Origin of the sequence: Erythrobacter sp. (assembly GCF_040217515.1) — a bacterium.
Lineage (GTDB): Bacteria > Pseudomonadota > Alphaproteobacteria > Sphingomonadales > Sphingomonadaceae > Erythrobacter.
In genome coordinates, this window is sequence record NZ_JAVJPT010000005.1 from 1 (window position 1) to 53,881 (window position 53,881).

General features: G+C 65.0%; 62 protein-coding genes and 1 tRNA gene (1 of these 63 cut by a window edge). 35 read left to right on the top strand and 28 right to left on the bottom strand.

What is annotated here, in order from left to right:
- Positions 1–274 precede the first annotated feature (274 nt).
- Both RIB52_RS05880 and RIB52_RS05885 read right to left on the bottom strand, forming a co-directional pair.
- Positions 275–3,040 carry a TonB-dependent receptor domain-containing protein gene (locus RIB52_RS05880; protein ID WP_350173902.1) on the bottom strand — a complete coding sequence of 922 codons (2,766 nt, stop codon included), beginning with the start codon at positions 3,038–3,040 and terminating at the stop codon, positions 275–277.
- 116 nt (positions 3,041–3,156) lie between these two features.
- Positions 3,157–4,713: a beta-helix domain-containing protein gene (locus RIB52_RS05885; protein ID WP_350173904.1), complete on the bottom strand. Its 1,557-nt coding sequence runs from the start codon at positions 4,711–4,713 to the stop codon at positions 3,157–3,159.
- Between the two features lie 321 nt (positions 4,714–5,034).
- On the opposite strand from RIB52_RS05885, the gene RIB52_RS05890 reads away from it, so the two are divergent.
- The 11 genes from RIB52_RS05890 (at position 5,035) to RIB52_RS05940 (ending at position 17,744) form a co-directional block, all read left to right on the top strand.
- The gene (locus tag RIB52_RS05890; protein ID WP_350173906.1) at positions 5,035–5,430 is read left to right on the top strand and encodes a tetratricopeptide repeat protein; all 396 of its coding nucleotides are present in this window, start codon (positions 5,035–5,037) and stop codon (positions 5,428–5,430) included.
- 208 nt (positions 5,431–5,638) lie between these two features.
- Positions 5,639–6,337, top strand: coding sequence for a lytic transglycosylase domain-containing protein (locus RIB52_RS05895; RefSeq protein ID WP_350173908.1), 699 nt, complete (start codon positions 5,639–5,641; stop codon positions 6,335–6,337).
- Between the two features lie 46 nt (positions 6,338–6,383).
- The gene (locus RIB52_RS05900) at positions 6,384–6,689 is read left to right on the top strand and encodes a TrbC/VirB2 family type IV secretion system protein (protein ID WP_350173910.1); all 306 of its coding nucleotides are present in this window, start codon (positions 6,384–6,386) and stop codon (positions 6,687–6,689) included.
- A 6-nt stretch (positions 6,690–6,695) separates the two neighbouring features.
- Positions 6,696–6,980, top strand: a complete 285-nt coding sequence (locus RIB52_RS05905; RefSeq protein ID WP_350173912.1) for a VirB3 family type IV secretion system protein — start codon at positions 6,696–6,698, stop codon at positions 6,978–6,980.
- Positions 6,981–7,017: 37 nt separating this feature from the next.
- Entirely contained in the window at positions 7,018–9,474 is a 2,457-nt protein-coding gene (locus RIB52_RS05910; RefSeq protein WP_350173914.1) for a VirB4 family type IV secretion/conjugal transfer ATPase, read from the top strand.
- Positions 9,471–10,679: a TrbL/VirB6 family protein gene (locus RIB52_RS05915; RefSeq protein ID WP_350173916.1), complete on the top strand. Its 1,209-nt coding sequence runs from the start codon at positions 9,471–9,473 to the stop codon at positions 10,677–10,679. The genes RIB52_RS05910 and RIB52_RS05915 overlap by 4 nt, the downstream gene beginning before the upstream one ends.
- Entirely contained in the window at positions 10,676–11,512 is an 837-nt protein-coding gene (locus tag RIB52_RS05920; protein ID WP_350173918.1) for a TrbG/VirB9 family P-type conjugative transfer protein, read from the top strand. Before RIB52_RS05915 ends, RIB52_RS05920 begins: the two co-directional genes overlap by 4 nt.
- A 49-nt stretch (positions 11,513–11,561) precedes the next feature.
- A complete protein-coding gene (locus tag RIB52_RS05925; protein WP_350173920.1) occupies positions 11,562–12,695 on the top strand; it encodes a TrbI/VirB10 family protein in 1,134 nt (377 codons plus the stop codon).
- A 20-nt stretch (positions 12,696–12,715) separates the two neighbouring features.
- The gene (virB11, locus tag RIB52_RS05930) at positions 12,716–13,774 is read left to right on the top strand and encodes a P-type DNA transfer ATPase VirB11 (RefSeq protein WP_350173922.1); all 1,059 of its coding nucleotides are present in this window, start codon (positions 12,716–12,718) and stop codon (positions 13,772–13,774) included.
- A 154-nt stretch (positions 13,775–13,928) separates the two neighbouring features.
- Entirely contained in the window at positions 13,929–16,139 is a 2,211-nt protein-coding gene (locus RIB52_RS05935; protein WP_350173924.1) for an RNA degradosome polyphosphate kinase, read from the top strand.
- Between the two features lie 3 nt (positions 16,140–16,142).
- The gene (locus RIB52_RS05940; RefSeq protein ID WP_350173926.1) at positions 16,143–17,744 is read left to right on the top strand and encodes a Ppx/GppA phosphatase family protein; all 1,602 of its coding nucleotides are present in this window, start codon (positions 16,143–16,145) and stop codon (positions 17,742–17,744) included.
- A gap of 25 nt (positions 17,745–17,769) precedes the next feature.
- Here RIB52_RS05940 and RIB52_RS05945 read toward each other — a convergent pair whose 3' ends face one another.
- Positions 17,770–18,648 (bottom strand): queuosine precursor transporter, encoded by an 879-nt coding sequence (locus RIB52_RS05945; protein WP_350173928.1) that lies wholly within the window; start codon positions 18,646–18,648, stop codon positions 17,770–17,772.
- A gap of 73 nt (positions 18,649–18,721) precedes the next feature.
- Between RIB52_RS05945 and RIB52_RS05950 the strand changes: the two genes are divergently transcribed.
- Both RIB52_RS05950 and RIB52_RS05955 read left to right on the top strand, forming a co-directional pair.
- Positions 18,722–18,798 (top strand) — tRNA-Arg (locus tag RIB52_RS05950).
- A 195-nt stretch (positions 18,799–18,993) separates the two neighbouring features.
- Complete coding sequence (locus RIB52_RS05955; RefSeq protein WP_350173930.1) at positions 18,994–19,413, top strand: hypothetical protein; 420 nt, start codon at positions 18,994–18,996, stop codon at positions 19,411–19,413.
- Between the two features lie 18 nt (positions 19,414–19,431).
- On the opposite strand, the gene RIB52_RS05960 is transcribed toward RIB52_RS05955, so the two are convergent.
- The 8 genes from RIB52_RS05960 to leuC all read right to left on the bottom strand — a co-directional run bounded on the left by RIB52_RS05960 (position 19,432) and on the right by leuC (position 25,052).
- Entirely contained in the window at positions 19,432–20,232 is an 801-nt protein-coding gene (locus RIB52_RS05960) for an NUDIX hydrolase (protein ID WP_350173932.1), read from the bottom strand.
- A gap of 411 nt (positions 20,233–20,643) precedes the next feature.
- Positions 20,644–20,973, bottom strand: a complete 330-nt coding sequence (gene grxD, locus RIB52_RS05965; protein WP_350173934.1) for a Grx4 family monothiol glutaredoxin — start codon at positions 20,971–20,973, stop codon at positions 20,644–20,646.
- A gap of 52 nt (positions 20,974–21,025) precedes the next feature.
- Positions 21,026–21,259, bottom strand: a complete 234-nt coding sequence (locus RIB52_RS05970; RefSeq protein ID WP_350173936.1) for a BolA/IbaG family iron-sulfur metabolism protein — start codon at positions 21,257–21,259, stop codon at positions 21,026–21,028.
- 12 nt (positions 21,260–21,271) lie between these two features.
- Positions 21,272–21,592: a DUF1476 domain-containing protein gene (locus RIB52_RS05975; RefSeq protein ID WP_350173938.1), complete on the bottom strand. Its 321-nt coding sequence runs from the start codon at positions 21,590–21,592 to the stop codon at positions 21,272–21,274.
- An 89-nt stretch (positions 21,593–21,681) separates the two neighbouring features.
- On the bottom strand, positions 21,682–22,677 hold the full coding sequence (locus RIB52_RS05980; RefSeq protein ID WP_350173940.1) for an NADPH:quinone oxidoreductase family protein: 996 nt from the start codon (positions 22,675–22,677) through the stop codon (positions 21,682–21,684).
- 23 nt (positions 22,678–22,700) lie between these two features.
- Positions 22,701–23,300 carry a 3-isopropylmalate dehydratase small subunit gene (gene leuD, locus RIB52_RS05985; protein ID WP_350173942.1) on the bottom strand — a complete coding sequence of 200 codons (600 nt, stop codon included), beginning with the start codon at positions 23,298–23,300 and terminating at the stop codon, positions 22,701–22,703.
- A 46-nt stretch (positions 23,301–23,346) separates the two neighbouring features.
- On the bottom strand, positions 23,347–23,553 hold the full coding sequence (locus RIB52_RS05990) for an isopropylmalate isomerase (RefSeq protein WP_350173944.1): 207 nt from the start codon (positions 23,551–23,553) through the stop codon (positions 23,347–23,349).
- Between the two features lie 68 nt (positions 23,554–23,621).
- A complete protein-coding gene (leuC, locus tag RIB52_RS05995; RefSeq protein WP_350173946.1) occupies positions 23,622–25,052 on the bottom strand; it encodes a 3-isopropylmalate dehydratase large subunit in 1,431 nt (476 codons plus the stop codon).
- Between the two features lie 122 nt (positions 25,053–25,174).
- Between leuC and RIB52_RS06000 the strand changes: the two genes are divergently transcribed.
- The 5 genes from RIB52_RS06000 to RIB52_RS06020 all read left to right on the top strand — a co-directional run bounded on the left by RIB52_RS06000 (position 25,175) and on the right by RIB52_RS06020 (position 28,109).
- The gene (locus RIB52_RS06000; RefSeq protein WP_350173948.1) at positions 25,175–25,588 is read left to right on the top strand and encodes an acyl-CoA thioesterase; all 414 of its coding nucleotides are present in this window, start codon (positions 25,175–25,177) and stop codon (positions 25,586–25,588) included.
- Positions 25,589–25,702: 114 nt separating this feature from the next.
- Positions 25,703–26,479: a fatty acid desaturase gene (locus RIB52_RS06005; RefSeq protein WP_350173950.1), complete on the top strand. Its 777-nt coding sequence runs from the start codon at positions 25,703–25,705 to the stop codon at positions 26,477–26,479.
- Positions 26,476–26,991: a sterol desaturase family protein gene (locus RIB52_RS06010; protein ID WP_350173952.1), complete on the top strand. Its 516-nt coding sequence runs from the start codon at positions 26,476–26,478 to the stop codon at positions 26,989–26,991. The genes RIB52_RS06005 and RIB52_RS06010 overlap by 4 nt, the downstream gene beginning before the upstream one ends.
- A gap of 87 nt (positions 26,992–27,078) precedes the next feature.
- A complete protein-coding gene (locus tag RIB52_RS06015; protein WP_350173954.1) occupies positions 27,079–27,747 on the top strand; it encodes a hypothetical protein in 669 nt (222 codons plus the stop codon).
- Positions 27,748–27,764: 17 nt separating this feature from the next.
- Entirely contained in the window at positions 27,765–28,109 is a 345-nt protein-coding gene (locus RIB52_RS06020; protein WP_350173956.1) for a hypothetical protein, read from the top strand.
- Between the two features lie 59 nt (positions 28,110–28,168).
- Here RIB52_RS06020 and RIB52_RS06025 read toward each other — a convergent pair whose 3' ends face one another.
- Genes RIB52_RS06025 through RIB52_RS06080 form a run of 12 tightly spaced genes read right to left on the bottom strand, consistent with a single transcriptional unit; the run spans position 28,169 to position 32,869 of the window.
- Positions 28,169–28,516 carry a YbaN family protein gene (locus RIB52_RS06025; protein ID WP_350173958.1) on the bottom strand — a complete coding sequence of 116 codons (348 nt, stop codon included), beginning with the start codon at positions 28,514–28,516 and terminating at the stop codon, positions 28,169–28,171.
- Between the two features lie 4 nt (positions 28,517–28,520).
- Positions 28,521–28,934 (bottom strand): SufE family protein, encoded by a 414-nt coding sequence (locus tag RIB52_RS06030; RefSeq protein WP_350173960.1) that lies wholly within the window; start codon positions 28,932–28,934, stop codon positions 28,521–28,523.
- 45 nt (positions 28,935–28,979) lie between these two features.
- On the bottom strand, positions 28,980–29,237 hold the full coding sequence (locus RIB52_RS06035; RefSeq protein WP_350173962.1) for a hypothetical protein: 258 nt from the start codon (positions 29,235–29,237) through the stop codon (positions 28,980–28,982).
- Positions 29,237–29,587 (bottom strand): hypothetical protein, encoded by a 351-nt coding sequence (locus tag RIB52_RS06040; RefSeq protein ID WP_350173964.1) that lies wholly within the window; start codon positions 29,585–29,587, stop codon positions 29,237–29,239. Before RIB52_RS06040 ends, RIB52_RS06035 begins: the two co-directional genes overlap by 1 nt.
- Entirely contained in the window at positions 29,584–29,934 is a 351-nt protein-coding gene (locus RIB52_RS06045; RefSeq protein ID WP_350173966.1) for a hypothetical protein, read from the bottom strand. Before RIB52_RS06045 ends, RIB52_RS06040 begins: the two co-directional genes overlap by 4 nt.
- On the bottom strand, positions 29,934–30,263 hold the full coding sequence (locus RIB52_RS06050) for a hypothetical protein (protein WP_350173967.1): 330 nt from the start codon (positions 30,261–30,263) through the stop codon (positions 29,934–29,936). The genes RIB52_RS06045 and RIB52_RS06050 overlap by 1 nt, the downstream gene beginning before the upstream one ends.
- Positions 30,263–30,616, bottom strand: a complete 354-nt coding sequence (locus RIB52_RS06055) for a hypothetical protein (protein WP_350173969.1) — start codon at positions 30,614–30,616, stop codon at positions 30,263–30,265. Before RIB52_RS06055 ends, RIB52_RS06050 begins: the two co-directional genes overlap by 1 nt.
- Positions 30,616–30,942 (bottom strand): hypothetical protein, encoded by a 327-nt coding sequence (locus RIB52_RS06060; protein WP_350173971.1) that lies wholly within the window; start codon positions 30,940–30,942, stop codon positions 30,616–30,618. Before RIB52_RS06060 ends, RIB52_RS06055 begins: the two co-directional genes overlap by 1 nt.
- A 33-nt stretch (positions 30,943–30,975) precedes the next feature.
- Complete coding sequence (pspC, locus tag RIB52_RS06065) at positions 30,976–31,350, bottom strand: envelope stress response membrane protein PspC (protein ID WP_350173973.1); 375 nt, start codon at positions 31,348–31,350, stop codon at positions 30,976–30,978.
- Positions 31,347–31,658, bottom strand: a complete 312-nt coding sequence (gene pspB, locus RIB52_RS06070; protein WP_350173975.1) for an envelope stress response membrane protein PspB — start codon at positions 31,656–31,658, stop codon at positions 31,347–31,349. Before pspB ends, pspC begins: the two co-directional genes overlap by 4 nt.
- A 3-nt stretch (positions 31,659–31,661) precedes the next feature.
- The gene (gene pspA, locus RIB52_RS06075; RefSeq protein ID WP_350173977.1) at positions 31,662–32,666 is read right to left on the bottom strand and encodes a phage shock protein PspA; all 1,005 of its coding nucleotides are present in this window, start codon (positions 32,664–32,666) and stop codon (positions 31,662–31,664) included.
- An 11-nt stretch (positions 32,667–32,677) separates the two neighbouring features.
- Entirely contained in the window at positions 32,678–32,869 is a 192-nt protein-coding gene (locus RIB52_RS06080) for a hypothetical protein (protein ID WP_350173979.1), read from the bottom strand.
- A 188-nt stretch (positions 32,870–33,057) separates the two neighbouring features.
- On the opposite strand from RIB52_RS06080, the gene pspF reads away from it, so the two are divergent.
- The 9 genes from pspF to rbfA all read left to right on the top strand — a co-directional run bounded on the left by pspF (position 33,058) and on the right by rbfA (position 41,991).
- On the top strand, positions 33,058–34,113 hold the full coding sequence (gene pspF, locus RIB52_RS06085) for a phage shock protein operon transcriptional activator (RefSeq protein ID WP_350173981.1): 1,056 nt from the start codon (positions 33,058–33,060) through the stop codon (positions 34,111–34,113).
- A 70-nt stretch (positions 34,114–34,183) separates the two neighbouring features.
- On the top strand, positions 34,184–34,519 hold the full coding sequence (locus RIB52_RS06090; RefSeq protein ID WP_350173983.1) for a hypothetical protein: 336 nt from the start codon (positions 34,184–34,186) through the stop codon (positions 34,517–34,519).
- 225 nt (positions 34,520–34,744) lie between these two features.
- Positions 34,745–35,353, top strand: coding sequence for a PilZ domain-containing protein (locus tag RIB52_RS06095; RefSeq protein WP_350173985.1), 609 nt, complete (start codon positions 34,745–34,747; stop codon positions 35,351–35,353).
- A gap of 166 nt (positions 35,354–35,519) precedes the next feature.
- Positions 35,520–36,089 carry a ribosome maturation protein RimP gene (gene rimP, locus RIB52_RS06100; protein ID WP_350173987.1) on the top strand — a complete coding sequence of 190 codons (570 nt, stop codon included), beginning with the start codon at positions 35,520–35,522 and terminating at the stop codon, positions 36,087–36,089.
- Positions 36,089–37,747, top strand: coding sequence for a transcription termination factor NusA (gene nusA / locus RIB52_RS06105; RefSeq protein WP_350173989.1), 1,659 nt, complete (start codon positions 36,089–36,091; stop codon positions 37,745–37,747). Before rimP ends, nusA begins: the two co-directional genes overlap by 1 nt.
- A complete protein-coding gene (locus RIB52_RS06110; protein WP_350173991.1) occupies positions 37,728–38,519 on the top strand; it encodes a DUF448 domain-containing protein in 792 nt (263 codons plus the stop codon). The genes nusA and RIB52_RS06110 overlap by 20 nt, the downstream gene beginning before the upstream one ends.
- 9 nt (positions 38,520–38,528) lie before the next feature.
- Positions 38,529–41,129, top strand: a complete 2,601-nt coding sequence (gene infB, locus RIB52_RS06115; protein WP_350173993.1) for a translation initiation factor IF-2 — start codon at positions 38,529–38,531, stop codon at positions 41,127–41,129.
- A 17-nt stretch (positions 41,130–41,146) separates the two neighbouring features.
- The gene (locus RIB52_RS06120; protein ID WP_350173995.1) at positions 41,147–41,584 is read left to right on the top strand and encodes a PaaI family thioesterase; all 438 of its coding nucleotides are present in this window, start codon (positions 41,147–41,149) and stop codon (positions 41,582–41,584) included.
- Positions 41,584–41,991 (top strand): 30S ribosome-binding factor RbfA, encoded by a 408-nt coding sequence (rbfA, locus tag RIB52_RS06125; RefSeq protein WP_350173997.1) that lies wholly within the window; start codon positions 41,584–41,586, stop codon positions 41,989–41,991. The genes RIB52_RS06120 and rbfA overlap by 1 nt, the downstream gene beginning before the upstream one ends.
- Positions 41,992–42,092: 101 nt before the next feature.
- On the opposite strand, the gene RIB52_RS06130 is transcribed toward rbfA, so the two are convergent.
- Entirely contained in the window at positions 42,093–42,680 is a 588-nt protein-coding gene (locus tag RIB52_RS06130) for a YceI family protein (protein ID WP_350173999.1), read from the bottom strand.
- 143 nt (positions 42,681–42,823) lie between these two features.
- On the opposite strand from RIB52_RS06130, the gene RIB52_RS06135 reads away from it, so the two are divergent.
- Genes RIB52_RS06135 through RIB52_RS06145 form a run of 3 tightly spaced genes read left to right on the top strand, consistent with a single transcriptional unit; the run spans position 42,824 to position 44,715 of the window.
- Positions 42,824–43,441, top strand: coding sequence for a thymidine kinase (locus tag RIB52_RS06135; protein WP_350174001.1), 618 nt, complete (start codon positions 42,824–42,826; stop codon positions 43,439–43,441).
- A complete protein-coding gene (locus RIB52_RS06140; RefSeq protein ID WP_350174003.1) occupies positions 43,441–43,992 on the top strand; it encodes a GrpB family protein in 552 nt (183 codons plus the stop codon). Before RIB52_RS06135 ends, RIB52_RS06140 begins: the two co-directional genes overlap by 1 nt.
- A gap of 33 nt (positions 43,993–44,025) precedes the next feature.
- Positions 44,026–44,715 carry a site-2 protease family protein gene (locus RIB52_RS06145; protein WP_350174005.1) on the top strand — a complete coding sequence of 230 codons (690 nt, stop codon included), beginning with the start codon at positions 44,026–44,028 and terminating at the stop codon, positions 44,713–44,715.
- Here the strand turns inward: RIB52_RS06145 and glpD are convergent.
- Positions 44,712–46,208 (bottom strand): glycerol-3-phosphate dehydrogenase, encoded by a 1,497-nt coding sequence (gene glpD, locus RIB52_RS06150; protein WP_350174007.1) that lies wholly within the window; start codon positions 46,206–46,208, stop codon positions 44,712–44,714. The genes RIB52_RS06145 and glpD overlap by 4 nt on opposite strands.
- Positions 46,209–46,255: 47 nt before the next feature.
- Here glpD and truB point away from each other — a divergent pair, with 47 nt between their 5' ends.
- The 4 genes from truB to RIB52_RS06170 all read left to right on the top strand — a co-directional run bounded on the left by truB (position 46,256) and on the right by RIB52_RS06170 (position 50,874).
- Entirely contained in the window at positions 46,256–47,269 is a 1,014-nt protein-coding gene (gene truB, locus RIB52_RS06155) for a tRNA pseudouridine(55) synthase TruB (protein ID WP_350174009.1), read from the top strand.
- 12 nt (positions 47,270–47,281) lie between these two features.
- Positions 47,282–47,551 carry a 30S ribosomal protein S15 gene (rpsO, locus tag RIB52_RS06160; RefSeq protein ID WP_350174011.1) on the top strand — a complete coding sequence of 90 codons (270 nt, stop codon included), beginning with the start codon at positions 47,282–47,284 and terminating at the stop codon, positions 47,549–47,551.
- 271 nt (positions 47,552–47,822) lie between these two features.
- Complete coding sequence (gene pnp, locus RIB52_RS06165) at positions 47,823–50,117, top strand: polyribonucleotide nucleotidyltransferase (protein ID WP_350174013.1); 2,295 nt, start codon at positions 47,823–47,825, stop codon at positions 50,115–50,117.
- Positions 50,118–50,190: 73 nt separating this feature from the next.
- On the top strand, positions 50,191–50,874 hold the full coding sequence (locus RIB52_RS06170; protein WP_350174015.1) for a spermidine synthase family protein: 684 nt from the start codon (positions 50,191–50,193) through the stop codon (positions 50,872–50,874).
- 13 nt (positions 50,875–50,887) lie between these two features.
- On the opposite strand, the gene RIB52_RS06175 is transcribed toward RIB52_RS06170, so the two are convergent.
- From RIB52_RS06175 to RIB52_RS06185, 3 genes are all read right to left on the bottom strand, one after another.
- Positions 50,888–51,805: a DUF481 domain-containing protein gene (locus tag RIB52_RS06175; RefSeq protein ID WP_350174017.1), complete on the bottom strand. Its 918-nt coding sequence runs from the start codon at positions 51,803–51,805 to the stop codon at positions 50,888–50,890.
- A gap of 4 nt (positions 51,806–51,809) precedes the next feature.
- Entirely contained in the window at positions 51,810–52,352 is a 543-nt protein-coding gene (locus RIB52_RS06180) for a DUF1993 family protein (RefSeq protein WP_350174019.1), read from the bottom strand.
- Positions 52,353–52,451: 99 nt separating this feature from the next.
- Entirely contained in the window at positions 52,452–53,174 is a 723-nt protein-coding gene (locus RIB52_RS06185) for a GcrA family cell cycle regulator (RefSeq protein WP_350174021.1), read from the bottom strand.
- A 194-nt stretch (positions 53,175–53,368) separates the two neighbouring features.
- On the opposite strand from RIB52_RS06185, the gene RIB52_RS06190 reads away from it, so the two are divergent.
- Positions 53,369–53,881, top strand: partial view of an ABC transporter permease gene (locus RIB52_RS06190; RefSeq protein WP_350174765.1) — the 5' portion only. It continues 306 nt past the right edge of the window; 513 of the gene's 819 nt are visible here — the first part of the coding sequence; it begins with the start codon at positions 53,369–53,371; its stop codon lies beyond the right edge, outside the window.

Consider the following 53,881-nt stretch of genomic DNA (forward strand, 5'->3'; position numbering starts at 1 on the left):
CAGCAGCCCAGAACCTCCGAAAACTGGCCAAGATGCAACCAATGCCGGGGCTCGCACCCGCCTGAGCGGGATGGCAGCTCGCTCGCGTAAATCCAAACCTCGCCTTCAGCTCACCCCTGCGGCGACTTCTTCAACAGAATACGCCCAATGTCAGACGTTCAGGCTTCGCCGGGCCGGTCTTAAAAGCAGACTTGGAGCGCCGCCTATCTGTCGCACCAACGAAAAAAGCCGCGGCACGCCCTGACGCGCCGCGGCTTCGTTCGTTTGCATGGGATCAGAACTGCGCCTGGATGCCGAACTGGACCCGTGTGCCGAGGTCGAAGGTGTTCACTTCGATCCGGCCGGTTTCGTTTTCGAGGAATTCGAAATTGTCGCGGCCGAAGATGTTGCGCACCTCGAAGCTCAGCTGGAGCGGCAGGCCGAACGCATCGAGATCCGAGCGTGCGACGAAATCGACCGTGAGACCCGGATCCTCGACCACGTCGGGGGTTGCGAAGCCGCGCGTGGTGACCCGCTCGCTGGCATAGTTGAACAGGATGAAGGCCTGCTGGGTCTTCTCGAAGTCCTCGAAGCCGAGCTGGACATTGGCGACATGGTCCGACTGGCCGACCAGCGGATTGCCTTCCTCGAACACGATCGACACCGGAACGTCGCCGACAACCGTCGGCACGATCGCGTCCGGATCGGGCAGGCCGAGCTCGGAGTCGGTGAAGGTGTAGTTCGCGATGACGAGGAATTCCTTCGTCTCGAAAAAGCCGCCCCAGCTGCCGAGATCGAAGCCGTAGATGAACTCGAACTCGGCCCCGAACAGGGTTGCCTCGGGCGCGTTGGCATAGGTCGTCGTCAAGTCGCCCGTGCCCGATCCGCCCAGGATGATCGGCTCGATCGGGTTCTCGATATCCTTGTAGAAACCCGCGAGGCTGACCCGGTTGCGCCCGCCGAGATAATATTCGGCGCGGCCTTCCAGGTTCAGGAACTCGCTGTCGATCAGCTGGGCGTTACCGCGGAAATCGCGGTTGGAGACCGGATCGAAGTAGATCTGGTCGACCAGCTCGCGGAATTGAGGCCGGGCGATGGTCTTCGATGCCGACAGGCGCAGCTGCAGGTCGGGGACGACTTCCCAAGTGACCGTGCCGCCCGGCAGAAAATAATCGTTTTGCAGGTTGGTCTCGACCGGCAGAGTTGTCGTCTGGCCTTCGGGCAGGGTGACGCGTTGGGTCGCATCCTCGTAGCGGACACCGACATCGACCGTCACCGTGTCGGTCGCCACCCAGCGGACCTGGCCGTAGGCGGCATGGACTTCAAGCAAAGCGTCGAACACCGGGAAATCGACGAAATCGAGCACGTCGACATTGAACCCGGCGAGAGTCGCGCCGTTGATGATGTCACCCGGTTTCTGCAGGCCGAGCAGGGCGGGCTGGAAATCGACATCGGTGCGGTTGTCCGGCCGGATCAGCGGGGAGAAGATGCGGCTTTCGGACCGGCGGTCGGTGTCCGAATAGGCGTAGCCCACGGTGATGTCGAAGCCATCGATCCCCGACCAGGTGAGGTCGGCTCCCGCCGATAAGTTTTCTTCCTGTAGGTCGTCGAAACTGACCGACTGGTTGAAGAACTCGTTGTCCCCGTCGAAATAGGCGATGAAGTTCGAGCCCAGCTGGTTGCGCAGCGAATCCGGCGGTTCGGCCGTGGTCGTATCGTTCGACCGGGCGTAGAGGATCTGCGTGTTGAACGGTGCTTCGCGGTCGGTCCGGGCATAGCCGGCGCGCGTGTCGAGCTCGAACGCTCCGTCGCCGAATTCGAACTCGCCGACCAGCTGCGTGTCGATCAGCTGGCGTTCGAACCAGGCGGTGCGCTGACGCTGGAGATCCGCCCCGTCGCCCGAACCGAGCGTCACGTCGAAGCCTTCGGCGAGGCGCGCGGTCTTGAGCGTGTCGCGGATGTAGAGATTGGTCCAGCGGATCGTGTTCTCGCCGAAATCGAGGCCGAAGCTCAAAAGGCCGTTCACGAGGACGTTTTCATCGGTGATGAAATTGGTCGAATCTTCGGTGATGAACGAGAAATCGTCGATGCTCGCGCGCTGATTGCGGACCGAGCGGTTCTGCCGCTCGTTCTTGTAGCCGGCGGTCGCGATGATGCCGAGATAGGTGCCGTCGCCCACTTCGAGGCTGAGACCCCCGGTAAGGTTGGCCGAGAAATTCGCCGGCAGGCTGTCCTGCCGCTGCAGCGTGACGAGATTGGTCGGCAACAGCTGGCCCGCGATCGCTTCGCGGGTAAGGGCGGTCGGATCGCCCACCGTCGCATCGAGCGGGATCTGGTCGAGCGGTGTCCCCTGGTCGATCGCCCGCTGGAGGAAGGAGGGAATGTCGCGGTTGCCGTTGTCGAAACCGAGCGAGTCGAGGTTGGAGCCGAAATAGGTCAGCCCGTTCTCGAACGTGGTTTCGCTGTCATATTCGCCGCTCATCGAGACGGTGAGGAAATTCTCGACCGGGATCGCGCGGGTGGTGAGGTTGATCACACCGCCGCCGAATTCGCCGGGATAGTTCGCCGAATAGGTCTTCTGCACGAGGCTGGAGGCGACGATGTTCGTCGGAAAGATGTCGAGCGGGACGACACGGCTCAGCGGTTCCGGGCTGGGAAGGGGCAGGCCGTTCAGCAGCGCGAGCGAATAGCGATCGCCCAGACCGCGCACGAAGACGCGCCCGTCGCCGACAAGGCTGAGACCGGTAACGCGCGAGAGCGCGCCGGCGATGTTGCCTTCGCCCGTTCGGGCGATATCCTCGGTGGTCAGAACGTTAAGGACCTGGGTCGAGCCGCGCACCGGGTCGCGCTGGCGACGGCCGGTAACGATGATGCCGCCGCCGGGTACGGAAACTTCGGGTTCGTCGTATTGTTCATCTTCGCTTCCCTGGACGCTCTCGAGAAGCGGATCGTCCGCCTCGCCCTGGTCCTGCGCGCCCTGGTCCTGCGCATAGGCGATCGACGGGAATGTGAGCGAACTGGTGAGAAGCAGCAGCCCTGCAAGGCGCTTGCCGGTCGACATAATCTGAGACCCCCTCATGTTAGGTCCTGAATTCTCACGGCCGGTTGGCCGCATTGTCCGATAGGGGAGGCGCCGCGCGCGAACGCGGCGCCTCCGTCCAATCGTGCCGACTGGGATCAGCCCTCGTTCTCGCGGAGCGGGAGCGAGGTGCACGCCGTGCCCGAACCGAAGTCGAGAATGCTCGAGTCGCAGGTCCAGCCCACGAAGCGGTCGTCCGAGTCGCTTTCCAGCGCACCGATGTAGTCGGCGGCGACGAAGAAGCTCGACAGGCCGGTCACATCGAAGGTCGGGGCCGTGCCCGCATCGTAGAAGAACGCGTTGGTGAAGGTCACGTCGGTGTCGACCGTGTTGTTCGCCGCAGCGTCGTTGTAGATCGCCTCGAGGTCGGCCAGAGCCGCACCATCGGTGGCACGCAGCGGCTGCGTGTCCGAGCAATCACCGATGACCGAGTTGAAAGTCGGATCAGCGTCGATCGTTTCGGGCTGGTCGATGCGTACGCAGGGCGTGCCGTTGGCCTGGATCACGCCGTTGGCGAGCCGGATGCGCGAACCACCGCGGGCGCGCACGACCTGGTCGTTCCCCGAACCCTGGATGAAGGTGAAGTTCACCACCGAAAGCACTGTCTGCGGACGCGCGTCGGTCGAGAAGTCGTCCGGCGGGCTGTCGAGTTCGATGATGCTGTCGCCCGCATCGGAACGCTGCGAGACCACCACGTTCTGCAGCGCCCCCTGGGTGCCGGTGTCCGCGTCGATCGAGTCGTCCGACGCGCCGACGACCGCGACATTGCGCATGTTCACCGTGCCGCCGAAGAATTCGATGCCGTCATCCGAGCTGTTGAACGACTGGATGTTCTCGAACGTCGTGCCGCCACCGATCGCGCCGGTGGTGAGCGCCTGCAATTCGTCGCCCGGAGCGATCGCGAAGCCGGAGAAGCGAATCTGGTTGAAGCTCATCGAACCCGAGCTGTCGTCATCGTCGGCACCGCCGAAGATGGTCGAGATCGTGGTGCCTTCGAGCAGCTGTTCGCACTGCGGGTTGGCGGTCGGGTTGGCATCGGTGTTGAACACGCCGGTCGAGCAGTCCGAGGTCGGCGCGCGACCGAGCAGGACGACGCCGCCCCACTGCTGGTCCGAATCGTCGTCGGCGAGCCCGAGCACGTTGTCGCGGCTGGTCCAGATGATCGGCGCGTCCGCAGTGCCGTCGGCCTCCATCGCATTGCCGCGATTGACGACGAGGAAAGAGCGACCGGTCGCGGCGTAAATGATGACACCAGGCTCGACACCCAGCGTAACTTCCGTGTCGGTGCTGGAGAAGCCCTGGTCGGTGCCGACATCGACCCGGCCGTTCATCGCGTAGAGCAGGCCGGGGACATAGCCCAGCGTGTCATCGGCATCGAACACCGCCGGCAGTTCGCAGACGCGATATTCGCCGGTCGGCCCCTGGATCGTACCAGCATCGGTCAGGCCGCCGGTCGAGTTGATGGTCGGGCAGCCGGCCGCCGGGGTGACGAGCGACTGGGTCGGCGTCGGGGTCGGCGTCGGCGTGGGCGTCGGAGCCGGATTGTTGATGATGATGTCGCCGCTAGTGCCGGGCGAGACGATTTCGTCCGCGCCGCAGCCAGCCAGAGCGACCAGGCTGCAACCCAGGACGAGAGTGCGTTGAATATTTTTCACAGCGAGCGGTCCCCTCAAAAACCGAGAATCGAACAAAGCGCGTCGTTCGGATGCGCAATCAGGGCGCTAGGGGCGGCGCATGACACTATTCTTTCATCATGACAGCGAGGATGAAATTTATGTAATATGATTGAAGAAAGACAAATATGACAAAACGATCCCGCCCGAGCGAGCGGCCGGATGGCAAGGCTGTAACATTTAACCTACTGAAAAACAATGGCGAAAACCCCAAAGATTGCGATTATGCGACAATGTTACAGTTCTATTGCACTTTCCGGTCTCATGCCGCATCATACTCCGCACGTAACAAGGAGACACGATATGGCCCTTTTGAAAACCATGGCCGCCGCCGGCGCGCTCGCCTTTGCGCTTGCTGCGCCCTCTCATGCACAGAATGCAACCAACGATCTTTCGGCTGCGACTCTCGCCGAAGGGCGGCAGGCCGACGCGATCCGCGCGCTCGAGCGCCAACGCGCCGCTGCACCTGACGATGCTGCGGTGCTGATCAATCTCGGCATCGCCTACGCCCAGGCGGGTGAAGAGGAACGAGCGAAGGACCTGTTTGAGGCCGCGCTGACCAGCGACGAGGTCGTGCTGCTGCAGACTGCGGCGGGCGACGAGACCGATTCGCGCCGCCTAGCGCGCAAGGCTCTGCGGATGCTGCGCGAGGGTGCCTTCCGCCCGGCCGACAGGGATGCCCTTTCGCTGCGCGATTGAGCGCGGCTTTCGGCTCCTGGCCGACGATGACCGGGGCGGGCGCGAGCCTTGCCCCGGTTTTTCGTGCGCGCAGTGCGTGGCCGGACGGGCGCTTTTGGCGGGAAATTCGCGCGGGCTTGCGCTATGACGAGACGAGAGAGTTCATGCGAATGTCACCCGCCTGTCATCAATGATCGACAAGGGGGCGGGATTGGAGGGTTGTAAGTCGATGATTCTCGCCCGTGCGAGCATTTGGGGCCTCGCCGCCGCTTTCGCCCTCGGCGCGGCCGCGGCCAAGGCCGATGTCATGGTGGTGGACGAAAACGGCGCCCGCTGGGTTGCCGGCGGGGTTTCCGCGCCCGGTGAAGGGCCCGATTCGGTCGCGGCCGATCCGGTGCTGGTCGGGGGGGAGCCACTTGCTGCGGACTATGCCGGAGGCGGGTCTGACGACGATTCCGGCCCGGCGGGCTCTTCCGAAGGGACCGTGCCCGAATCCGCCGTCGTCGATCCGTCCGCCCATTACGGCGCCATCCCTCCCGCCTATGCAGCGAAGATCCACGAACTCGCGCGCCGTTTCGACCTTTCACCCGCTTTGCTCGAGGCGGTGGTGTGGCAGGAGAGCCGCTGGCGCGCCGACGCGGTCTCCCCTGCGGGAGCGCGCGGGCTCGCGCAATTGATGCCGGGCACGGCGCGTTATCTCGGGGTCGACCCGGACGATCCGCAGGCCAATCTCGAGGGCGGGGCGCGCTATCTGCGCGAACAGCTCGACCGCTTCGACGGCGACCTTGAAAAGGCGCTCGCCGCCTATAATGCCGGACCCGGCCGGGTGATCCGCGCGGGCGGCATCCCGAACATTCGCGAGACGAAAGGCTATGTCGCCGCGATCATGGGCCGCCTTGCGAACCATTCCCGCCCGAATGCCCAATAGGGGCCTGCGCCGGGCCAGAACGATTTACAGGATGATGGAACACCGAATGAATTCGATTATGACTGTCCCGGCCAGGATGCTGGCCGTTCTCGCCCTGCTGGCCCTGCCGGTCACGGCGCACGCGCAGAGCGAGGCGACCCGCTCGGAAAGCCCTATCACCGATGCGCTGTTGTGGATGCAGGGCCTGCTGCTTGGGCCTATCGCGACCAGTCTCGCCGTGATGGCGGTGGCCGGTGTCGGCTTCATGATGCTGACCGGCCGGATGAACTGGCGCTATGGCGGCACGGTCATCATCGGCGTGTTCATCATCTTCGGCGCGCCGCGCCTCGTCAATTCCATCGGGGCGTTCTGAAGGCCCATGAGCGCGCTTGTCCGCCATCCCGTCCACCGGACCCTGACACGGCCGCAGATGTTTGCGGGCGTCACGCTCAATTTCTTCATCATCAACATGATGGTGACGACGATCGCGTTTCTCGTGCTGGACAGCTGGTGGATCTTGCCGGTGCCGTTCATCATGCACGCCATCGGCTATTTTGCCTCGCTGCGCGAACCGCGTATCTTCGACCTGTGGATCACGAAGGTCAGCAAATGCCCGCGCGTTGCGAATCACAAGCGCTGGGGCTGCAACAGCTACACCCCGTGATGCCCAACGACACCGGCCACCCGAAGGAGGCCCGCACATGGTGAAATGGATCGGACCCGCCGCCTGGAGCGCGAAGGAAGCGCGCGTGGGCGAGCGGCTGCCCTATGCCCGCCTGATCGACGAAAGCACCGTGCTTTTGCGCGACGGATCGGTGATGAGCGCGATCCAGGTTCCCGGACTTCTGTTCGAGACTGAGGATTCGGACGCGCTCAACGCCCATGCCGCGACGCGCGAAGTCATGCTGCGCTCGACGCTCGATGCGCGCTTCGTGCTGTATCACCATGTCATTCGCCGCCGGGTCGAGGTCGAGCTGGACGCGGACTTCGACGATCCGCTTTCGCGCCACATCGATGCGCGCTGGAAGGAGCGGCTTGCCGGGGGATCGCTGTTCATCAACGACCAGTTCGTAACCCTCATCCGTCGCCCCGCGCGCGGCAAGACGGGCCTGCCCGAACGCGTGGGCCGGTTCTTCTCGCGCCGCGGGGCCGAGGAACTTGAGGCCGATCCCAAGGATGTCCGGACGCTGAAAAGCGCGATCACCGGCCTCGTCGCCTCGCTCTCGTCCTACGGCGCAAGCGTGCTGGCCGATTACACGTCGCCTTCAGGCGGCATCAATTCTGAGATGCTCGAGCTGCTCAGTGCGCTCTATAACGGCGAAATGCGGCCCGTGCGCCGCCCGAACGACGATGTCGATATCGGCCACATGCTGCCCTATCGCCGCGCCAGCTTCGGCCTCGATGCGATGGAATTGCGCGGGTCGGGCGCGCCCGATTTCTCCGCCATCCTCGGGCTCAAGGACTATCCCGAGGCGACGTCGCCCGGCCTGCTCGACGGGCTGCTGCGCCTGCCTTACGAAATGGTCGTCACCGAAAGCTACGCGCCGAACGAGCGCACCACGGCGCGCGAGCGGATCGACTTGGCGCTCAGGCGCCTGCGCTCGGTGGACGAGGAAGCCGCGGCCGAGCGCACCGACATGATGAATGCGCGCGATGCGCTGGGCGCGGGCTCGGTCGGGTTCGGCGACCATCACCTGACCGTGCTCGTGCGCGAGCGCGACCTCCCCCGGCTCGACGATGCGGCGGCGGCCTGCGCGGCGGCGCTTGCCGACACGGGCGCGATCGCGGTGCGCGAGGACGTCAATCTCGAACCCGCTTTCTGGGCCCAGTTCCCGGGCAACGAGGATTTCATCGTGCGCCGCGCGCTGATCTCGAGCGCGAACATGGCGGGTTTCGGGAGCTTTCACGGCTTCGCGCTGGGGAGCGCGGCGAACAATCACTGGGGCGATGCGGTCACCCTGCTCGAGACGACCAGCGCGACCCCGTTCTTCTTCAATTTCCACCACGGCGACCTCGGCAATTTCTCGGTCATCGGGCCCAGCGGGTCGGGCAAGACCGTGGTGATGAATTTCCTTGCAGCCCAGGCGCAGAAATTCAAACCGCGCACGATCCTGTTCGACAAGGATCGCGGGGCGGAGCTGTTCATCCGCGGGATCGGCGGGCGCTATGATCGGATCAATCCGGGCGAGCCGACCGGATTTAACCCGCTCGCGCTGCCTGACACCGCCGCCAACCGCGCCTTCCTGCGCGACTGGCTGGGCGTGCTGCTGAAAGCCGACGGGCCGGAGGAATACGCGACGATCAGTGCCGCGGTGGACGCGGCCTATGCCAACGATTCGCGCCTGCGCCGCCTGCGCCACTTCAAGGAATTGCTCGCAGGGGCCCGCCGGCCCGAACCGGGCGACCTTGCCGACCGGTTGGGCGCGTGGATCGGCGATGCGAGCGGCGAGGGCGGCGAGCATGCCTGGATGTTCGACAATGAACGCGACGCGCTCGACCTCGACGAGCGCGTGCTCGGCTTCGACATGACCGCGCTGCTCGAAAATCCGCGCCTGCGCACGCCGGTGATGATGTATCTCTTCCACCGCATCGACGAACGGCTCGACGGACAGCCGACGATGATCCTGATCGACGAGGGCTGGAAGGCGCTGGACGACGAGGTCTTCGCCGCGCGCATCCGCGACTGGCTCAAGACCCTGCGCAAGCGCAACGCCCTGGTCGGATTCGCCACGCAGTCGGCGCGCGATGCGCTGGAAAGCCGCATTTCCACCGCATTGGTCGAGCAGACTGCGACCATGGTTTTCATGCCCAACAGCCGCGCGCGGGCCGAGGATTACTGCGACGGTTTCGGCCTGACGGACCACGAACTCGCGCTGATCCGCTCGCTGCCCGCGCACAGCCGCTGTTTCCTAGTGCGCCAGCCCGATGCAAGCGTCGTCGTGCGATTGGACCTGTCGGGCGCGCCCGAGGTTCTGACCATCCTGTCGGGCCGCGAGGCGGCGGTGCGGCGGCTCGACCTGCTGCGCGAAGCGGTCGGCGACGATCCGGCGCAATGGTATCCCGCGCTCACGAATCGCGCCTGGCCCGATGGGGGTGGGCCTGATGGATCGGGCGAAATGGACGCGAACGGGCATCCGGTCTGGCAGGCGGCGGAATGACGACGTCCTGCGATCTCGTCGCCCAGGACATGGGCGCAGGCGTCGCCGCGGCGCTGACTGCGGTCGACTGCATCGCCGCGCAGGTCAGCGAACAGGCTTTCGGGCGGCTGTTCGGCGATGACGGGCAGATGCGATTCGTGCTCGTGTCGCTCCTGGTGTTCTACGCCGCGTTCTTCGGTATCTCGCTGATGCTGGGTCGGTCGAACGTATCGGTGCGGCATCTTGTCCCGCGCATCATGACGGTGGGGCTGGTGCTGACCTTCGCGACCAGTTTCGTCGCCTTTTCCACCGTGTTCTACAACATTTTCGTGCTCGGGCCCGACTGGGTGGCGGGCGTCCTGACAGGCACGGAAGGATCGGCCACGGCAACCTTCGCGCAAAAGCTCGATGTCGTATTCCTCGCGGTGCAGGAGGCCTCGACCGGGCAGAGCGATATCAACGCCTTCTCGCCGCCCGGCATGATGTGGCTAGGCGCGATGCTGCTGCTGCTCGGCACGGTTGGCCTGCTGGTGACGGCGCGGATCGGGCTGGCGCTGCTGCTGGCAGTGGGGCCGATCTTCGTGGTTCTGGCGCTGTTCAGCGGCACGCGCGGGCTGTTCACCGGCTGGCTCAAGGGCATGACGATGCTCGCTCTCGCGCCGCTGTTCGCGGTGCTGGGCGGCACGATCATGCTCGAGATCGCCGTGCCCATCCTCGCCGCGCTGGTCGCGGTACCCGGCCAGATCGACCAGCAGGCGGCGATGGCCTTCTTCCTCGTGGGCGCGGTCCACATGGCCTTGATGTTCATGGCGCTCAAAGTGACGACGACCATGGTGTCGGGCTGGCAAGTCTTCGGCCTTGCGAGCTCGGACGAAAGCGGGCGCGGGGTCGATACGACGCGCCCGCCCTCCTACGCTGCGCCTTCGACGGGCAGCGCGGGAACGACCCTGCCTGCGAGCGCACCCGCCGCGAGCGCCGCACCGCGCCGCGTCGATGTCGCCGGACTGCGCACCGCCGCCCCGGCGAACGATTATGGCGGCGCCGGCCCGGGCGATAGCGGCACGGTGCGCGAAACACGCGTCTACGCCACCTCTTCAGCAAGCGGTCAGGCAGCGGGCGATAGCCCCGCTGCATCGCGCACGCGCGGGATCGGCAACCGGTTCCGCCCGGCATCTTCGCCGCGCGCCAAGGGCGCTGCGGCCCCGAAAACGGAGACCTCCCGATGACGCGCGCCCTTGCCTTCGCGCTCGCCCTTTCGAGTTTTGCCATCGCTTCGCACGCCACCGCGCAGGCCACGTCCGACGAGCGACGGGACGGCGCGTCGCAAAGCGACGCCCGGATCCGTACGCTCACCTTCGACGAGGCGCAGGTCTTCACGATTCGCGGGCGCGTGCGGGTGCAGACGACGATCAAGTTCCGCGAAGACGAGCGCATCGAGAATGTCGCGATCGGCGACAGCAAGGCGTGGCAGGTCCAGCCGAACAAGGCCCAATCGATCCTGTTCGTGAAACCGCTGGAGCCGAGCGCTGCGACAAATATGACCGTCGTGACCACCAGGCGGACCTATCTCTTCGACCTCGTTGCCTCGCCGCGCAACGAACCGCTCTACGTGCTGCAATTCTCCTATCCCGAGGCCGAGAAGGCCGAGCGCGAGGCCCGCCTCGCCGCGCAGGCCGAACGCGACGCGCAGGAAAAGGCGAGCGCGCTCGAAATGGCGGCGGCGCGCGATCCGTATGCGGTGACCGATCCGTCGGTGCTTAATTTCGAATGGGCGAGCGAGGGCGACAGCGAATTGCTGCCGGCGCGCGCCTATGACAACGGCGAGGCGGTCTTCCTCACTTGGCCCGCGGGAACACCGATCCCGGCGATCCTCGTCATGAACGAGCGCGGCGAACTGGGCGTTGCCAATTCGACCGTGCGCGGGGACACGATCGTGCTCGACGAAGTGCCGGGCCAGATCATCCTGCGCTCTGGCGACGATACCGCCACGCTCACCAATGCCGGCCCGCCTCGTCCGCGCAGCGCGGCTGCGGGGAAGGGCATACAGGGAGGCTCGTGAATATGGTCCGCAACCGATTTGAAGGGGAGATGAAGTAATGCGTCTTGCCATGCGACTGCCGCCCAAGAAGGGCGATTCGACCACGGGCGGTGCCGATGGCGATCCGCGCGAACAGGAAAGCGCCGAAGTCATCGACCTCGCCAGCCGGAGCGCCTTTCCCGGCGTTGCCGACCGCAAGGCGAAGACCGACGGGCTCGGCCTTGCTGCGGGCGGGCTGATCGTGCTTGCGCTCGGCGCAACGACCTTCTGGGCGATGAACGCGCCCGAGACCCCCGCGCCCGAGCCGATCGGCAACCCCGATGTCGCCCCGCCGCAGCAGGCCGCCGCACCCGCGCCCGCCGAGGCCCCGGCCGAAGCGCCCGCTCCGGCCGAACCGCGCCCCGATCCCGCCCCCGCGCCGGTTCTCGCGCGTGATCCGGGTGCGAATCCCGCCTCTGCGGCCAATCCCTATGCCAGCCCGACCATGGTCTATGACGCGAGCAGCGCTGCCAATCCGGCGCGTGTCGGCGATCCGGCAGGCTCCGCGCCATCGGGCGAAGTCATGGCCAATGCCGGGGGGGCGGCTGCCGGCGGCTCGGCTGCGGCCTTCGCCAGCCGCATCGGCGGTGTCGGCGGCGCGCCCGTTCAGGCGCAGCCGATGGCCAATCCCTCGACCACGGTGACGCAGGGGACGATGATCCCCGCCGTGCTCGAGACCGCGATCAACACCGACGTGCCCGGTTATGTCCGCGCGGTGGTAAGCCAGGACGTGAAAAGCTTCGATGGCAAGAAAGTGCTCATCCCGCGCTCCTCGCGCCTTGTCGGGCAGTACCAGTCGGGGGTCGAGCAGGGGCAGAAGCGCGCCTATGTCGTCTGGACGCGCCTGATCCGGCCCGATGGCGCCTCGATCAACATCGCGTCGCCGGCGGTCGCCTTCGACGGGACGACCGGCCTGGCGGGCGATGTCGACTCGCATTTCTGGAGCCGTTTCGGTTCGGGCCTGCTGTTCTCGACGATCGGCGGGCTCGGCGCGATCGCGACGGGCGGCGTCGGCGGGGTCATCGTCGCCGGCGGCGCGCAGAGCGCGGCGAACTCGGCGGTGCAGCAGAACGGCCAGCGTCCGCCCACGATCCGCGTGCGCGCGGGAGAACCGATCCGCGTTTTCACCGCGCGCGATCTCGATTTCAGCACGGTCGCGAACTGAACGCGAGACGGGGCAAGGGCATGAGCGCGGACATCCATTCTCTCGGCACGGGCGACGCTCCGGCCGATGGGTCCCTCTCCGGTCCTGTCGATGGCGAGATTCCGCGCGACAGCCTCGCCGACCTGTCCGAACGCAGCGTCTATCTCGACGCCTATCTGGCCCCGTTCCGCCGCTGGCTGCAGAAGGACACGGTGACCGAGATCATGGTCAACCGGCCGGGCGAAGTCTGGATCGAGGACGCGTCCGATCCCGGTATGCAGCGCATCGACACGCCCGAAATCGACGACCGGCTGGTCCAACGGCTCGCCGAACAGGTCGCGCGGGTTTCACACCAGGGCATCAACCGCGAGCATCCGCTCCTCGGCGCGACGCTGCCTGACGGGGCGCGCATCCAGTTCTGCGGGCCTCCGGCAAGCCGCCGACACTGGGTCATGGCGATCCGCCGCCACCGCCGACTGGACCTGCCGCTCGACGCTTATGACACCGGTCCGCTGACGGGTGCCGAAGCGCCTGCAATGCCCGATGCGCAGGGCGAACCCATCGCTTTTCTGCGCGAATCGATCCGGCAGCGTCGCACGATCCTCGTCTCGGGCGGGACCAGCACCGGCAAGACCACGTTCCTCAACGCCATGCTCGGCGAGATTCCGCGCCACGAACGCGTGGTGCTGGTAGAGGACACGCCCGAACTCAAATTCCCCGGCGAAAATTCGGTCGGCCTCGTCGCGGTCAAGGGCGAGCTGGGCGAGGCCAAGGTGACGGCGAACGAATTGCTGCAGGCCGCGCTGCGCCTACGGCCCGATCGCATCGTGCTGGGCGAATTGCGCGGCGCGGAGAGCGTCTCCTTCCTGCGCGCGATCAACACCGGCCATCCTGGCAGCTTTTCCACGATCCACGCCAATTCGCTCAAAGGCGCACTGGAACAGCTCTCGCTGATGGTGATGCAGACCGGCATCGGCCTGACGCGCACCGACACGATCGCCTATGCCGCAAGCGTGATCGACGTGCTGGTGCAGCTCGGCCGTGATGCGAACGGCAAGCGCGGCATCGTGGAGATCGCCGACAGCAGGAGTCTTGTTTGACTGCCATCGCGCCGCCGCGCGATGCGGACCGCGCGACCCGCCTCCCGCTTATCTGACATTCTTGTGACACCGGACCTTTCGTGATTTACACGGGCTTGCCATGCGAACATGGGATGCGCGGCGCCGTGCCGCGCCCCCGAGCACACCGGACACGATGAGCAGCACCGACATCGCCACCACCAGGAACCCCGCCTCCCCGCCTGCGCCGCAGCCCGGCGGAACGGGCGAGGAATCGCCCTATTTCAACCGTGAACTCTCGTGGCTCTCCTTCAACGAGCGCGTGCTGGCCGAAGCCTGCAACGAACAATATCCCCTGCTCGAACGGCTGCGTTTCCTGTCGATCTCGGGCAGCAATCTCGACGAATTCATGATGATCCGCGTCGCCGGGCTTGTCGGCCAGGCGCAGCGCGGAATCGACAAGGTCGCGATCGACGGGCGTACTCCGACCCAGCAGCTCGCCGCGATCCGCGAACAGCTCGCCACCCTGTCGGATCGCCAGCAGGATATCTGGCGCGACCTGCGCGTCGCTCTCGCCGACAGCGGCATCCATGTCGCCGACGAACACCGCGTCGACCCGTCGGCGCATGAGTGGCTCGAGCAGTATTTCCTCGAGGAAATACTGCCCATCATCACGCCGCAGGCGCTCGACCCGGCGCATCCGTTCCCCTTCGTGCATAACGAAGGGATCGGCCTCCTTTTCACGCTCACGCGCGATGCCGACGGTGAACAGATCATCGAGATGATCCTCATTCCCAGCGCGCTGCCGCGTTTCGTGCGCGTGCCGGGGCAGCGGGAAGGGGCGGGCGGGGTCCTGGGCGAGGCGATCTACATCTCTATCGCGAGCCTCATCCAGCGTTACGCCTCGAAACTCTTCCCCGGCTTCACGATTCAGGGCGACGGGCTGTTCCGCGTGCTGCGCGACAGCGACATCGAGATCGAGGAAGAGGCCGAGGACCTCGTGCGCACCTTCCGCAGTGCGATCCAGCGGCGCAGGCGCGGCCAGGTGATTCAGCTCGAACTGGAAGAGGATTTCGATCCCGAGGCCGAAGCCGTACTGCTCGATCAGCTGGGCGTCCACGAGGCTGCGGTGATCAAGACCGACGGCATGATCGGGATCGACGGGCTTTCGGAAATCGTCTCAGAAGATCGCCCCGATCTCAAGTTCGATGCCTATTCCCCGCGCTATCCCGAACGGATCCGCGAACATGACGGCGAGGCCTTTTCCGCGATCCGCGAGAAGGACATCGTCATCCACCACCCCTATGAAAGCTTCGAGGTGGTGGTCGATTTCATCCGCCAGGCCGCCGCCGACCCGGACGTGGTGGCGATCAAGCAGACGCTCTACCGCGCCGGCAGCCAGTCGGCGGTGATCAACGCGCTGATCGAGGCGGCGGAGAACGGCAAGTCGGTGACGGCAGTCGTGGAACTGAAAGCCCGTTTCGACGAGGAACAGAATCTCAAATGGGCGACCAAGCTGGAACGCGCGGGCGTCCAGGTGATCTATGGTTTCACCGACTGGAAAACCCACGCCAAGACCGCGATGGTCGTTCGCCGCGAAGAGGAGGGCTTTCGCACCTACTGCCATTTCGGCACCGGCAATTACCACCCGGTCACCGCCAAGATCTATACCGACCTGTCTTTCTTCACCGCCGATGCGAAACTGGGGCGCGATGCGGCGAAGATGTTCAATTTCGTCACCGGCTATGTCGAACCGCACAGCCTGGAACGCATCCATATCGCCCCCATCGACCTGCGTGAGGAAATCTATCGCCGCATCGATGCGGAAATCGCCAATGCGGCCAAGGGCAAGCCCGCAGCGATCTGGATGAAATGCAACCAGATCACCGACAAGGGCATGATCGACCGCCTCTATGCGGCAAGCGATGCCGGTGTGAGCGTCGAGCTTGTCATTCGCGGCATATGCTGCCTGCGCCCCGGCCAGCCCGGTCTTTCGGAGAATATTCGGGTCAAGTCGATCATCGGCCGCTTCCTCGAACATTCCCGCATCTACGCTTTCGCCAACGGCCATGCGATGCCGAGCCCGAAAGCGGCGGTGTTCATTTCCTCGGCCGACCTGATGGAGCGCAATCTCGATCGCCGGGTCGAATCGCTCATCCCGATCGAAAACCGCACCGTGCATGACCAGGTTTTGCAGCAGGTGCTGCTCGCCAACATGCTCGACGCCGAGCAGAGCTGGTGGCTCAATGCCGACGGGACCTATTCCCGGGTCGAGACCGATCCGGGCAGCAAACCGTTCAACTGCCATCGCTATTTCATGACCAATCCCTCACTTTCCGGCCGCGGCGGGTCGCTGGAAGCGGGCGGGGTCCCGAAACTCTCGCTGCGCAAGGGACGCTCGGGTTAGCGCGTGTTCAAGGCAATACGTTCCCGCAAGCAGCGGCACGACCGCGATGGTATCTTCGCAGGCAATACGCCGAGCCGCGCGATCATCGATATCGGGTCGAACACGGTGCGACTGGTCATCTATGGCGGCTCGATGCGTGCGCCCACCGTGCTGCTCAACGAAAAGGTCACGGCACGCCTCGGCAGCGCGCTGGGCGCGACCGGGCGGCTGTCCGACGAATCGGTGGAACTCGCCATGCGGGGGCTCAGGCGGTTCGTCCTGCTGCTCGAGGATCTCGAGGTCGATGATGTCGATTGCGTCGCCACCGCTGCCGTGCGCGATGCGGAAAACGGGCCCGAATTCGTCGCGGCGCTCAAAGCGCTCGGGCTCGCCCCGCGCGTCATTTCGGGCGAAGAGGAAGGGCGACTGTCCGCCATGGGCGTGGCCGGGGCCTTTCCGGGCGCATCGGGACTTGTCGCCGACCTTGGCGGGGGGAGCCTCGAATTGGTGCGCCTTGGCGGGGATGCGGTTCATGGTACCGCGTCGCTGCCGCTCGGCACTTTGCGGCTGCCCGATTTCCGCAAGGACGATGCCGTCGGCGGCGGCTCGAAGGACGTGCGCGTCGACATGCGCAAGGCGCTCGAAAAGGCGCTGAAGAAGGCGGGCTGGAACGCGGAAAGCTTCGGCGAGGAGAGTTCCGGGGATGGTTCCGAAAAGCGGCGCACGCTTTATCTCGTGGGCGGTACATGGCGCGCAATGGCGGTTTTCGCGATGCAGGAGCAGGGCCACCCGCTATCCGACCCGCATGGGTACGAATTGGGCCGCGCCGAGGCCGAAACGCTGGGCAAGGCGCTTGCTGCAATGGGGCCCGATGACCTCAAGCCGCGCGAGCGGATTTCCTCGATGCGCGCGGAGAAGCTGCCCGATGCCGCGGTCCTGCTGCTCGCGCTGCTCGGCCAGCTCGGGCCGGAGCGGCTGGTGTTCTCCTCCTGGGGGCTGCGCGAAGGGCTGCTTTACGACCGGCTCGAGCCGCATGCGCGCGCACAGGACCCGCTGCTGGCGGGGATTTCCGTATTCGCGACCCTGCGCGGCGCGCCCCCGCCGCTCGCCGCGCGCATGGCGGCGTGGACGGTGGATGCCGCGCCCGCGCGTGCGCACGGGAGCGAGAGGTTGCGCCTCGCCGCGACCCAGCTCGCGCTCGCCTCGATGCAGATCGAGCCCAATATCCGCTTGCCGCAGGCGATCGACTGGGCGCTGCACAAGCGCTGGATCGCGCTGGACGGGAAAGCGCGCGCGATGATGGCGTCGGCGATCTCGGCGAACGGCAATCGCACCGACCTGCCGCAGGAAGTGCATGACCTCGCCAGCCCGGAGGCGATCGCCGAGGCGCAATGCTGGGGCTTCGCGGTGCGGCTTGCCCGGCGACTGGGCGCGCGTTCGCCGCGCTCGCTCCAGGTCAGCCGGCTGCGGGTGGAGGACGGCGTGCTCGTCCTGCGGCTGGCGACGAGCCATGCCGACCTGTTCGGCGTGCCCACAGAAAAGGACATGAAACTGCTCGCCGGATGCAAGGGGATGGAATGGCGCGTCGACATCGTCGCGGACGAGGCGCTGCGCGGCGGCGACTGACAGGCGGGCCTGGCCTTGCGCGCGATCAGGCGGTGGAGCGCGCGTCTCCGCCAAAGGGATTGAAATCGGTATCGGTGTCGAACAGGTCCACGCCTTCGGCCGCCTTGAGCCGGTTGACGACCAGATAGGTGACCGGCGTCAGCGCCGCTTCCCATGTGACCTTGAGCAGCCAGTTCGTCACCATCACGGTGATCACCGCCTCGTTCGTCCAGATGCCCCAGAAGGCGATCGGATAGAAGATCAGGCTGTCGACACCCTGTCCGACCACGGTCGATCCGATCGTGCGGGTCCACAGGGCCTTGCCCTTCGTCCATACCTTCATCCGCGCCATGACATAGGAATTGACGAATTCGCCGGCCCAGAAAGCGGTGATGGAGGCGATGACGATGCGCCACGTGCTGCCGAAGACCGATACATAGGTCTGCTGGCAGATCGCCCCGGCGGCCGCGTCGGGTTCGCCTTTCAGCGAAAGGCTGTCCGATGCTGCGCAGGCCCAGCCGTCGAAAGCGGGCAGGCCGACCACGACCCAGCTCATGAAGGCGAGGAAGACCATCGCCGCAAACCCCGTCCAGATCACCCGCCGCGCCCGCGCGAAGCCGTAGATTTCGGTCAGAACGTCGCCGATGACATAGCCCAGCGGGAAGAACAGGATGCCCGCGCCATAGATGAAAACGCCGTCGGGCGCGGGCCACCAGCCGTCGGGCCAGAACGGCACATCGACGAAGGTGAGCTTGGCCGCGCCGATGAGATTGGACAGCAGCAGGATCGCGACGAAGGCCGCCATGACGAAATCATAATAGCGGAACGTCACCGGCGCGAGGCTGGTCGCGCGGATGCCGTCATCGGGATCGGTGTCGAAGGCTGCGCCGGGATCGGAGGCGGCGCCGGGGAGAGGCTTTTCCATCGGGGGAAGAGACTAGCGCTGTTTGCGGCAGGCGCAAAGCGCGCTATTGGGCGCCTGCCCGCTGTGCGGGTGTGCGCCCGTAGCTCATCTGGATAGAGCGCGAGACTTCTAATCTTGAGGCAGCAGGTTCGAGTCCTGCCGGGCGCGCCATCAAGCCGACAGGTAAGCTTTGGTTGCGGTTGCCGCTTCTCTTGTGAGGGGTAACGCGTCCAGCTGCTCAATAGCGCCTCGCAGGTGATGCCCTCCATGAACCCGCGAATTCGGTGAGAACGATCCATCCGTTGCTTGAGCCCGTAATCTTCGGATGATAGCCCTTTCAAGTCAGTTCAATCTGGAGGAATAATCATGTCCAACTGCAGAATAGCCATCGCAGCAACTCTTGCATGCTCACTTCTGGCAGGCCTTGCTTCGGGTACGGCGTCGGCACAGGATCAAGGCAAGAGTTGGACCTATTGCAGCTACAACACGCTCGACAAGGCTTATTTCAGCGACATCTTCATTACCCGGTTCCCACCCTCCACGGCGGCTAAGGAAGCGCTCGATGCCGCATGGAAGCGTCATGTCGAGCAAGGCCCGGCAAAGGGCGAAGACCTGTCCTATGCAGGGGGTAGTTGCTTTCGTCTGACCGAAAGCAAGATCGGTCCCGGTGATTTCGCTCCGAGACCTTCCGTCGAGGAGAAGGCGAGAGACAAGCGGAAATCCGAGATTGGCCGCGCGCGCAACTATCCCAAGGAAGTGGTCATCGTCGATTTCAAATATCGGTGAGCCACGCCTGCCGTGCCCTCACCCCCGCGCCACGTCGTCTAGCACCTCGGCCGTCACCGGATAACCCGCGTCCTCCAGGATCGTCAGCATCGGCCGCCCGTCGCGCTCCTCCACGCGGGGCATGATCGTGCGCACGGGGATCGCCTCGGCCTGTGCCTTTGCCTCGGCGAAGCTGGCGAACAGGGCGAGGCGTTCGAGATTGCGGCGGGTGGGGAAGATCAGCTTGATCTCGCCGCGATCCGCCGCGTCGAGCGCGCCCTGGGCGGTCGTCCAGAACAGGTGCGTGTTCTCGCTCTCGTCGATCGAGACGTCGACCGCGCCGGTCCCGAGATCGGCGAGGTAGAAGCGGGTGTCGTAGACCCGCACGATTTTCTCGTTCTTGGGAAACCAGCGCGCGAAAGGGGTGATCTGCGCAAGGTCCAGTCGCCAGCCAAACGCGTCCAGCACCGGGGCGAGGGCGCCCTCGCGCATCAGCATGGCGCGCGCCTCGGCGGCTTTCGCAGCGTCAATGTCGCCGGCAAGGCCGAGCGCGAGGCCCGTTTCTTCGAGCGTTTCGCGCACGGCGGCGATCTGGTGCGCGGCCTCGTCCGAGGCGATTGCGCCGCCGCTGTCGCGGGCGACCTTTTCGCCCAGCTCGAAATCCTCCGGATCGACCCTACCGCCCGGAAACACCGCCATGCCGCCGGCGAAGGTCATTTCGCGCGATCGGACCGTCATCAGGACCTCAGGCGGGCCCCCTGCGGGAGCGTTGCGGAAGATGATGATGGTGGCGGCGGGGATGCCTTCGCGGTTCGATGCGGGCTGTTCGGTGTCGGTCATGCGCGAAGTCTTGGACCGGGTGTGCGCCTTTGCCAAGGGGGAGGGCGGTGGCTTCGGGCCGGGGTGTCGGGATGGCTTACAGATCAGCCTATGGTTAACCCGGGTAAACCACGTAAACCCGCCTAATTGCGACTGAACGCATTTCTGGCACGGTGCCTGCATCCCTAAAGGCAGCCCGAGTGGTCTTCGAAGAGGCGAGACCTTTCCTGGTCTCTGGGTCTCGCCTCCCCGTACAAAGGAACCGCCCCGCTGTGCTTAGCGGGGCGGTTTTTTGCGTGTCGCGATGCAAGGACGGAGATTGGCGCGCATACCGGTCGCGCGGCGACGGCACGGCCAAGCTATCGCCTGCAGCGATGCAGCCGCACGGCCGGGTGAGCGAGGATAGCGCGCCCGGATGGGCGCGCGCCAATGCTAGGACGCTTTGGCTACCCCGTTTTCGGCCAGCATGGTCTGGAGTTCGCCCGCCTCGAACATCTCCTTCATGATGTCCGAACCGCCGACGAATTCGCCCTTGACGTAGAGCTGGGGGATGGTCGGCCAGTCGGAATAGGCTTTGATCCCCTGGCGGACTTCCATGTCCTGCAGCACGTCGACGCTTTCATACGCGACACCGCAATGATCGAGGATGTTAACTGCAAGGTTGGAAAAGCCGCATTGCGGAAAGAGCGGCGTACCCTTCATGAAAAGGACGACGTCATTATCGCCGACGATGGTGGAAATGCGCGAATTGATGTCAGCCATGGCGTGAAGCTGTCCCTCCGGTGGCAGTGGTTGGTCGATACGTCCCGATCGGTTAGCTGGGAACGACGGTTGTCACTTGCAAGGCGTGCAGTTCGCCGCCCATTTTTTCGCCGAAAGCGGCATAGACCATCTTGTGCTGCTGGACCCGGCTCTTGCCGGCGAATTGTGGCGCGGTGACGCGCGCGGCCCAGTGATTGTCGTCACCCGCAAGGTCGGTCAGTTCGACATTCGCGCCGGGCAGTTCGCGCTCGATCGCGGCCTTTATGTCCTCGCCTCGCATAGGCATTGCGTGTCTCCCTTATTCGCCCACGACCTGGCGGCGCGCCTCGATCGCCTTCTCTTCCAGCTTGGCGCGGATTTCCGCCTCGGTCACTTGTGTCTCGGCGGCGGTAAGGTCGCCCAGCAGCTTGCGGATGACGTCCTCATCGCCCGCTTCCTCGAAATCGGCCTGCATGACCGCCTTCTTGTAGGCGTCGGCCTCTTCCTCGGTGAGGTTCATGATATCCGCCGCCCATTCGCCCAGCAGCCGGTTGCGCCGCGCCGCGACCTTGAAGGCGGTTTCCTGGTCGAGCGCGAACTTGGCCTCCTCGCCGCGCTGCCGGTCCTTGAAATCGGTCATTATGGGTCCCTTCCCGTGCAATCTCGCTCCACAGAGATAAGGCCCGCAGCCCTCCGGGACAAGCGGGCAATCTTGCCGATGCGAGCCTGTCACATGGTGACGACGAGCTTGCCGACAGCCTGGCGGTTCTCGAGTTTCGCGATCGCATCGCCTGCGCGTTCGAGGGGAAAGGTTTCCGACACCATAGGGTCGATCTTGCCCGCCTTGAGCAGGTCGAACAGCTCGTCGACCTGGGCGCGGAATTTCACCGGCTCGCGCGCGGTGAAGGCGCCCCAGAACACGCCGCATATGTCGCAGCTCTTGAGAAGCGTCAGGTTGAGCGGCATTTTCGCGATGCCCGCCGGAAAGCCGACCACGAGGAAACGCCCCTCCCATGCGATCGCGCGCAGGGCTGGCTCGGAATACTGCCCGCCGACGATGTCGTAGACGATATTCGCGCCCTCGGGTCCGCAGGCCTCCTTGAACTTGGCCGAAAGCTCCTTCGAGGCGGCCTTGTCCATTTCCTCTTTGGGATAGATCACCACCGCGTCCGCGCCCGCTTGTCTGGCGACCTCGCCCTTCTCCTCGGAGGACACGGCGGCGACCACGCGCGCACCGAAGGCCTTGGCGAGTTCGACCGCCGACAGCCCGACGCCGCCCGCCGCGCCCAGCACCAGCACGGTGTCGCCTTCCTTGATGTGGCCGCGATCCTTCAGCCCGTGGATCGTCGTGCCGTAGGTCATCAACAGGCTCGCCGCCTTTTCTGGCGCGACGCCGTCGGGGACCGGGAACATCCGGCCCGCCGGGACCACGACCTTTTCTGCCAATCCACCATTGCCGATCCCCGCCATGACCATGTCGCCGACCTGATAGCCCTCGACCCCTTCGCCGATCGCTTCGATGGTCCCGGCGATCTCGCCGCCGGGCGCATAGGGGCGTTCCGGCTTGAACTGGTAAAGGTCGCGGATCATCAGCGTGTCGGGATAATTGATCGCGCAGGCCTTCACCGCGACGAGCACTTCGCCCTTGCCTGGGGCGGGCGCGGCGACCTCGTCGAGCGTCAGGGTTTCGGGTCCGCCGACCTGGTGGGTGCGGATGGCTTTCATCGGTTCTCTCTCCCGTTTTTACGTCAGGTGTTCGTGCCGCGTGCGAGCCAGCCTTGCTGGCGAGCGCGCGCGCTTTCGTAGGCGGCGATGGCCTCGCTCGATTCGAGCGTCAGCGCGACCTCGTCGAGCCCGCCCATCAGGCAATGCTTCCGGAACGGGTCGACCTCGAAGGTGAAGCGGTCCTGGTAGGGCGTCGTCACGGTCTGGTGTTCGAGGTCGACATGGATGCTCTCGCTTTCGCGCGCGACTTCCATCAGGCGGTCGACGGCCTCCTGCGGGAGGACGACGGGCAGGATGCCGTTCTTGACCGCGTTGCCGGAGAAGATGTCGGAATAGCTCGGGGCGATGACGACGCGGATGCCCATATCGAGCAGCGCCCAGGCGGCGTGTTCGCGGCTCGACCCGCAGCCGAAATTGTCGCCCGCGATCAGGATCGGTGCGCCCGTGTAGGCGGGATCATCGAAGATGTTGCCCGGCTCCGCGCGGATCGCCTCGAACGCCCCTTCGCCAAGGCCGTCGCGGGTGATCGTCTTGAGCCACTTCGCCGGGATAATGACGTCGGTGTCGACATTCTTGGCGCCGAAGGGGATGGCGCGGCCTTCGATGCGGACAAGTTTTTCCATCGCGTTCCTCGCGCTGTTTAAGCCCTTGCGTGCGGGCGGGGAGAAGTCAGTCGGTCTCGGGCTTCTCGCCTGAAGGCACGGTGTCCTTCATGCCCGATGCGGTGGGCTCGCCGCCCGACCGTTTCGAAAAGCGCCGCCCAGCGAAAAGCAGCGCTGCCGCGATTGCGGCCGAGCCGATGGCCGCGGCGCCGATCGTGGCCGCTCCCGGTCCGGACTTCTTCGAGTCCTTGTCCTCTTTCGGTGTCTTGGTCATGCCTTTTCCATGCTCCCGGCACCGCCCGCTTGCAAGGGGCTTGCGATCACGGTGCGTGCGCCGCGCGGTCAGGTGTAGTCGCGCACGTCGGCGAGCCTGCCCGCCACGGCCGCTGCGGCGGCCATGGCCGGGGAAAGCAGGTGGGTGCGCGCGCCGGGTCCCTGACGGCCGACGAAATTGCGATTCGAGGTCGATGCGCAGCGTTCGCCCGACGGGATCTTGTCCGGGTTCATGCCGAGGCAGGCCGAACAGCCCGGCTCGCGCCATTCGAAGCCCGCTTGCACGAAGATGCGGTCGAGCCCTTCCTCCTCGGCTTGGCGCTTGACGAGGCCGGAGCCGGGCACGACGATCGCCCAGCGCACATTCTCGGCCTTCTTCCGCCCCTTAAGCACCCTGGCCGCCGCGCGCAGGTCCTCGATCCGGCTGTTCGTGCACGATCCGATGAAGACGTTATCGATGGGAATGTCGGTCAGCGCGGTTCCCGGTTCGATCCCCATGTAATCGAGGCTGCGCCGCGCCGCCTCGCGCTTGGCCGGATCGGCGAAGCTTTCGGGTGAGGGGACGCTGGCGGTGATCGGGAGAACATCCTCGGGGCTTGTTCCCCAGGTGACCGAAGGCGCGATCGCCGCCGCGTCGATCCTGACCGAGGTGTCGAACGCCGCACCCTCGTCGCTCTTCAGCGTTCGCCAATAGCCAAGCGCCTCGTCCCAGGCCTCGCCCTTGGGTGCCATGGGCCGCCCTTCGAGATAGTCGAACACGGTGTCGTCCGGAGCGATCAGTCCGGCCCGCGCGCCCGCCTCGATGCTCATGTTGCATACGGTCAGGCGCTGCTCCACGCTCATCGCCTCGAACACGCTCCCGCGATATTCGATCACGTGGCCTGTGCCGCCTGCCGCTCCGATCGTGCCGATGATGTGGAGCACCACGTCCTTTGCCGTCACGCCGGGCGCGAGTTCGCCCTCGACGCGCACTTCCATCGACTTCGCCCGCTTCAGTTGCAATGTCTGGGTGGCGAGCACGTGCTCCACCTCGCTGGTCCCGATGCCGAAGGCGAGGGCCCCCAGGCCTCCATGGCTGGACGTGTGCGAATCCCCGCATACGATGGTCGCACCGGGCAGCGAAAAGCCCTGTTCCGGGCCGACGACATGCACGATCCCCTGCTCCGCGTCCGCATCGGCGATATAACGGATGCCGAAGGCCGGCGCGTTCTTCTCCAGCGCTTCGAGCTGGGCCGCGCTCTGCGGGTCGGAGATGGGAATGCGCGCGCCCTTCGCATCGCGGCGCGCGGTGGTCGGGAGGTTGTGATCGGGCACGGCGAGCGTCAGTTCCGGACGGCGCACCGGTCGGCCCGCCTTGCGCAGGCTTTCGAACGCCTGCGGGCTCGTCACCTCGTGGACGAGGTGACGGTCGATGTAGAGGATGTCGGTCCCGTCATCCCGGCTCTCGACGAGATGCGCGTCCCAGATCTTGTCGTACAATGTGCGCGGCTCGTGCGTCATGGTTTCATTCCTGCCCGGTTCGGGCTGCGCTTAGCGACGAAGCGCCGGATCGTGCAACATTCAGGTTGATCGCGGTCAACTTTGTCATGGAAACGCAGCCTATTCTGGTTTAATTGACACCTATGTCAGCGAGGCCTCATTGCCATCCGATCACGATCGAGCCCGATGACATCGACTTCATGGGCCATGTCAACAATGCGCGTTATCTGAACTGGGTTCAGGACGCTGTGCTCGCCCATTGGACAAAACTGGCCCCGGAAGAGGACGTGGCGAACAAGGCGTGGGTCGCGCTGAAGCACGAAATCACTTATCGCAAGCCCGCCTTTCTCGAGGACCGGGTGGTCGCGAAGACCGTGCTCGAACGCTATAACGGGGCGCGGGCGTTTTATCACACCGTGATTCACCGGGGCGAGGAGGTGCTCGCCGAGGTCAAGTCGAGTTGGTGCTGCATCGATGCCAAGACCCTGCGTCCCGCGCGAATCGGCGAGCACCTGCATGAATTCTTCTTCCACGAAAGCGACCGCGAGGCAGGCTGAGCGCGATTGCGCTCCGCATTTGCGCGCAATACCCTTTAGCCTGCTTGCAATTGCGCTTCGCCAAGCGGCGGTTTATCGCAACCGGATGGCTCGCCTGCCCGTATATCGCCCGTGATGTCTTCGCGTTTCGTCCTTCCTTCCCGCGCCCGGCAAGAGGCCGTTGGTCTCGCGCTGGCCGCCGGGATCGCCGGCGCATGGCTCGGCATCCACGCCTATGCGATGTATGTCTTCGAAATGGGCTGGGACAATTGGCCGCTCGCGATCCTTATGGCGGCGGTGCAGTGCTGGCTTTCGGTCGGGGTCTTCATCGTCTGTCACGACGCGATGCATGGCAGCCTCGCGCCGGGCAGGCCGCGCACCAACGCGGCAATCGGGGCGGTGCTGCTGTTCCTTTATGCGGGCTTTGCGTGGCGGAAGATGCGCGATGCCCATTTCACGCACCACAAGCTGTCCGGCCGCGCGGGCGATCCCGATTTCGACGAGGAACACCCGGCGAGCTTCCTCCATTGGTACTGGACCTTCTTCAAGCGCTATTTTGGCTGGCAGAGCCTCCTCTTCGTGCACACGGTGGTCGGCATCTACTGGTTCGTGCTCGAGATTCCCTTCATCCAGATCTTCGTGCTCTACGGCGCACCCGCGCTGCTTTCGTCGCTGCAGCTATTTTATTTTGGCACTTTCCGCCCGCATTACCACACACCCGGCAAGCCTTTCGCCGATCGCCACAACACCCGCAGCGATTCCTTCGGCACACTTGCATCGCTGGCCACCTGTTTCCACTTCGGTTATCATCTCGAACATCACCGGAGGCCTGACGTGCCATGGTGGGCGCTGCCCGGCGCGCGCCGGGCGGGTGTCGGAGCAGCAGCCGGGGCAGAAGGAGCGCATCCATGAGCTGGCTCGAAGTGGGCCTCACCGTCCTTGCCGCCCTTATCGGCATGGAATTGTTCGCGTGGTATGCACACAAATACATCATGCACGGCTGGGGCTGGGCGTGGCACCGCGACCATCACGAGCCGCATGACAACGTTCTGGAGAAGAACGACCTGTTCGCGGTCGTCTTCGGCACGATCAACGCGGCCATGTATATCTACGGGGCGCTCTACTGGGACGCGCTGTGGTGGTTCGCCGTCGGCATCACTCTGTACGGCGTGATCTACACGCTCGTTCATGACGGGCTCGTCCACCAGCGCTATTTCAAATGGGTTCCCAAGAAAGGGTATGCCAAAAGGCTGGTCCAGGCGCACAAGCTCCACCATGCCACCATCGGCAAGGAGGGCGGGGTGAGCTTCGGCTTCGTCTTTGCGCGCGATCCGCAAGTGCTCAAGGCCGAACTGAAAGCGCAGAGGGAAGCCGGTATCGCCACAGTCCGCGAAAACCGCGGGCCCGATCGGGGCGCGGCCTGACTTAATTCGGGGCGCTTGAATTGGGGGGTAGGCATAAGACACTCGGGCAATCTTCAAAGGTTTGCGCTGCTTGCGCTTTTATTGCCGGTGCTGACCGGAGCGGCGGCTGCGCGGATCGCGATGCGGCCCGCTTATGAACTCGCGGATTACCCGCTCGCCGAATGCAGCCCGCTCCACGATGCTGCCGCGAATGGGCGCGTCTTTTACGTCGATCCGCTGCGTGGCTCGGTCGATGGCGATGGCAGCCGCGAGCGCCCATGGAATGACCTGCAGGCTCTGGTCGACGAAGGGCTGATCGGCGAGCGCAAGCGGTTCCTCACTCTGCCCAACCGGCTCCTCGCGGCGCTGATCCACAGGCCTTCAGCAGTACGCAGCGCGTCGCGCGATGGAGCTGTTGTAAGGAGCGGCGACGTAATCCGGCTGGCAAGCGGCGGTTACGGCGCGATCGACCTTAGCGGACTTTCGAATGCGGGCTTCGTCACGATCGAGGCTGCACCCGGAGCGCGGCCGCGCTTTACCGGCCTTAATGCTGCCGGTGCTTCGTATTTCATCGTGCGCGGGATCGCAATTTCGGGAGCCGAGCCGGTCGATGGCGGAAGGTATCTGCTCACGACACGTGAGCCTTCCCCTCGCCGCGTGGACAATTTCGTCTTCGAGGATATAGAGATTTCATGGCGGACCCGCGCTTATGCGACTGACCCGGCGACCTTCGCCGCCCACGCGCCCGACGGTGCGAATGTCTCGGCGATTGCCTGACCTTTCGCGGCAACACAGTGCACGATTTCGAAAGCGCGATCAGGGTCTATGTGTCGCGGCATGTGCGCGTCGCGGACAACGAGGTATTCCATATCTCGGTCGACGGGTTGCAATTTTCGGGAGACGACATTGCGATTCGGGACAATCTGATTCGTGACCAGATCGCCACTCCCGACAAGCTGCATCCCGATTGCATGCAGGGCCAACAGCCGCCGGGCCAGCTGATCGACCCCGCGAGAGGGCTCGACCTGCCAGCCGACCTGCCTTTTATGGTGGAAGAGATCGACAGTTCGCCCGCCATTGTTGACGCAGCAGACGCGCTGTCGCGCTTTCCCCAGCCATCTGCGTTTTCGCGCGATTGAGGCGCGCAGGTTCGTTGTCGGCGAGGGCGTGTCAGACGGGGCCTACCGAAGACCGAGGCCTATTCGTTGCGCGTGGCGATCCAGCCGCCGATAAAGACGAGCGCGCCCACCGAAAACCACAACCACGGAAAGCCGATCGTCGCCCAGGTGAAGGCGACGCCTGCGACCAGCGTGGCAATCGCCGCGACCTTGGCCCGGCGCGCGATCGCGCGGCGTTCGCGCCAGTCGCGGATCTGCGGGCCCCATGTGGGATGGTCGAGAATGCGCTTTTCCCATGCCGGGTTGCTGCGTGCGAAGCAGAACGCGGCAAGCAGCAGGAAAGGCACGGTCGGAAGCAGCGGCAGGACCGCGCCGACCGCGCCGAGCCCCGCAAAGAGCAAACCGCCCGCCAGGTAGAGCGGGCGCATCGCCTCAGGCGGCGGCGATCCGCGTGGCGTGTTCCTTCACCAGCGCGATCATGTTGGGAACCCCTTGCGTGCGGTTGCTCGACAGCTGGTTCTTGAGGTCGAACGGGGCGAGCGCGGCGGTCACGTCCATCTCGGCGACCTCGGGCGCGGGCTTGTCCTGCACCGCGGAAATGACGAGTGCGACGATCCCCTTGGTGATAGCGGCATTGCTGTCGGCGAGGAAATGCAGGCGGCCCGGCTCCTCGCCTTCGGTCGGATAGACCCACACGGCGGCCGAACAGCCGCGCACCAGCGTCGCGTCGGTTTTCAGCGCGTCGGGCATTTCCTCAAGCTCGCGACCGAGCTCGATCAGAAGGCCGTAGCGTTCGTCGCCTTCGAGAAATTCGTATTCTTCGTAGATGTCGTCGAGGGATCGCATGAGGCGGATTTAATCACCCGGGCGCGTGTGTCCACCCCGCGCGCGTCATAGTTCGACCCCGCTCGCGATCGCTTCCAGCTTCTTGATCCTCTCGCGCAGGTCGGCAAGCTCGATCCGCGCTGCGCCGACCGAGCCGCGGCCGTCCTCGGGCGTGTCGATCGACAGGTGGGCGGCATTGCGCGCCCGTTCGAGCTCCTGGCGCTTGTAGTCAAGCCATTGCTCCCATGCCCGCAGCAGGGCGAAGGCGACCACGGCGAGGCCGACGAGGCAACTCGCGGCTATCACCATAACGGGGTCCATCATCATTTCATGTCCTCCGTATTGCTGCCCGCACGGCGCGTGTCCTCGTCGGAGCGGCGCTGGGCCATGTCGCCGCGCAGGCTTTCGATCTCCGCGGCGATCGCGCGGGCGCGCACCGCCTCGGAGTTGTTGTTGTCGGTGGCGATGCGTTCGAGCACCTGGATGCGCTCGCGCAGCTCTTCGAGTTCACGGTTGTCGAGCGTGTCGTCATGCGCCGCAGGCGAGGCCGGTGGCTCGCCGTATCCGAGGCGGCGGCGCAAGTCCTCGTTTTCCTGGGTCAGCTGCTTGCCGAGATGGCGCTCGCGCAGCCAGAGGATCAGGAAGATGACCGCGAAGATGCTGAGCCAGCTCACCGTGCGGGCTCCCTGTCCTCGGCGCCGGATCTTGCAGCGGACTTTTCGGCGAGGCCCGGCAGCGGCGCATCCTCGACACTGCGTTCGTCGCGCAGGCGCTCGATCTCGTCCGCGAGCGCGTGGCCGCGATCGGTCACGATCCGCTCGAGCACCACGATGCGCTCGCGCAGGCGCTGTATCTCGGCGCGGGCCTGCGGATCCTCGGCCTTGCCCTGCGCGCTCGGGGGAAAGACGGGATTGCCGTCCTCGTCCCGGGCGACGCCCAATTCGCGGTCATGGCGGCGGGTCCAGATCGTCACCACGCTCCACAGGGCGACGACTATGACGGCGGCGGTCCAGAAATCCATCAGGCGTTTCCTTCGTCCTTACGATCCTCGAGCGCACGCAGGCTCTCGATCTCGCCCGAGAGGTGATAGCCGCGATCGGTCACGATCCGTTCGACATTGGCGAGCCGGTCCTTCATCGAGCCGATCTCGGCGCGCAGTTCGGCGTTCTCCTGGGTCAGCAGGGTTACGCGGCGCTTGGCCTCGTTGTCGGTAACGGGCTTGAGTGTCTGGCCCCACGATCCTTCGAGCGGATAGCCGTTCTTGACGCGCAACCAGGTGGTGAAGACCCACCCCGCAGTTCCGGCGAGCGCGATGGCGACGAGCGCCTCGGTCGTAATCGCATCGAGCATCAGCGTGTCTCCTTCTTCGCAAGGTCGAGCGGCACGCCCGCATCCTTGCGATCGCCCCTGAGCGCTTCGATCTCTTCGGCGAGCGAATAGCCGCGATCGGTGACGATCTTCTCCAGCACGACCATGCGGTCCTGCATCGCGTCGAGCTTGTCGTGCAGCGCGCGGTTTTCCTCGCGCAGGCGCTTCGTCTCGGCGCTGTCGGATCGGGGCCTGTTCGGGGCCGACTTGCCGCCCCATTCATCCTCAAGCTCATAGCCGTGCCTGGCGCGGATCCAGTTGTTGATGACCCAGGCGCCATAGCTCACCGCCATGATCGCGATGACGAAGCCGGGGCCTCCCTGCAGCCAGTCCATCACGCTTTCTCCCGGCTGGTCACGTCGAGCGGCACGCCGCTGCCCTGTTCCTCGACGCCCGCTTCTTCGATGCTACGCGTATCGCGCAGGGCCTCGATCTGGGTGGCGACATCGTAGCCGCGATCGGTGACGATGCGTTCGAGCACCTGGACCCGGTCTTCGAGCCGCTGGACCTGCGATGCATATTGCGCGGCCTTTTCGGCGGTCTGGGCGGCGGTGGCGTCGGCGCGCATGGCGGCGACCTTCTCGCGGTGCTTGAGCGCGATCGCCGTGATCGGGATAAAGCAGCCGAATATGATCGCGACGATTGGTATCAGTTCACCCATGATGGAAAGTCCCCCTCTGTCGTTTCGTGCCAATCAGCGCAGGCGCTCGATCTCGGCGTTGAGGCGCGGATTGCTCTCTACGTAATGCGCCTCGACACTGGCGAGCCGGCGGTCGATGTCGCGGAACTGCGCGCGGATCTCGCGAGCCGTCCGATGCGGGCTCTGGCGCACGCGCTGCCAGTATTTCTGCTCGCCTTCGTCGCGGTAGAGATGCGGCGGCTTCTTGTTGAGGATGAAACCGGCGACGAAATAGGCGAGGATCGGCCAGCCCAGCGAGATCGACAGGACGATGAGGCCAAGGCGCCACCAGATCGTGTCGATGCCGGTATAGTCGGCAAGGCCGGAGCACACGCCCATCAGCTTGGCATTGTGCTTGTCGCGGTAAAGCTTGGTGCGGGGGCTGTTCATTGAGGGGCTCCTTTCTTCTCGGCCATCATCCGGTCGAGTTCGCGCAGTTGCTGGTTGTCGGTGTCCTGGTCGGCGCGCAGGCGCTTGACCGGGGTAAAGCTGGGATCGTCTGAGGCGACGAGGCGCTCGACCGTGTCCATCCGTTCATCGAGGCGCTTCGCGAGGCCGTAGAGTTCTTCCAGCAGCACCTCGTCATCCGAGGTAATGGTGGCAGCCGTTTTCCACTTGGTGACGTAATGCAGGATCACCCAGGGCAGCCCGACGAATAGCATGCCGACGATGACGATCGGGACGAGAATATCTTCCATGGCTTACTGGTCCTTTCCGGAAGCGCCCTTGCCGAGCGCCTTCTTCATCTGTTCGAGTTCGTCATCGACCGCATCGTCGCCCGCCAGAGCGGCGATCTCGTCGGAGAGCGAGGGCTTGCCGTCCTCCGCGATATTTAGCGCATCGGCGCGGCCTTCGGCGTAATCGACCCTGCGTTCGAGCTGGTCGAACCGGGCGAGCGCCTCGTCGGTACGTTCGGTGCTCATCAGGGTGCGCAGCTTGACGCGGTTTTCCGCGCTTTCGAGGCGGGCGGCGATCGCGCTCTGGCGGCTGCGCGCCTCGCGCAGGCGATGCTGCAGCTTGGCGATGTCGTCCTCATAGGCGCGCAGGGCATCGTCGAGCACGGCGATCTCGGCCTTGAGCTGGTCGGCGGTGTCGGCCGCCTTCTTCTTCTCGACCAGCGCAGCGCGGGCGAGGTCCTCGCGGTCTTTCGACAGGGCGAGCTGCGCCTTTTCGGCCCAGTCGGCCTGGAGCTTGTCGAGCTTGACGACGTGGCGGTGCATTTCCTTCTGGTCGGCGATGGTGCGCGCTGCCGAAGCACGGACCTCGACCAGCGTCTCCTCCATTTCGAGGATGATCATGCGGATCATCTTCGCCGGGTCGTCGGCATTGTCGAGCAGGTCGTTGAAATTGGCGGCGATGATATCGCGGGTTCGGCTGAAAATGCCCATGAAGGCTACTCCATCTAGGAATGAATTGCTGCTGCGCCGCGCGCTTGAAGTCTTGTCCTCGTGCTCGGGCCGCTGCCCGCGCTGGTTCTGCGTCGGGGTTGGGCTGGTGCGCAAGGCCTCGATTTCGGCGTCGAGCCTCGAGCGCCTGCCGCCAGACGAGTTGGGTTTCCGGACCGGGGCGAGGCCGTCGTCGCTCTCGTCGCCGGTATGCGACGGGCCAGCCGGGGTTGGGGAGGTCCCGGCGGCGGGATCGGCGGCGCGGTTGGCGGGGGCGTTGCGCTCCGGTCCGGAAGGGGTTTTGTCGTTGCGGTCGGTCATGGCGTTCACGATCAGGCGATCTCGACGATCACACGATCGGCATGCGGCGCGCCGATGGCGGCGGCGTTTGCCTCGCCCACCTGCGAGGTCAGCACGACCATCGCGGTCATCGCGAAAGTGCTGGCGAGCGCGGCCTGGCCGAGCTTGCTGCGGAGAAAGTCGTTTGCGAGCAGCGCTTTCGGGTTTGTCAGGCTCTTGAACATGGTGTCGGTCCTCCCGGCTGGCGTGTCCGCACGGCCCCTTGCCGTCGGTTTCGCCGTATATGCCGGAATAGATGCAACGCCCGTGCCAAGCTGCTAAAATGCCCGAAAATCGGGGATGTCCGGGGCCTTTGCAGCGGTCTTGTTGGTTTATGTTGCCAAGCATTGGGGTTTTTCACTATATTTCGGCCATGGAGCGCGAAAACCAGTTCATCGGCCAGTCCGGCGCCTTTCTCGATGCGGTCGAACGCGCCAGCCGCGCCGCCGCCTTGAGCCGGCCCGTCCTCGTCATCGGCGAGCGCGGGACCGGCAAGGAGCTCATCGCCGAGCGGCTCCACCGCCTTTCGACCCGCTGGGACGAGCCGCTGGTGACGATGAATTGCGCCGCGCTCCCCGAAACCCTGATCGAGGCCGAGTTGTTCGGCCACGAGGCGGGCGCTTTCACCGGTGCTACCAAGGCGCGCGCGGGAAGGTTCGAGGAAGCCGACAAGGGCACGCTATTCCTCGACGAACTGGGCACGCTGTCGATGGGCGCGCAGGAACGGCTGCTGAGGGCAGTCGAATATGGCGAGGTCACGCGAATCGGAGCTTCGCGTCCGGTGAGGGTCGATGTGCGGATCGTTGCGGCGACCAATGACGACCTGCCCGCGCTCGCCGACAGCGGCGAATTCCGCGCCGACCTCCTCGACCGGCTCTCCTTCGAGGTCATCACCCTGCCGCCACTGCGCGTGCGCGAGGGCGACATCGGCGTGCTCGCGGAATATTTCGGGCGGCGCATGGCGGCCGAGCTCGAATGGCTCGGCTGGCCCGGCTTCGCGCCGCACGTGATGGACCAGCTCGAGGATTACGCCTGGCCTGGGAATGTGCGCGAGCTGCGCAACGTGGTCGAGCGGGCGGTTTATCGCTGGGACGATCCATCCACGCCGATTGCCCATGTCCAGTTCGACCCGTTCGACAGCCCGTGGAAGCCGCGCGCGCCTTCGCATCGGCGCAGCGGCGAGTGGGCGCCCGATTTCGCCGCAAGCACCCCGAAAGCCCCGGATTTCGGTGCTTCCGCGCCTTGCTTCGACGAGATTGAGGACCTGCGCGCCGCAGTCGATGCGCATGAGCGCGCGATCGTCGAGCACGCGCTGGGCAAGCATCGCTGGAATCAGCGCCAGACCGCCCGCGCGCTCGGCCTGACCTATGATCAGCTGCGCCACTGCATCAAGAAACACGGCCTGCTGGAGGAACAGCCCGCAGACTGAGCGGGCTTCAACGATCTGGCAAGGAATTCCGGCTATTCCGGGCGGGTCCGTGCACAGACCGGGGGCCTCGATGCGCTTGCTGACCGAAATGATCGACCAGCTATCAACCACGATGCGCGTGATCGCGGGCCTAGCCACGTTGTGCGTGATGGGCTTCGGGGCGATGGTGACTTTCGGCGTCGGCGTGGCCGCGCCGCAGATGGCAGAAACATTCGCCGACCGCGCTCAGAAGGTGCGCGAGAAGACGATCGAGGCGCGGGTCGAGGCCGAGCGGGCGCGCGCGCTCGCCAAGGAGGGCTGGGGCTACGATGCCGGGTCAGGGCCCTCTTTCGCCCCTGCTACGGGCCCGACGGATCGTCCGCGCCGGGGCGGGGAAGAGATCGGCGGCTGGGGCGAAGAAGGCTGACCGGATGCTGACCGGATAAGGCCGACTTTGGGTCTTGGCCGCAGCTTAGATGTATCCCGGGACGGCTTCGTGCCGGGCGGGGCGCAATCCAGCGGCCGAATCCGATAGCCGGGTGTGACCGTTCACCTTTTGCGCGCCCGTCTGCGGGAATGTAACGCTTTTCAATTGGCCGGACGGGGCTTTGGCCTATCAAGCGCATCGCCCCCGAGACAAGAGGGATGAGCTATGGCGGACCGGGATGACACGGACCCGCGCGGCAAAGCGTTTGATGACCCTCGCGCGGACGGGGGAGCGCCGCGCACGCGTTTCGACGCGGCGTGGGAGCGCGGCTTCGAAGACGATGCGGACGTGCCCCGCAATCCCGGCACGCCGGCCGATCACGGGGGAGCCCCGGATTTCGGCGCGGCAGGCGATCCGGGCGCGCGCCCACGGCCCGGGTCCGGCGGCGCCGCGCTACCGCCCATCCCCAACACCGGTCGCCGCGCGGCTCCGCGTCTTCGTGTCAGCCTGCCTGCGCGGCTTATCACGATCGAAGGTAACCAGCCCTGTGTCCTGATGAACCTCTCGCGCAGCGGCGCGCAGGTGGCGGTGCTGGAATCCGTCCGGGTCGGCGAGGGCGCGGTGCTTCGCTGCGGCTCGCTCGAAGCTTTCGGCGACGTGATCCGCTCGGATTTCGGCCTCAACGCGATCCGCTTCGAGCATGAACTGACCGATGAACAGGTGCTCGACATTCGCCATTACCACGAGACCTTCGAGGATCGCGAGCGGCGCTCGCTGATCGACACCGCGCGCAAATGGGTGACCGGGGACAACAGCGACGAGCGCCCGATGTAGCCGCGCGGCGCAGGCCTTTCCTCTTGCCAAACCGATTGGCCGCGACTATTTGCGGAATATCCCGACATCGTCGAGACTCTCACAAGGCTGGCGCCTCCGGGGGCCGGCTCCGAACCCGTTCCGTCATCACCATGATGCACAAGCCAAGCCTAGCGAAGGAACCCGATTGGCCGACATCGCCCGCCTGACCGCGATCATCGAGCCCGAGGCGCAAGCGCTCGGCTTCGATCTCGTGCGCATCAAGATGTTGCCGTCGGAAGCCGGTGACGGCGGGCAGGCGCTGCAGGTCATGGCCGAGGATCCGGCGACAGGCCAGCTCGTGATCGACCAGTGCGCGGAGCTTTCCCGGCGCATTTCGGATGCGATCGACGCAGCCGAGGAGGCGGGCGAGGTCCTGGTCGAGGGCACCTATCACCTCGAAGTGTCGAGCCCCGGCATCGACCGCCCCCTGACGCGCGCGAAGGATTTTTCCGACTGGGCCGGCCACGAGGCGAAGATATCCATGGCCAAGGGCTATGACGGCCAGCGCACCTACAGGGGCGAACTCCTCGGCATCGACGGGGATCATGTCCTCATCGCCGACGCTAAAGCGGGCGAGGCCCGGCTGCCGCGCGAACAGATTCATTCCGCCAGCCTCGTCCTGACCGACGCGCTGATCGCGGCGACGCGCCCGCTCGATGCGAGCGGGGCGGACGAACTCATCGAAGAAACTGTAGAAGAGAAGGCAGACGACTGATGGCCAGTGCCATTTCCGCGAACAAGGCTGAACTGCTCGCGATCGCGAACTCCGTTGCGTCCGAGAAAATGATCGAAAAGTCGATCGTCATAGAGGCGATGGAAGAGGCGATCCAGAAGAGTGCGCGCAACCGCTATGGCGCGGAAAACGACATCCGGGCCAAGCTCGACCCCCAGACCGGCGACCTCACCTTGTGGCGCGTCGTCGAGGTGGTCGAAGAGGTCGAGGACTATTTCAAGCAGGTCGATCTCGCCCAGGCTCAAAAGCTCAAGGAAGATGCCCAGATCGGCGATTTCATCGTCGACCCGCTGCCGCCGGTCGATCTCGGCCGGATCGACGCACAATCGGCCAAGCAGGTGATCTTCCAGAAGGTCCGCGATGCCGAGCGCGAGCGCCAGTACGAGGAATTCAAGGATCGCGCAGGCGAGATCATCACCGGCGTCATCAAGTCGGTCGAATTCGGCCACGTGATCGTCAATCTCGGCCGGGCAGAGGGCGTCATCCGCCGCGACCAGCAGATCCCGCGCGAAGCCGCCCGCGTCGGCGAGCGTGTGCGTGCGCTCATCACCAAGGTGGAACGCAACAATCGCGGCCCGCAGATCTTCCTCAGCCGCGCCGCGCCCGATTTCATGCGCAAGCTCTTCGCGCAGGAAGTGCCCGAGATCTACGACGGCATCATCGACATCAAGGCCGCCGCGCGCGATCCGGGCAGCCGCGCCAAGATCGGCGTGATCAGCTACGATTCCTCGATTGACCCCGTCGGCGCCTGCGTCGGCATGAAGGGTAGCCGCGTGCAGGCTGTCGTGCAGGAATTGCAGGGCGAGAAGATCGACATCATTCCCTGGTCCGAAGACACCGCGACTTTCGTAGTCAACGCGCTGCAGCCGGCAACGGTGGCGCGCGTCGTGCTCGATGAGGACGAGGGCCGGATCGAAGTCGTCGTGCCCGATGACCAGCTTTCGCTCGCCATCGGCCGCCGCGGCCAGAACGTGCGGCTCGCCAGCCAGCTCACCGGTCACCAGATCGACATCATGACCGAGGAGGAGGCCTCCGAGAAGCGGAGCAAGGAATTCGCCGAACGCTCCAAGATGTTCGAGGAGGAGCTCGACGTCGACGAGACGCTTTCGCAGCTGCTTGTCGCCGAAGGCTTCGCGGAACTCGAAGAGGTTGCCTATGTCGAGCTTACCGAGCTCGCCGCGATCGAGGGTTTCGACGACGAACTCGCCGAGGAACTGCAGAGCCGCGCTCTCGAAGCGATCGAGAGGCAGGAAGAAGGCCATCGCGCCGCCCGCCGTGAACTCGGCGTCGAGGACGACCTCGCCGAAATCCCGCACCTGACCGAGGCCATGCTGGTCACGCTGGGCAAGGCGGGGATCAAGACGCTGGACGATCTCGCCGATCTTGCGACCGACGAACTGATCGCCAAGAAGCGCGAGGCCCCGCGCCGCCGCAACAACAACGCAGATGGTCCGCCGATGCGCCGCCCGCAGCGCGAGCAGGACAAGGGCGGTGTTCTCGGCGAATACGGTCTTTCCGAAGAGCAGGGCAACGAGATCATCATGGCTGCCCGTGCGCACTGGTTCGAGGACGAGGAGCTGACCGGCTCCGCGGACGAGCCTGACACCCAGGAGGCCGCCCATGCGGACTCCGACCAATGAGCGCCTGACGCACGACATCGACGAAGGGCCCGTCTCCCGCTCCAGCGGGAGCGAGCGGCGCTGCATCCTCTCGGGAAGGAGATTTCCGAGAGAGGATCTCGTGCGGCTGGCGATCTCCCCGCCCGATGCCGACGGGGTGAGCCGCGTGCTGCCCGATCCTGCGGCCAAGGCCCCGGGGCGCGGGGCATGGATCGCGCCCGACCGGCAAGCGCTTGAAAGCGCGCTCGGCGAGGGCCACCTCAAGCGGGCATTGTTGCGGGCGTTCCGGGGGGCGAGGCTCGCCATTCCGGACGATCTGCCCGCACTGGTCGAGGCGGCCCTGGCGCGCAGCCTGTGTGAGAGGCTGGGCCTCGAATTGCGCGCCGGACACATCGCGCTGGGCTCGTCGCGGATCGAGGAACAGGCGCGCAGCGGGCGGATCGCGCTGCTGCTCCATGCCCGCGACAGCAGCGAGGACGGGCGCAAAAGGCTGGACCAGGCGTGGCGCGTGGGGCGGCTTGAGGAAGGCTCGGGCCTGCGCGGTAAGGTGTTGCCACTGGACCGCGCGGCTCTCTCTGTGGCATTGGGCCGCGACAATGTCGTCCATCTGGGGGTTTCCTACCCCCGCAGACAGGAGGCAGGCGGTTCGTCGCCGGCCTCGCGGGTCGCCCAAGCGGCCTCCCGCCTCTCGAACTACAGGGCGGGCGCATCGGAAGTATCCGGTGCGCGTGGATCATCCGCCGATACAGCTGGCGCACCCCGCGTCGGCACCGACGAATACGTGAAGGAATGACGAGCCAGAATGAGCGACGATAACGAAAAACGCACCCGTAAACCGCTGGGCCTAAAGCGCGCGGTGGACGCTGGCGAGGTCAAGCAGACCTTCAGCCACGGCCGCACGAACAAGGTTGCGGTCGAGGTGAAGCGCCGCCGCAAACTCGTCAAACCGGGCGAGGCGACACCTGCACCGGCGCCCGCGAGCGAACCCAAGGCCACGGCTGCGCCGGCGCCTGCGCCTGCGCCGGCGCCTGCGCCCGCCCCCGCTCCGGCAGCGAAGAAGCCTGCGCCCGCGCCGAAGCCCGCGCCCAAGCCCGCTTCCAAGGCCCCTGCCGGTGAAACCCCGCAGGAGCGCGTGAAGCGTCTCCAGCGCGAGGCCGAGGAAGAGCGGCTGCGGCTCGCCGAGGAAGCGCGCAAGCGCGAGGACGAGCAGGCTCGCAAGGCCGCTGAAGAGGAAAAGCGCCGCGCCGAGGAAAACCGGAAGGCCGAGGAAGAGACCGAGAAACGCGCGGCCGAGGAAGCGCAGGCCGAAGTCGCAGCCGATGCACAGTCCGAAGCCCCGGCGAGCGAACCGGCTTCAGAGCAGGTCCCAGCCGCGAAGACCCGCAGCGGAATGCCCGCCGCGCGCAAGTTCACGCCCGTGGCGCGGCCGGAGCCGAAGAAGCCGGAAAAGAAGAAAAAGGACGACAAGCGCGCGGCGTCCCCCTCCGGCGGCGGCAAGGACAAGCGCCGTTCGGGCAAGCTCACCGTTACGCGCGCCTTGAACGAGGACGAAGGGCGGCGCGCGCGCAGCCTTGCCGCGCTCAAGCGCGCGCGGGAGAAGGAGCGCCGGATGCAGGGCGGCGGCTCGTCCAAGCCGCGCGAAAAGCAGGTCCGCGACGTCGTCGTTCCCGAAGCCATCACGGTTCAGGAACTCGCCAACCGCATGGCCGAAAAGGGTGCCGACCTTGTCAAGGCGCTGTTCAACATGGGCATGATGGTGACTGTCAACCAGACCATCGATGCCGACACGGCCGAATTGCTGGTTGAGGAATTCGGCCACAATATCAAGCGCGTGTCCGAAGCCGATATCGACATCGTACCCGCCGAGGATGAAGATCCCGCCGAAACGTTGAAGCCCCGCCCGCCGGTTGTCACCATCATGGGACATGTCGACCACGGCAAGACCAGCCTGCTCGATGCGCTGCGCGGAACCGACGTGACCAAGGGCGAGGCCGGCGGCATCACCCAGCATATCGGAAGTTACCAGGTCACGACGAAGAGCAAGGACAAGGTTACCTTCCTTGACACGCCGGGCCACGCCGCCTTTACCGAAATGCGCGCGCGCGGGGCGAATGTGACCGACATCGTCGTGCTGGTGGTGGCCGCCGATGACGGGATCATGCCGCAGACGATCGAGGCCATCAATCACACCAAGGCCTCGGGCGTTCCCATGATCGTCGCGATCAACAAGGTCGACAAGGACGAGGCAAACCCCGACAACGTGCGCAACCGCCTGCTCGAACACGAGGTGATCGTCGAGAAGCTTTCCGGCGACGTGCAGGATGTCGAAGTCTCGGCCAAGACCGGCGCCGGGCTCGACGAACTTCTCGAGGCGATCGCGCTTCAGGCCGAATTGTTGGAACTCAAGGCGCGGCCCGATCGCGATGCGGAGGCCACCGTGATCGAAGCGCAGCTCGACAAGGGCCGCGGCCCTGTCGCGACCGTATTGGTCACGCGCGGGACGCTCAAGCGCGGCGACACCTTCGTCGTCGGCACGGAGAGCGGCCGCGTGCGTGCATTGGTCAACGATGCGGGCAAGCAGATCAAGGAAGCCGGTCCCTCCATGCCGGTCGAAGTGCTCGGCCTTGGTGGAGTACCATCGGCAGGTGACCAGCTTACCGTGGTCGAGAATGAACAGCGCGCCCGCGAAGTCGCCGAATATCGCCAGGAAAAGGCGACCGAAAAACGCACCGCGCTCGCCCCGACCAATTTCGACACGATGTTCAACAAGCTGCAGGCGAACGTGATCGAATGGCCGGTCCTGGTGAAGGCCGACGTGCAAGGCTCGGTCGAGGCGATCGTCGGCGCGCTCCACAATATCTCGAACGACGAGATCAAGGTGCGTGTGCTCCACGCCGGCGTCGGCGCGATCACGGAGACGGACGTAAGCCTCGCTGCGGCATCCAACGCCCCGATCATCGGCTTCAACGTGCGACCCAACGCCAAGGCGCGCGAATTGGTGAAGCGCGATAACGTGCGGATGATGTATTACGATGTCATCTACCACCTCACCGAAGAGGTCGCGAAGGAAATGGCTGGCGAGCTTGGTCCCGAACGGATCGAGACGGTCGTCGGCAGAGCCGAGGTCAAGCAGGTCTTCCCGGCCGGCAAGAAGGACAAGGCCGCCGGCCTCCTCGTGCTCGATGGGGTCATCCGCAAGGGCCTGTTCGCGCGTCTCACCCGCGAGGATGTCATCGTATCGGCGACCAAGATCGCCTCGCTGCGGCGCTTCAAGGACGATGTCGACGAAGTGCGCGCCGGGCTAGAATGCGGCGTGGTGCTGGAGGACACGAACGACATCAAGCCGGGCGACAATCTCGAAGTGTTCTCCGTCGAGGAGCGCGAGCGGACGCTGGAGTTCTGATTAGCGGAGCGCGCTGAATGAGCGAAGCAGGCTTTTTCCCCGAGGATCATCACACCTCGCCTCATACCGCGCTGCTCGGCTCGGAATTCGTGGGCTGGGACGAGGTGACGCAGACCGCGACCATGCGCTTCACCGTGCGCAAGGAGATGACCACCTGGCGCGGCGGGGTGCAGGGCGGGCTGGTCGCGGGCTATCTCGATGACGTGATGGGCTATGCCTATGTCGCCGCCACCGGGGGCGAGATGGCGCCGCTCAATCTCGACCTCACCATGAGCCTCATCCGCCTGATCCCCGCAGGCCCGTTGATCGGCAAAGGGCGCGTGGTGAAGGCCGGGCGCAAGGTCGTCTTCCTCGAAGCGGAACTGCTGTCGGAAGACGGCAAGCTGATGGCCCGCGCGACCTCGACCGCGCTGCCGACACCGCGCCCGACGCCAGACCAGACAGGCATGGATTGATGGCTCGCAAGCAGGAATACACCGCCGAACAGCATTCGGTTCGCGTTCTCAAGGTAGGCGAGCGGGTGCGGCACATCCTGTCCGAACTGCTCGCCCGGCGCGAAGTGCATGACGAAACGGTGAGCGCGGCGAATATCTCGGTCACCGAAGTCCGCATGACGCCCGATTTGCGCCACGCGACCGCTTACGTGAAACCCCTGCTTGGGCAGGCCGAAGACGAGGTGGTGGCGGCCCTGCGGCAAAACACCGCTTTCCTCCAGCGCGAGGTCGCCAAGCGGCTCGGCCTCAAATTCGCGCCCAAGCTCAAGTTCCGCAAGGACGAGACCTTTGCCGAAGCCGACCGGATCGAGGCGCTGCTGCGCAATCCCAAGGTTGCGCGCGATCTCGACGGGGACGAGGAGGAGTAAGCCATCGAGGGAAGCCGCGAGTTCCGGCGAAGGCTGGAACCTCTTGCGCGTTGGCGCGACTTTGCCCGAGGGCCCAGCCTCCGCTGCGACTCACAAACATGTCAGCGCGGCACCATGCGCGCGCGCAGTTCGATGTCGACCTCGTTGCCTACGATCAGCTGATAGCTCTTCATGCCGTAATCGCGCCGGTCGATCGTCGTCTTGCCCGTAAAGCTGATCGGCTTGCCGACCGCCTTTCCGGGCGGGCTGTCGAACGTCACGGCGAGCGTCTGCGGCTTGCTCACTCCGCGCGCGGTCAACATCCCTTCAAGCGTCCCTTCGAGCGGGCTCGACATTTTGAGCGCGCGCCCGACAAAGCGGATTTGCGGATAGCGTTCGACCCAGAAGAATTTCTCGCCCCGCAGCCGCCGCAGCGTCACGCGGTCGGGCGCTTCGATCGCCCCGGCATCGAAAGTCACGTCGATCACTGCGCGCTCGGGCGCGTCGGGGACAATGGTGACCGCGCCTTCCATCCGGGGAAAGCGCGCCGTCTTGCTGGCAAGGCCGAAAAAGGGGACGCGGGCCGATACGTCGCTCGCGCTCGAATCGAGCCGGTAGTTGAGCGTGTCAGACCGGGGCTGCTGCGCAAACGCGGCAAGTCCCGCAAACAGCACGAGCAACGGCATCAGGATAAGGCGAATGGATTGCATATTCTTGCGTCCCTCGAGCTTTCAAACCTTCCATAGCGCAAAAGGTTTCAACCGGGGAACGCGAAGCCGCAGCACTGGCATGGACCGCGGCTGCGGGCTAGGTGCGGTCCGCGCAAGGGTCGTGCAGGTTGGCGGAGGGGTGCTTGGCCAAGCTCTATTTCTATTATTCGAGCATGAATGCGGGGAAGAGTTCCTCGCTGCTGCAAGCCGATTTCAACTATCGCGAGCGCGGCATGAACACGATGCTGTGGACCGCCGCGCTCGACACGCGCTCGCAGGGCATGGTGCGCAGCCGCATCGGACTCGAGGCCGAGGCCCATCGTTTCGGGCACGACACCGACCTGTTCAACGCGATTTCGGTCGCGCACGAGAACGAGGATGCGAACGATTTCGGTTTGAAAGGGCTCGACTGCGTGCTGGTGGACGAGGCGCAGTTTCTCAAGCCGCAGCAGGTCTGGCAGCTCGCGCGCATCTGCGACGAAGTGCGCATCCCGGTGCTGTGCTATGGCCTGAGGACCGATTTTCAGGGGCAGATGTTTCCCGGCTCCGCCGTCCTGCTTGGGATCGCGGATGCGCTCGTCGAACTCAAGGCGGTGTGCCATTGCGGGCGCAAGGCGACGATGAACCTGCGCGTCAATTCGGCGGGCATGCCGATCCGCGAAGGCGAGCAAACCGCGATCGGCGGGAACGAGAGCTATGTCGCGTTGTGCCGCAAGCATTTCAGCGCCGCGCTCGGCGGCGATATGGACGCGGTGGGGTGATGAAAACGCGCCTGAAAAAGCCCCCTCAACCCCATGACCCGGCATGGTCCGTCGCATTTGGAGAGGCGCAAGCGACGCTTCGGACTATCCTGGGAGCGGACGCGAAGGCTATCCACCATGTGGGCAGCACGGCGATCCCGGGCATTTGGGCCAAGCCTGTAATAGATATTCTGATTGAGGCGACAAGCCTGGTGGCGCTGGACCGTCGCGATGCGGCTTTTGGCGAAGCAGGTTTTATCGGCAAGGGAGAGAAAGGGATTGCCGGCCGCCGTTTCTACATCAAGGACAATTACAAGGGGGCGCGCAGTCATCATGTCCAAGCCTTTGAGGTCAGTTCGCCACACATAGAGAGGCATCTCGCCTTTCGCGATTACCTGCTTGCTCACCGCCCTGTTGCGAGCGAATATTCACGCTTGAAAGAGGCCATTGCCGCCGATTGGCGCGGCGTTGACGATTATATCGAGCGCAAGGCTTCTTTTGTCGAGCAGACCGAAAGATTGGCGCTTGCCTGGGCGCGCGGTAAAGCGTGCGCCCAGGAGGGCGAGGCCTAGCGCGGGGTCGCCGCGCACCCTATTTGGAGGCTAATGGACAACACTGTCACCCTGGTCGTTCTGCTGATCCCCTGCCTGATCGTAGCGATCGTCTTCCACGAGGTCGCGCATGGCTACATGGCGATGCTGCTGGGCGATCCCACCGCGGCCGAGCGCGGGCGGCTGACGCTCAATCCCGTTCGCCATGTCGATCCGGTGGGCACGCTGCTCGTCCCGGGTGCGCTGCTGCTGGCAGGTGCGCCCGCTTTCGGCTGGGCCAAGCCGGTCCCGGTCAACCAGTTCCGCCTGCGCAATCCGCGCTATGGCATGATGGCGGTCGCGCTTGCCGGACCCGCGAGCAATTTCTTGCTCGCGATGTTCGGCGCCGTGCTGATCGGGGTGCTGAGTGCAATCAACGGTGCGAGCATCCTTGTCGAGGGCAATGTGCTGGGCACGGTGTTGACCATGTTCCTGCTCATCAACATCTTCCTCGGCCTTTTCAACCTGCTGCCCATCCCGCCGTTCGATGGGTCCCACATCGTCGGCGGTTTGCTGCCCGACCGGTTGCGCTTTCACTGGGCGAGGCTGCAGCGGGTGGGGATTTTCCTGCTGATCGGAGTGATCGCCTACAGCTGGTTTTTCGGAACCGGCTGGCTTGAGGCGCTGCTGCTGCCACCGTTGGGAATCGCGATGGGCCTATTCCTGCACGTGGCCGACATCGTCTCTGCGTTCCTCGGTCTTTAGGACCGTCGATCGAACCACGCCGCGACGCGGCCTTGCGCCTCCTTGCCTAGGTGCAGGTGGAGTTTCGAGCGGCGGCGGAGCACGTCTTCGGCATCGAGCACAAATTCGTGGGCGACGAGGTATTCAAGCTCCGCCGCATAGAGATCGCCGCCGAGGTGCGCCCCCAGGTCATTGATACCCTTCGCATCGTCCAGCAGAACGTCCATCCGCGTGCCATAGGCGCGGGCAAGGCGGCGGACGGTGTCGGGCGCGAGGAAGGGATAAAGCTGCGCCTGCCTGCTTACGAATGCATCGAAGCGCATGGGATCGATGTCGCCGCCGGGCAGCGGCTCGCTCGCAGTCCACTGCTCCCCGCCGATTTCCAATTCCTCGAGCGCATGTTCGGCGAGCTTGCGATAGGTCGTGATCTTGCCGCCGAAGATCGAGAGCAGGGCAGGCCCGGCGCCATCAGCGCCGCGGTCGAGCTCGAACTGGTAGTCGCGCGTTACCGTTGAATTCTGTGCCGATCGGTCGTCATAGAGCGGACGCACGCCCGCATAGGAGGCGACTGCGTCATCGGGGCTCACGTCGCGGGCGAGATACTCGTTCGCCGCAGCGCAGATATAGCGCGCCTCTTCCTCGCTGATCGCAATGTGCGAAGGGTCTCCTTCGAAGGTGACATCGGTCGTGCCGACGAGGGTGAATTCGCGCTCATAGGGAATGGCGAAGACGATCCTGTCGTCCCGGTTCTGGAAGATATAGCTATGCTCGCCCTCGAATAGCTTGGGGAAGATGAGATGGCTGCCCTTGACGAGGCGCAGATTGGCATGGCGCTCGCCGGGAAGCGCACGGCCGAGCAGCTGGTCGACCCACGGCCCGGCGGCATTGACGACGCGCGCGGCGGTGACAGTGCTTTCCTCGCCCCGGCGGACAAGCCGCGCTCTCCAGCGATCGCCTGCGCGTTCGAGGCCGACGCATTCGGTGCGTGTCCTGATATCGCCGCCGCGCTCTGCGGCATCGACGCAATTGAGCGCAACGAGGCGGGAATCCTCTACCCAGCAATCGGAATATTCGAAGCCGCTCGTCAGGCGCTCTTCCAGGATCGCGTCGTGCGGGGGCGCTCGCAGGTCGAGCATCCGGGTCGCCGGCAACAGCTTGCGTCCGCCGAGGTGATCGTAGAGGAACAGGCCCAGCCGCAGCATCCATTTCGGGCGCAGCCCTGCATCATGCGGCAGGACAAAACGCAGCGGCCAGATGATGTGCGGGGCGATTGACAGCAGGCGCTCGCGTTCCATCAGGCTTTCGCGCACGAGGCGGAACTCGTAATGCTCCAGATAGCGCAGGCCACCATGGACGAGCTTTGTCGAAGCGGACGAGGTGTGGCTCGCAAGGTCGTCCTTTTCGACAAGGCAGACCGAAAGGCCGCGCCCGGCCGCATCGCGCGCAATGCCGGCTCCATTGATCCCGCCGCCGATGATGAGGAGGTCGAAGTGGTCGGTATCGCCCGAGGTCATGGGAAGAAAACTTGGCGGTTCCGGCCCGCTTTGGCTAGGGGGCGCGGATGAAAGACACTTCCAAACCCGCGCTTCACGGCTGGCTGGTGCTCGACAAGCCGCGCGGGATGGGGTCGACGCAGGCCGTCGGCAAGGTCAAGCGCCTGCTGCGCGAAAGCGGCTATGCGAAGACCAAGGTCGGCCATGGCGGGACGCTCGATCCGCTGGCCGAAGGCGTGCTGCCGATCGCGCTGGGCGAGGCGACCAAGCTCGCCGGGCGGATGCTCGATAGCGACAAGATTTACGATTTCACGATTGCGTTCGGGGAAGAGACCGACACGCTCGATTCCGAAGGCGAGGTGATTGCGCGCAGCGATCGCTTTCCGCCGCTTGCAGCGATCGCGGGCATGCTCGATCACTTCACCGGCGAGATAGAGCAGCTTCCCCCGGCCTATTCGGCGATTCTGGTCGATGGAAAGCGCGCCTATGACCTGGCGCGGGCGGGCGAGGAGGTGAAGCTCCAACCGCGCCGCGTGACGATCCATTCGCTTGGCTTTGCGGGCGGTGCAGGGCGCAGCGGCGAGGGTCGGATGCTCGGATCGAGTTTTCAGAACCAAGGCGGGCGGCCCGACCCGTTCTCGGCCACTGCCCCGCTGAAAGTCGCCGAAGCTGTGACCCTTACCGCCCATGTTTCGAAAGGCACCTATATCCGCTCCCTTGCGCGCGACATCGCCCTCGCCCTTGGATCGCGCGGCCACGTCACCTATCTGCGTCGAACGAAAGCCGGACCTTTCCGCGAGCAGCAGGCGATTTCGCTGGACTTTGCCGGCGAAAGCGATAAAGGCCCGCGACTTGATGACCTTATCCTGCCGCTGGAGGCGGGGCTGGACGACATCTCGGCCCTATCCCTCGATCGGACAAGTGCGCAGGCGGTCCGCCAGGGCCGGGTCCTGTCCGGAATGCCCCAACTACCCGGGCTTTACCTTGCGAAACTGGGCGATGTCCCGGTTGCGCTGGTCGAAATCGAGGGTGGGACGGCGAAGGTCGTCAGGGGTTTCAACCTGCCCGATGTCGCTGAGTAAGGAAGAGAACACATGTCGGTCGATGCCGAAACTAAGACGAAGATCATAAAGGAACACGCCCGGGGTCAGGACGACACCGGCAGCCCCGAAGTGCAGGTCGCGATCCTGACCGAGCGGATCAAGAACCTGACCGAGCATTTCAAGGGCCATCACAAGGACAACCATTCGCGCCGCGGCCTCCTCATGATGGTCAACAAGCGGCGCAACCTGCTCGCCTATCTCAAGAAGAAGGACGTCGAGCGGTACAACGCGCTGATCCAGAAGCTGGGTCTTCGCAAGTAAGCTTTCAGGAACGGCTCCCTCCGGGGGGCCGTTTCGCTATTCAGTCGCGGCAAACTCGTCTATGAGAGCTGCGCGCCGGAAACCGAATGTCTCCGGCCTGACATGCGTCCGTGCAAATCCGGGCGCGCAACCATTTTGGCTTTCCTTCACATTCCGGTGAAGGGGCTGGAGGGGCACAATCGGCCCCGCACCGGGCCGGGACGGCAATCTTCCCCGGCACACAAGAGGCCCCGCTACGCAATAGGGCGCAGCGGGTTCAGAAGGAATCTAAATGTTCGACACGAAAACCGTATCGCTGGAGTGGGGCGGGAAAACCCTCACTCTGGAAACCGGCCGCATTGCCCGTCAGGCAGACGGCGCTGTGCTGGCCACCTATGGCGAGACCGTGGTGCTGTGCGCCGTGACCGCCGCCAAGAGCGTCCGCGAAGGCCAGGACTTCTTCCCGCTCACCGTCCACTACCAGGAAAAATTCTCCGCCGCGGGCCGTATCCCGGGCGGCTTCTTCAAGCGCGAAGGCCGCGCGACGGAAAAGGAAACGCTCACCTCCCGCCTGATCGACCGCCCGGTGCGGCCGCTTTTCCCCGAAGGTTTCTACAACGAAATCAACGTGATCTGCCAGGTCCTGTCCTATGATGGCGAGACCGAGCCCGATATCGTCGCGATGATCGCCGCCTCGGCTGCGCTCACCCTGTCGGGCGTGCCCTTCATGGGCCCGATCGGCGCGGCGCGAGTGGGCTATACCAGCGATGGCGAATACGTTCTCAATCCCAGCATTTCCGATGCGCTGGGCGAAGATGGGTGTCTCGACCTCGTTGTTGCCGCGACACAGGACGCGGTGATGATGGTCGAATCCGAAGCCAAGGAACTGACCGAGGACGAAATGCTCGGCGCGGTCATGTTCGCTCACGAGGAGTCGAAGAAGGTCATCGACGCGATCATCGATCTCGCCGAGCAGGCTGCGAACGAGCCGTGGGAAATCGACACCGCCGATGATACCTCGGCGATCAAGGAAAAGCTGCGCGGCATTGTCGGTGACGATATTGCCGCGGCCTACAAGCTGACCGACAAGTCGGCCCGCTCCGACGCACTGAACGACGCGCGCACCAAGGCGAAGGAAGCCTTCGCCGAGGAAGAGCCGCAGACGCAGATGGTCGCCAACAAGGCGGTCAAGAAGCTCGAAGCGGAAATCGTGCGTGGTGCCATCCTCAAGGACGGCCAGCGCATCGACGGGCGCAAGCTCGATCAGGTCCGCCCGATCGAGGCGGCGGTCGGCCTGCTGCCGCGGACCCACGGCTCGGCACTGTTCACCCGCGGCGAGACGCAGGCGATCTGCACGACCACGCTCGGCACCAAGGACGCCGAGCAGATGATCGACGGGCTCGAGGGGCTGAGCTACTCGAACTTCATGCTGCACTATAACTTCCCGCCCTATTCGGTCGGCGAAGTGGGCCGCTTCGGCTTTACCAGCCGCCGCGAAACCGGCCACGGCAAGCTCGCCTGGCGCGCGCTGCACCCGGTCCTGCCCGATGCGGAGGAGTTTCCCTATACGATCCGTGTCCTGTCCGACATCACTGAATCCAACGGCTCGTCCTCGATGGCGACCGTGTGCGGCGGGGCGCTGTCGATGATGGACGCGGGCGTTCCGCTCAAGCGTCCGGTCTCCGGCATCGCGATGGGCCTGATCCTCGAAGGCGAGGATTTCGCCGTCCTGTCCGACATTCTGGGCGACGAGGATCACCTCGGCGACATGGATTTCAAGGTGGCCGGTTCGGAAGAGGGGATCACCTCGCTCCAGATGGACATCAAGGTCGCCGGGATCACCCGCGAGATCATGGAAAAGGCGCTCGAACAGGCCAAGGCCGGCCGCGCGCACATCCTGGGTGAAATGACCAAGGCGCTCGGCTCTGCCCGCGGCGAGGTTTCCAAGCACGCGCCGCGGATCGAGACGATGCAGATCGACAAGTCGAAGATCCGCGACGTGATCGGCACGGGCGGCAAGGTGATCCGCGAGATCGTCGCGGAAACCGGTGCCAAGGTCGACATCGACGACGAGGGCGTGATCAAGATCTCCTCCAGTAATCTCGACGAGATCGAGGCTGCCCGCAAGTGGATCGAAGGCATCGTCGAGGAAGCCGAAGTCGGCAAGATCTACGCTGGCAAGGTCGTCAACATCGTTGATTTCGGCGCTTTCGTGAACTTCATGGGCGGCAAGGACGGGCTCGTCCACGTCTCCGAAATGAAGAACGAGCGCGTCGAAAAGCCGACCGATGTCGTTTCCGAAGGCCAGGAGGTGAAGGTCAAGGTGCTTGAGATCGACCAGCGCGGCAAGGTCCGCCTGTCGATGCGTGTCGTCGACCAGGAAACCGGCGAAGAGCTGGAAGATACCCGACCGCCGCGCGAACCGCGCGGTGACAAGGGTGGCCGCGGCGGCGGTCGTGGCGGCGACCGCGGTGGTGATCGCAGGGGCGGCCGTGGACGCGGCCCGCGCGGCGGCAACCGCGATGGCGGCGGCGACAATGGCGGCGGCGATGGGCCCGCAGCCATGCCCGACTTCCTGAAGGACTGATCGCCTTCACACCGCATTAAAAAGGGCCGCCCGCCGCAAGGCAGGGCGGCCCTTTTCGATTGAGAGACCCCGAATGCTCGAAAGAAAGACCCTTGCCACAGCCGCCATCCCGGGCGGTGACGAGGAACTGGCGCTTGTCAGCCACGGGCGCGATTTCATCATCATGCTGGGACGCGGCGAATTGATGGGTACGCGCATGCAGTTTTCCGAGGAACAGCTTGCGCTTCTCACTCTTGCGGAACTGGATGCCAGGGCTCCGCGGGTCCTGATCGGCGGCTATGGCATGGGTTTCACCTATCGCGCCGCGCTTTCGCAGCTTCCCGCAGGGGGCGAGGTGCGCGTCGCGGAGGTGGTGCCGGAAATCCTCGACTGGGCAAAGGGGCCGCTCGCGCATCTCACCGGAGACAGCCTAGAGGATCCGAGAGGCGATATCAGGCTGTGCGACGTTTCGGCGCTGATCGACGATGCCAATGACGGGACCTGCAAGAAATATGACGCGATCCTGCTCGATGTCGACAATGGCCCGGACGGAATCGTGCGCGATGCGAACAACCGGCTCTATTCGCGGACCGGGCTCGGCAAGGCGCGCGATGCGCTCAATCCCTGCGGCGTGCTGGCGATCTGGTCAGCCGCGCCCGACCACAAGTTCACGCGGCGGTTGAAGGATGCGGGCTTCGCCGTCGAAGCGCGGGAGGTGCGGGCGAGGCCGAACGGCAAGGGCCCACGCCACACGATCTGGTTTGCGCGCAAGAGCTGATCCAGCGGCTGGCTCAGAAATCGTAGATGATCGTCACCCTGCTGAGCGTATCGGTCTTCACCGCGCCTGCGGGCGGGTCGGTGTCGTGCTCCACCGTGTAGGACAGGCGCAGCGATAGGTCGCCTGCGACCTTCGCGACGAGCCCACTGTCCGAGATGAAGGTCGAGGAACCCGACTGGACGAAGGCGCTCGCATCCTGCGTGAAGGAGACGGTGTCGAGCAGCTGCCAGTCGAAATCGAGCGCCGCGAGCCCGGCAAGGTCGCTCCGACTGCCCCCGTCGACGAATTCTGTCCTTCGCCATGCGGGGCCGGCCTTGATGGAAAGGGTGACGGGTTCGTCCAGCAGCACGTCATAACCGAGGCCGCCCGAGACCGAATAGCGGGCCGAAAACCCCTGGAACCGGTCACGTTCGTATTGTGCAAGACCATAGGCATAGAGCCGGTCGTTGATCTTCCAGTTGGGCTCGTAAACGGCGAGGAATTGCTCGCGCGTGACGACGCCGTCGGTTTCCTGGTAATCGGCGCGGCCGGATAATTTGTGCCGCCACCTGATCCCCTCGCGCGTCAGAGAGAGGCCGGCGGTGATCCCCGTGTTCGAGGCATTCCCGGTCGAGCGGAACGCACCCAGTTCGCCTTTGCCGCTCCAGTTCTCGAACAGGCCGGCAGTGCGGATGCGCTCCTGCTCGGCAGCGGCTTCGGCCTCTGCCGCCACGGCCAGCTGCGTCTCGTAAGCGGCCAGGATCGCATCGATTTCGGCACCATCCTCGGGATTGGTCGCGCGGGCGAGTTCGATGACGGTGCGCACCTTCGCTTCCTCACCGGTCTCGATCGCGGCGTCGATCATCGCGCGCACGGGGGCGGGCAGGTCGGCGAAGGCGGGGGCGGGCAAAGCGAGCGCGCCGCAAGCGATACCGGTCAACGCAAGGCGCATTGTCCTAGTCTCCTGCCGTGCTCGCCCGGGCCGTTGGCAAGGGCCCCATATAATCCATCTTGCCCAGCTTCACGCCCTTCATACGGCATATCCCGTAGAAGGTCGCAGCGTGAAATTGGAAATTGACCTGATGGAATCCCAGAAGAAACTGGGAAACCGTCCCTTCCATCAGCTTGCGGCCGCCCATCACGAAGGTGACCTTGCTATCGGCGATGCGTTCAAGGTCGTCCTCGTCTACGCCGGTCAGCGTAGCGAGCGCCTCGTCGACCATCGCTCTCATCGCGTCCCAGCTATCGGGAATGGCAGTGAAATCAGGGGTGAACTCGCCTGTCGGCATGAGGCCTAGCGCATAGCCCGAATGGACCCAGCAGGCCCGAACGTGCCAGGGCAAGGGCCACATGTCGGGGACGAGCGAGGCACCTATCAGTTCGGCATCGTCGAGGCCCTCGGCCCGGGTATGGGCCTCGGCGCGGTCAATGACCGTGCGCAGCCCTCCGAGCAATTGCTCGCAGGTAGGCACGAAGGCGGTGTGAAGCGTAAGCGGCATGGAGTCCCCCGTTCAGCCCGAAATCGGGCATCTCCGCGCACGATTAGCGGCAGAAAAGCGCGCGGGCTACCCTGTGAAATGACCCGTCCGCCGCCGCCCTCAGCGAACCCGTGGGCCGCCGAAGGGCAGCGGGGGAGGCGGCTTGCGCGAACCGCGCGGAAGCTGCGCCTGGTAGGCTCGCCCGCAATGCTCGACGCAATAGGGAAAGCCGGGATTGACCGGTTCGCCGCAGAAATGGAAGTCGGGTTCACCCGGGTGACCCATGGGCCAGCGGCAGACCTTGTCCGAGAGGTCGAGCAGGCTGGTTTTGTCGGCGATTTCGGGGCTCGGCTTGGCGGGGACAAGGCGGCGAGGTGGGGCTGGCGGAATCGGAGCCTGCTGGTCGCCCGGGCCCTGGCGAAGAAAACCGCCCGGGCCGACCGATACGATCTTGGGCAGGTTCTGCTCCTCCTTGGGCGGGTTATCCGCCGCAGCGGGCGCATCGGTGCCTTCTGTCGGCTGTGCTGGCGCTGCTGCCTTCTGCGTCGTCTTGGCGACCGGATCTTTGTTTGCTGCGGGCGTCTCATCGGCCTTTGCTGCCGGTCTGGCCGGCGAAGCGCCCTTTTTTGGGGGAGTGGGCTTGGCTGCCTGCTTTTTCGGCGCAGGCTTCTTCTTGTCGTTAGCCTTGACCGGCGAGGGGCGCGATTTGAGCCCGAGACGATGCGCCTTGCCGATCACCGCATTACGGCTCACTCCGCCCAGTTCGTCGGCGATCTGGCTCGCGGTGGCGCCGCTTTCCCACATCTTCTTGAGCGTTGCGATGCGCTCGTCAGTCCAGCTCATAGGTTTTCGATTCCGTTCCTGATGGTTGCGCCCGGACCGCTGCGTGTGAACCGGCTGCGCGGTGGGCGGGGCGGGTGTTGCCAGCGCTTGCCCAAGCACGTAGGCGCTGGCGCATGGCCGATCAAGCATCCACCGCCGAATCGTCGGCGAGATCCTCCCATTCCGGGCCTGCCAAAGCTGGTGAGGCCGGAAGCATGGCCTTTACCCCTCGCGGGCGCCCAGTCATTACCGGGATCAATCGCGTCGGGCTCTACAGCCTCTATATGAAGGAGGTCCGGCGGTTTCTCAAGGTGCAGACCCAGACGATCTGGGCTCCGGCGGTCACGACCCTTTTGTTTCTGGTAATCTTCTCGGTCGCGTTGGGCCGGGAGGGACGCGAGGTGCTGGGCGTCCCGTTCTCCAGCTTCGTCGCACCCGGCCTCATTGTCATGGGAATGATGCAGAATGCGTTCGCCAACTCGAGCTTCTCGTTGCTTTCGGGTAAGATCCAGGGGACCATCATCGATCTTCTGATGCCGCCGCTTTCGCCAGGCGAATTGATGGCGGGGATCGTCGCAGCGGCGGTTACTCGCGCGGTCGCGGTGGGCTGCACGGTGGCGCTTGCGATGGTTCTTTGGCCGGGCGTGAGCGTGCCTGTCGCACATGTCTGGGCGATCGTCTGGTTCGGACTGATGGGGGCGGTGATGCTTTCGGTCTTCGGTCTTGCG

Excerpts from the sequence above, each read along its gene's own strand:
- RIB52_RS05980 (WP_350173940.1), bottom strand. The coding sequence starts at position 22,677 with ATGAAAGCCATCCGCACCCACCAGGTCGGCGGACCCGAAACCCTGACG.
- nusA (WP_350173989.1), top strand. The coding sequence starts at position 36,089 with ATGGCCAGTGCCATTTCCGCGAACAAGGCTGAACTGCTCGCGATCGCG.
- RIB52_RS06060 (WP_350173971.1), bottom strand. The coding sequence starts at position 30,942 with ATGGGTGAACTGATACCAATCGTCGCGATCATATTCGGCTGCTTTATC.
- RIB52_RS06080 (WP_350173979.1), bottom strand. The coding sequence starts at position 32,869 with ATGTTCAAGAGCCTGACAAACCCGAAAGCGCTGCTCGCAAACGACTTT.
- rpsO (WP_350174011.1), top strand. The coding sequence starts at position 47,282 with ATGTCGGTCGATGCCGAAACTAAGACGAAGATCATAAAGGAACACGCC.
- truB (WP_350174009.1), top strand. The coding sequence starts at position 46,256 with ATGAAAGACACTTCCAAACCCGCGCTTCACGGCTGGCTGGTGCTCGAC.
- RIB52_RS06110 (WP_350173991.1), top strand. The coding sequence starts at position 37,728 with ATGCGGACTCCGACCAATGAGCGCCTGACGCACGACATCGACGAAGGG.
- RIB52_RS06140 (WP_350174003.1), top strand. The coding sequence starts at position 43,441 with ATGAAAACGCGCCTGAAAAAGCCCCCTCAACCCCATGACCCGGCATGG.
- RIB52_RS06180 (WP_350174019.1), bottom strand. The coding sequence starts at position 52,352 with ATGCCGCTTACGCTTCACACCGCCTTCGTGCCTACCTGCGAGCAATTG.
- RIB52_RS06000 (WP_350173948.1), top strand. The coding sequence starts at position 25,175 with ATGTCAGCGAGGCCTCATTGCCATCCGATCACGATCGAGCCCGATGAC.
- RIB52_RS05975 (WP_350173938.1), bottom strand. The coding sequence starts at position 21,592 with ATGACCGATTTCAAGGACCGGCAGCGCGGCGAGGAGGCCAAGTTCGCG.
- RIB52_RS06120 (WP_350173995.1), top strand. The coding sequence starts at position 41,147 with ATGAGCGAAGCAGGCTTTTTCCCCGAGGATCATCACACCTCGCCTCAT.
- RIB52_RS05935 (WP_350173924.1), top strand. The coding sequence starts at position 13,929 with ATGAGCAGCACCGACATCGCCACCACCAGGAACCCCGCCTCCCCGCCT.
- RIB52_RS06025 (WP_350173958.1), bottom strand. The coding sequence starts at position 28,516 with ATGCGCCCGCTCTACCTGGCGGGCGGTTTGCTCTTTGCGGGGCTCGGC.
- infB (WP_350173993.1), top strand. The coding sequence starts at position 38,529 with ATGAGCGACGATAACGAAAAACGCACCCGTAAACCGCTGGGCCTAAAG.
- RIB52_RS06035 (WP_350173962.1), bottom strand. The coding sequence starts at position 29,237 with ATGATGGACCCCGTTATGGTGATAGCCGCGAGTTGCCTCGTCGGCCTC.
- RIB52_RS05890 (WP_350173906.1), top strand. The coding sequence starts at position 5,035 with ATGGCCCTTTTGAAAACCATGGCCGCCGCCGGCGCGCTCGCCTTTGCG.
- RIB52_RS06010 (WP_350173952.1), top strand. The coding sequence starts at position 26,476 with ATGAGCTGGCTCGAAGTGGGCCTCACCGTCCTTGCCGCCCTTATCGGC.
- RIB52_RS06045 (WP_350173966.1), bottom strand. The coding sequence starts at position 29,934 with ATGGATTTCTGGACCGCCGCCGTCATAGTCGTCGCCCTGTGGAGCGTG.
- pspB (WP_350173975.1), bottom strand. The coding sequence starts at position 31,658 with ATGGAAGATATTCTCGTCCCGATCGTCATCGTCGGCATGCTATTCGTC.
- leuC (WP_350173946.1), bottom strand. The coding sequence starts at position 25,052 with ATGACGCACGAGCCGCGCACATTGTACGACAAGATCTGGGACGCGCAT.
- rbfA (WP_350173997.1), top strand. The coding sequence starts at position 41,584 with ATGGCTCGCAAGCAGGAATACACCGCCGAACAGCATTCGGTTCGCGTT.
- RIB52_RS06005 (WP_350173950.1), top strand. The coding sequence starts at position 25,703 with ATGTCTTCGCGTTTCGTCCTTCCTTCCCGCGCCCGGCAAGAGGCCGTT.
- RIB52_RS06030 (WP_350173960.1), bottom strand. The coding sequence starts at position 28,934 with ATGCGATCCCTCGACGACATCTACGAAGAATACGAATTTCTCGAAGGC.
- RIB52_RS05920 (WP_350173918.1), top strand. The coding sequence starts at position 10,676 with ATGACGCGCGCCCTTGCCTTCGCGCTCGCCCTTTCGAGTTTTGCCATC.
- pnp (WP_350174013.1), top strand. The coding sequence starts at position 47,823 with ATGTTCGACACGAAAACCGTATCGCTGGAGTGGGGCGGGAAAACCCTC.
- RIB52_RS06145 (WP_350174005.1), top strand. The coding sequence starts at position 44,026 with ATGGACAACACTGTCACCCTGGTCGTTCTGCTGATCCCCTGCCTGATC.
- RIB52_RS05925 (WP_350173920.1), top strand. The coding sequence starts at position 11,562 with ATGCGACTGCCGCCCAAGAAGGGCGATTCGACCACGGGCGGTGCCGAT.
- RIB52_RS06175 (WP_350174017.1), bottom strand. The coding sequence starts at position 51,805 with ATGCGCCTTGCGTTGACCGGTATCGCTTGCGGCGCGCTCGCTTTGCCC.
- RIB52_RS06050 (WP_350173967.1), bottom strand. The coding sequence starts at position 30,263 with ATGCTCGATGCGATTACGACCGAGGCGCTCGTCGCCATCGCGCTCGCC.
- RIB52_RS05955 (WP_350173930.1), top strand. The coding sequence starts at position 18,994 with ATGTCCAACTGCAGAATAGCCATCGCAGCAACTCTTGCATGCTCACTT.
- RIB52_RS06090 (WP_350173983.1), top strand. The coding sequence starts at position 34,184 with ATGCGCTTGCTGACCGAAATGATCGACCAGCTATCAACCACGATGCGC.
- pspA (WP_350173977.1), bottom strand. The coding sequence starts at position 32,666 with ATGACCGACCGCAACGACAAAACCCCTTCCGGACCGGAGCGCAACGCC.
- RIB52_RS05945 (WP_350173928.1), bottom strand. The coding sequence starts at position 18,648 with ATGGAAAAGCCTCTCCCCGGCGCCGCCTCCGATCCCGGCGCAGCCTTC.
- RIB52_RS06055 (WP_350173969.1), bottom strand. The coding sequence starts at position 30,616 with ATGGACTGGCTGCAGGGAGGCCCCGGCTTCGTCATCGCGATCATGGCG.
- grxD (WP_350173934.1), bottom strand. The coding sequence starts at position 20,973 with ATGGCTGACATCAATTCGCGCATTTCCACCATCGTCGGCGATAATGAC.
- pspC (WP_350173973.1), bottom strand. The coding sequence starts at position 31,350 with ATGAACAGCCCCCGCACCAAGCTTTACCGCGACAAGCACAATGCCAAG.
- RIB52_RS05990 (WP_350173944.1), bottom strand. The coding sequence starts at position 23,553 with ATGACCAAGACACCGAAAGAGGACAAGGACTCGAAGAAGTCCGGACCG.
- glpD (WP_350174007.1), bottom strand. The coding sequence starts at position 46,208 with ATGACCTCGGGCGATACCGACCACTTCGACCTCCTCATCATCGGCGGC.
- RIB52_RS05910 (WP_350173914.1), top strand. The coding sequence starts at position 7,018 with ATGGTGAAATGGATCGGACCCGCCGCCTGGAGCGCGAAGGAAGCGCGC.
- RIB52_RS06095 (WP_350173985.1), top strand. The coding sequence starts at position 34,745 with ATGGCGGACCGGGATGACACGGACCCGCGCGGCAAAGCGTTTGATGAC.
- RIB52_RS06130 (WP_350173999.1), bottom strand. The coding sequence starts at position 42,680 with ATGCAATCCATTCGCCTTATCCTGATGCCGTTGCTCGTGCTGTTTGCG.
- RIB52_RS05900 (WP_350173910.1), top strand. The coding sequence starts at position 6,384 with ATGAATTCGATTATGACTGTCCCGGCCAGGATGCTGGCCGTTCTCGCC.
- RIB52_RS06170 (WP_350174015.1), top strand. The coding sequence starts at position 50,191 with ATGCTCGAAAGAAAGACCCTTGCCACAGCCGCCATCCCGGGCGGTGAC.
- RIB52_RS05960 (WP_350173932.1), bottom strand. The coding sequence starts at position 20,232 with ATGACCGACACCGAACAGCCCGCATCGAACCGCGAAGGCATCCCCGCC.
- leuD (WP_350173942.1), bottom strand. The coding sequence starts at position 23,300 with ATGGAAAAACTTGTCCGCATCGAAGGCCGCGCCATCCCCTTCGGCGCC.
- virB11 (WP_350173922.1), top strand. The coding sequence starts at position 12,716 with ATGAGCGCGGACATCCATTCTCTCGGCACGGGCGACGCTCCGGCCGAT.
- RIB52_RS05905 (WP_350173912.1), top strand. The coding sequence starts at position 6,696 with ATGAGCGCGCTTGTCCGCCATCCCGTCCACCGGACCCTGACACGGCCG.
- RIB52_RS05895 (WP_350173908.1), top strand. The coding sequence starts at position 5,639 with ATGATTCTCGCCCGTGCGAGCATTTGGGGCCTCGCCGCCGCTTTCGCC.
- RIB52_RS05970 (WP_350173936.1), bottom strand. The coding sequence starts at position 21,259 with ATGCCTATGCGAGGCGAGGACATAAAGGCCGCGATCGAGCGCGAACTG.
- RIB52_RS05915 (WP_350173916.1), top strand. The coding sequence starts at position 9,471 with ATGACGACGTCCTGCGATCTCGTCGCCCAGGACATGGGCGCAGGCGTC.
- RIB52_RS06185 (WP_350174021.1), bottom strand. The coding sequence starts at position 53,174 with ATGAGCTGGACTGACGAGCGCATCGCAACGCTCAAGAAGATGTGGGAA.
- RIB52_RS05880 (WP_350173902.1), bottom strand. The coding sequence starts at position 3,040 with ATGTCGACCGGCAAGCGCCTTGCAGGGCTGCTGCTTCTCACCAGTTCG.
- pspF (WP_350173981.1), top strand. The coding sequence starts at position 33,058 with ATGGAGCGCGAAAACCAGTTCATCGGCCAGTCCGGCGCCTTTCTCGAT.